The 54,816-nt window shown below is 70.0% G+C and carries 59 protein-coding genes, 4 tRNA genes and 1 pseudogene (2 of these 64 only partly in view); 42 read left to right on the top strand and 22 right to left on the bottom strand.

Going from position 1 to position 54,816, the window contains the following annotated elements; genetic code table 11:
• The 4 genes in view from gatB to B2W79_RS11090 are tightly spaced (at most 48 nt apart) and all read left to right on the top strand, a layout consistent with a single transcriptional unit that may run on beyond the window.
• Positions 1–614, top strand: partial view of an Asp-tRNA(Asn)/Glu-tRNA(Gln) amidotransferase subunit GatB gene (gene gatB, locus B2W79_RS11075; RefSeq protein ID WP_071328553.1) — the final stretch only. It extends 901 nt beyond the left edge of the window; only the last 614 of its 1,515 coding nucleotides appear in the window; the start codon falls outside the window, past its left edge; its stop codon occupies positions 612–614.
• Positions 615–662: 48 nt separating this feature from the next.
• Positions 663–1,919, top strand: a complete 1,257-nt coding sequence (gene dinB, locus B2W79_RS11080) for a DNA polymerase IV (RefSeq protein ID WP_292789537.1) — start codon at positions 663–665, stop codon at positions 1,917–1,919.
• A 37-nt stretch (positions 1,920–1,956) separates the two neighbouring features.
• Positions 1,957–2,274: a hypothetical protein gene (locus tag B2W79_RS11085; protein ID WP_071328758.1), complete on the top strand. Its 318-nt coding sequence runs from the start codon at positions 1,957–1,959 to the stop codon at positions 2,272–2,274.
• The gene (locus B2W79_RS11090; RefSeq protein WP_083391695.1) at positions 2,258–2,839 is read left to right on the top strand and encodes a hypothetical protein; all 582 of its coding nucleotides are present in this window, start codon (positions 2,258–2,260) and stop codon (positions 2,837–2,839) included. The genes B2W79_RS11085 and B2W79_RS11090 overlap by 17 nt, the downstream gene beginning before the upstream one ends.
• A 6-nt stretch (positions 2,840–2,845) precedes the next feature.
• Here B2W79_RS11090 and B2W79_RS11095 read toward each other — a convergent pair whose 3' ends face one another.
• From B2W79_RS11095 to orn, 6 genes are all read right to left on the bottom strand, one after another.
• Positions 2,846–3,343, bottom strand: coding sequence for a DUF2017 family protein (locus B2W79_RS11095; RefSeq protein ID WP_071328555.1), 498 nt, complete (start codon positions 3,341–3,343; stop codon positions 2,846–2,848).
• Positions 3,340–3,639 (bottom strand): ATP-dependent Clp protease adapter ClpS, encoded by a 300-nt coding sequence (gene clpS / locus B2W79_RS11100; RefSeq protein WP_071328556.1) that lies wholly within the window; start codon positions 3,637–3,639, stop codon positions 3,340–3,342. Before clpS ends, B2W79_RS11095 begins: the two co-directional genes overlap by 4 nt.
• A complete protein-coding gene (locus tag B2W79_RS11105) occupies positions 3,630–3,977 on the bottom strand; it encodes a metallopeptidase family protein (protein WP_025103385.1) in 348 nt (115 codons plus the stop codon). Before B2W79_RS11105 ends, clpS begins: the two co-directional genes overlap by 10 nt.
• A gap of 32 nt (positions 3,978–4,009) precedes the next feature.
• Positions 4,010–4,639, bottom strand: coding sequence for a LysE family transporter (locus B2W79_RS11110; RefSeq protein ID WP_060922772.1), 630 nt, complete (start codon positions 4,637–4,639; stop codon positions 4,010–4,012).
• 67 nt (positions 4,640–4,706) lie between these two features.
• Positions 4,707–4,782: transfer RNA gene (locus B2W79_RS11115), tRNA-His, on the bottom strand.
• A 36-nt stretch (positions 4,783–4,818) separates the two neighbouring features.
• Positions 4,819–5,445: an oligoribonuclease gene (gene orn / locus B2W79_RS11120; RefSeq protein WP_071328557.1), complete on the bottom strand. Its 627-nt coding sequence runs from the start codon at positions 5,443–5,445 to the stop codon at positions 4,819–4,821.
• Positions 5,446–5,506: 61 nt separating this feature from the next.
• Between orn and B2W79_RS11125 the strand changes: the two genes are divergently transcribed.
• Positions 5,507–5,579 (top strand) — tRNA-Arg (locus B2W79_RS11125).
• A 28-nt stretch (positions 5,580–5,607) separates the two neighbouring features.
• Here the strand turns inward: B2W79_RS11125 and B2W79_RS11130 are convergent.
• A complete protein-coding gene (locus tag B2W79_RS11130) occupies positions 5,608–5,880 on the bottom strand; it encodes a hypothetical protein (protein ID WP_083391696.1) in 273 nt (90 codons plus the stop codon).
• 206 nt (positions 5,881–6,086) lie between these two features.
• Here B2W79_RS11130 and B2W79_RS11135 point away from each other — a divergent pair, with 206 nt between their 5' ends.
• From B2W79_RS11135 to B2W79_RS11150, 4 genes are all read left to right on the top strand, one after another.
• On the top strand, positions 6,087–6,542 hold the full coding sequence (locus B2W79_RS11135) for a single-stranded DNA-binding protein (protein WP_292789545.1): 456 nt from the start codon (positions 6,087–6,089) through the stop codon (positions 6,540–6,542).
• Between the two features lie 9 nt (positions 6,543–6,551).
• Positions 6,552–7,037 carry a DUF6993 domain-containing protein gene (locus tag B2W79_RS11140; RefSeq protein ID WP_292789547.1) on the top strand — a complete coding sequence of 162 codons (486 nt, stop codon included), beginning with the start codon at positions 6,552–6,554 and terminating at the stop codon, positions 7,035–7,037.
• 80 nt (positions 7,038–7,117) lie between these two features.
• Entirely contained in the window at positions 7,118–8,797 is a 1,680-nt protein-coding gene (gene ettA / locus B2W79_RS11145; RefSeq protein WP_025103391.1) for an energy-dependent translational throttle protein EttA, read from the top strand.
• Between the two features lie 7 nt (positions 8,798–8,804).
• Positions 8,805–9,293: an acyl-CoA thioesterase gene (locus tag B2W79_RS11150; RefSeq protein ID WP_025103392.1), complete on the top strand. Its 489-nt coding sequence runs from the start codon at positions 8,805–8,807 to the stop codon at positions 9,291–9,293.
• An 8-nt stretch (positions 9,294–9,301) separates the two neighbouring features.
• On the opposite strand, the gene B2W79_RS11155 is transcribed toward B2W79_RS11150, so the two are convergent.
• Positions 9,302–10,189 (bottom strand): acyl-CoA thioesterase, encoded by an 888-nt coding sequence (locus B2W79_RS11155; RefSeq protein WP_025103393.1) that lies wholly within the window; start codon positions 10,187–10,189, stop codon positions 9,302–9,304.
• A 50-nt stretch (positions 10,190–10,239) separates the two neighbouring features.
• On the opposite strand from B2W79_RS11155, the gene B2W79_RS11160 reads away from it, so the two are divergent.
• Positions 10,240–10,905, top strand: coding sequence for a hypothetical protein (locus B2W79_RS11160; RefSeq protein WP_071328560.1), 666 nt, complete (start codon positions 10,240–10,242; stop codon positions 10,903–10,905).
• A gap of 31 nt (positions 10,906–10,936) precedes the next feature.
• On the opposite strand, the gene B2W79_RS11165 is transcribed toward B2W79_RS11160, so the two are convergent.
• The 4 genes from B2W79_RS11165 to pepN form a co-directional block, all read right to left on the bottom strand.
• Complete coding sequence (locus B2W79_RS11165; RefSeq protein ID WP_292789551.1) at positions 10,937–12,601, bottom strand: FAD-binding dehydrogenase; 1,665 nt, start codon at positions 12,599–12,601, stop codon at positions 10,937–10,939.
• Positions 12,598–13,047, bottom strand: a complete 450-nt coding sequence (locus B2W79_RS11170; protein WP_292789553.1) for a globin — start codon at positions 13,045–13,047, stop codon at positions 12,598–12,600. Before B2W79_RS11170 ends, B2W79_RS11165 begins: the two co-directional genes overlap by 4 nt.
• Entirely contained in the window at positions 13,044–14,120 is a 1,077-nt protein-coding gene (locus B2W79_RS11175) for a mechanosensitive ion channel family protein (RefSeq protein WP_292789555.1), read from the bottom strand. The genes B2W79_RS11170 and B2W79_RS11175 overlap by 4 nt, the downstream gene beginning before the upstream one ends.
• A gap of 75 nt (positions 14,121–14,195) precedes the next feature.
• Positions 14,196–16,748, bottom strand: a complete 2,553-nt coding sequence (gene pepN / locus B2W79_RS11180) for an aminopeptidase N (protein WP_292789557.1) — start codon at positions 16,746–16,748, stop codon at positions 14,196–14,198.
• Positions 16,749–16,918: 170 nt separating this feature from the next.
• On the opposite strand from pepN, the gene B2W79_RS11185 reads away from it, so the two are divergent.
• The 5 genes from B2W79_RS11185 to B2W79_RS11205 are packed head-to-tail and all read left to right on the top strand — an operon-like array spanning position 16,919 to position 21,799.
• The gene (locus B2W79_RS11185; protein ID WP_292789559.1) at positions 16,919–18,103 is read left to right on the top strand and encodes a ferrochelatase; all 1,185 of its coding nucleotides are present in this window, start codon (positions 16,919–16,921) and stop codon (positions 18,101–18,103) included.
• 33 nt (positions 18,104–18,136) lie between these two features.
• Complete coding sequence (locus B2W79_RS11190) at positions 18,137–18,622, top strand: ribose-5-phosphate isomerase (protein WP_060922011.1); 486 nt, start codon at positions 18,137–18,139, stop codon at positions 18,620–18,622.
• Between the two features lies 1 nt (position 18,623).
• Positions 18,624–19,622: an Fpg/Nei family DNA glycosylase gene (locus B2W79_RS11195; RefSeq protein ID WP_292789562.1), complete on the top strand. Its 999-nt coding sequence runs from the start codon at positions 18,624–18,626 to the stop codon at positions 19,620–19,622.
• 42 nt (positions 19,623–19,664) lie between these two features.
• Positions 19,665–20,306, top strand: a complete 642-nt coding sequence (locus B2W79_RS11200; protein WP_292789564.1) for an FMN-binding negative transcriptional regulator — start codon at positions 19,665–19,667, stop codon at positions 20,304–20,306.
• Positions 20,303–21,799: an amidohydrolase gene (locus B2W79_RS11205; RefSeq protein ID WP_292789566.1), complete on the top strand. Its 1,497-nt coding sequence runs from the start codon at positions 20,303–20,305 to the stop codon at positions 21,797–21,799. Before B2W79_RS11200 ends, B2W79_RS11205 begins: the two co-directional genes overlap by 4 nt.
• Positions 21,800–21,862: 63 nt before the next feature.
• On the opposite strand, the gene B2W79_RS11210 is transcribed toward B2W79_RS11205, so the two are convergent.
• Positions 21,863–22,348, bottom strand: coding sequence for a Dps family protein (locus tag B2W79_RS11210; protein WP_071328569.1), 486 nt, complete (start codon positions 22,346–22,348; stop codon positions 21,863–21,865).
• Positions 22,349–22,478: 130 nt separating this feature from the next.
• Here B2W79_RS11210 and B2W79_RS11215 point away from each other — a divergent pair, with 130 nt between their 5' ends.
• The 8 genes and pseudogenes from B2W79_RS11215 to B2W79_RS11245 all read left to right on the top strand — a co-directional run bounded on the left by B2W79_RS11215 (position 22,479) and on the right by B2W79_RS11245 (position 28,125).
• On the top strand, positions 22,479–23,015 hold the full coding sequence (locus tag B2W79_RS11215; RefSeq protein WP_071328570.1) for a gamma carbonic anhydrase family protein: 537 nt from the start codon (positions 22,479–22,481) through the stop codon (positions 23,013–23,015).
• Between the two features lie 29 nt (positions 23,016–23,044).
• Positions 23,045–23,118 (top strand) — tRNA-Ile (locus B2W79_RS11220).
• Between the two features lie 94 nt (positions 23,119–23,212).
• Positions 23,213–23,725 carry a hypothetical protein gene (locus tag B2W79_RS11225; protein WP_292789568.1) on the top strand — a complete coding sequence of 171 codons (513 nt, stop codon included), beginning with the start codon at positions 23,213–23,215 and terminating at the stop codon, positions 23,723–23,725.
• Positions 23,726–24,031: 306 nt separating this feature from the next.
• Complete coding sequence (locus tag B2W79_RS11230) at positions 24,032–25,798, top strand: DUF5979 domain-containing protein (protein ID WP_292789570.1); 1,767 nt, start codon at positions 24,032–24,034, stop codon at positions 25,796–25,798.
• Positions 25,799–25,945: 147 nt separating this feature from the next.
• Positions 25,946–26,452, top strand: a complete 507-nt coding sequence (locus B2W79_RS11235) for a hypothetical protein (protein ID WP_071328573.1) — start codon at positions 25,946–25,948, stop codon at positions 26,450–26,452.
• An 89-nt stretch (positions 26,453–26,541) separates the two neighbouring features.
• Positions 26,542–26,919, top strand: a pseudogene (locus B2W79_RS17605) (globin domain-containing protein); the annotation flags it as partial.
• Positions 26,920–27,063: 144 nt separating this feature from the next.
• Complete coding sequence (locus B2W79_RS17610) at positions 27,064–27,756, top strand: FAD-binding oxidoreductase (RefSeq protein ID WP_371259837.1); 693 nt, start codon at positions 27,064–27,066, stop codon at positions 27,754–27,756.
• A 108-nt stretch (positions 27,757–27,864) separates the two neighbouring features.
• Positions 27,865–28,125 carry a DUF6458 family protein gene (locus B2W79_RS11245; protein ID WP_071328575.1) on the top strand — a complete coding sequence of 87 codons (261 nt, stop codon included), beginning with the start codon at positions 27,865–27,867 and terminating at the stop codon, positions 28,123–28,125.
• Between the two features lie 53 nt (positions 28,126–28,178).
• Here B2W79_RS11245 and B2W79_RS11250 read toward each other — a convergent pair whose 3' ends face one another.
• Positions 28,179–28,496: a hypothetical protein gene (locus B2W79_RS11250; protein ID WP_060921991.1), complete on the bottom strand. Its 318-nt coding sequence runs from the start codon at positions 28,494–28,496 to the stop codon at positions 28,179–28,181.
• Between the two features lie 185 nt (positions 28,497–28,681).
• Positions 28,682–29,596, bottom strand: coding sequence for a helix-turn-helix transcriptional regulator (locus B2W79_RS11255; protein ID WP_292789574.1), 915 nt, complete (start codon positions 29,594–29,596; stop codon positions 28,682–28,684).
• 138 nt (positions 29,597–29,734) lie between these two features.
• On the opposite strand from B2W79_RS11255, the gene B2W79_RS11260 reads away from it, so the two are divergent.
• Positions 29,735–30,634 (top strand): alpha/beta fold hydrolase, encoded by a 900-nt coding sequence (locus B2W79_RS11260; RefSeq protein ID WP_071328576.1) that lies wholly within the window; start codon positions 29,735–29,737, stop codon positions 30,632–30,634.
• On the opposite strand, the gene B2W79_RS11265 is transcribed toward B2W79_RS11260, so the two are convergent.
• Entirely contained in the window at positions 30,606–31,079 is a 474-nt protein-coding gene (locus B2W79_RS11265; RefSeq protein WP_071328577.1) for an Lrp/AsnC family transcriptional regulator, read from the bottom strand. The genes B2W79_RS11260 and B2W79_RS11265 overlap by 29 nt on opposite strands.
• A 171-nt stretch (positions 31,080–31,250) precedes the next feature.
• On the opposite strand from B2W79_RS11265, the gene pdhA reads away from it, so the two are divergent.
• From pdhA to B2W79_RS11280, 3 genes are read left to right on the top strand one after another with little or no spacing between them, the layout of a single operon-like run.
• Positions 31,251–32,366, top strand: coding sequence for a pyruvate dehydrogenase (acetyl-transferring) E1 component subunit alpha (gene pdhA, locus B2W79_RS11270; protein WP_292789803.1), 1,116 nt, complete (start codon positions 31,251–31,253; stop codon positions 32,364–32,366).
• Positions 32,367–32,368: 2 nt separating this feature from the next.
• Positions 32,369–33,379 (top strand): alpha-ketoacid dehydrogenase subunit beta, encoded by a 1,011-nt coding sequence (locus B2W79_RS11275; protein WP_292789578.1) that lies wholly within the window; start codon positions 32,369–32,371, stop codon positions 33,377–33,379.
• The gene (locus B2W79_RS11280) at positions 33,376–34,755 is read left to right on the top strand and encodes a dihydrolipoamide acetyltransferase family protein (protein WP_292789580.1); all 1,380 of its coding nucleotides are present in this window, start codon (positions 33,376–33,378) and stop codon (positions 34,753–34,755) included. The genes B2W79_RS11275 and B2W79_RS11280 overlap by 4 nt, the downstream gene beginning before the upstream one ends.
• On the opposite strand, the gene B2W79_RS11285 is transcribed toward B2W79_RS11280, so the two are convergent.
• Positions 34,748–35,350 (bottom strand): TetR/AcrR family transcriptional regulator, encoded by a 603-nt coding sequence (locus B2W79_RS11285; protein WP_071328580.1) that lies wholly within the window; start codon positions 35,348–35,350, stop codon positions 34,748–34,750. The genes B2W79_RS11280 and B2W79_RS11285 overlap by 8 nt on opposite strands.
• A gap of 111 nt (positions 35,351–35,461) precedes the next feature.
• Here B2W79_RS11285 and B2W79_RS11290 point away from each other — a divergent pair, with 111 nt between their 5' ends.
• Genes B2W79_RS11290 through B2W79_RS11310 form a run of 5 tightly spaced genes read left to right on the top strand, consistent with a single transcriptional unit; the run spans position 35,462 to position 41,404 of the window.
• Positions 35,462–37,015: a carboxyl transferase domain-containing protein gene (locus B2W79_RS11290; RefSeq protein ID WP_292789583.1), complete on the top strand. Its 1,554-nt coding sequence runs from the start codon at positions 35,462–35,464 to the stop codon at positions 37,013–37,015.
• A 5-nt stretch (positions 37,016–37,020) separates the two neighbouring features.
• On the top strand, positions 37,021–38,955 hold the full coding sequence (locus B2W79_RS11295) for an acetyl/propionyl/methylcrotonyl-CoA carboxylase subunit alpha (protein WP_071328581.1): 1,935 nt from the start codon (positions 37,021–37,023) through the stop codon (positions 38,953–38,955).
• Complete coding sequence (locus tag B2W79_RS11300) at positions 38,955–40,103, top strand: acyl-CoA dehydrogenase family protein (RefSeq protein WP_292789805.1); 1,149 nt, start codon at positions 38,955–38,957, stop codon at positions 40,101–40,103. Before B2W79_RS11295 ends, B2W79_RS11300 begins: the two co-directional genes overlap by 1 nt.
• Before the next feature lie 9 nt (positions 40,104–40,112).
• Complete coding sequence (locus B2W79_RS11305; protein WP_071328583.1) at positions 40,113–40,601, top strand: MaoC family dehydratase; 489 nt, start codon at positions 40,113–40,115, stop codon at positions 40,599–40,601.
• Positions 40,598–41,404, top strand: coding sequence for an HpcH/HpaI aldolase/citrate lyase family protein (locus tag B2W79_RS11310; protein WP_292789586.1), 807 nt, complete (start codon positions 40,598–40,600; stop codon positions 41,402–41,404). Before B2W79_RS11305 ends, B2W79_RS11310 begins: the two co-directional genes overlap by 4 nt.
• Before the next feature lie 7 nt (positions 41,405–41,411).
• Here the strand turns inward: B2W79_RS11310 and B2W79_RS11315 are convergent, their stop codons facing one another.
• Both B2W79_RS11315 and B2W79_RS11320 read right to left on the bottom strand, forming a co-directional pair.
• Entirely contained in the window at positions 41,412–41,999 is a 588-nt protein-coding gene (locus B2W79_RS11315) for a histidine phosphatase family protein (RefSeq protein ID WP_060922608.1), read from the bottom strand.
• Entirely contained in the window at positions 41,996–42,835 is an 840-nt protein-coding gene (locus tag B2W79_RS11320) for a Sir2 family NAD-dependent protein deacetylase (RefSeq protein WP_071328585.1), read from the bottom strand. The genes B2W79_RS11315 and B2W79_RS11320 overlap by 4 nt, the downstream gene beginning before the upstream one ends.
• Before the next feature lie 65 nt (positions 42,836–42,900).
• On the opposite strand from B2W79_RS11320, the gene B2W79_RS11325 reads away from it, so the two are divergent.
• On the top strand, positions 42,901–43,707 hold the full coding sequence (locus B2W79_RS11325; protein ID WP_292789589.1) for a TrmH family RNA methyltransferase: 807 nt from the start codon (positions 42,901–42,903) through the stop codon (positions 43,705–43,707).
• A gap of 9 nt (positions 43,708–43,716) precedes the next feature.
• Here B2W79_RS11325 and B2W79_RS11330 read toward each other — a convergent pair whose 3' ends face one another.
• Positions 43,717–44,544, bottom strand: a complete 828-nt coding sequence (locus B2W79_RS11330; RefSeq protein ID WP_025103427.1) for an SGNH/GDSL hydrolase family protein — start codon at positions 44,542–44,544, stop codon at positions 43,717–43,719.
• A 146-nt stretch (positions 44,545–44,690) separates the two neighbouring features.
• Here B2W79_RS11330 and B2W79_RS11335 point away from each other — a divergent pair, with 146 nt between their 5' ends.
• Complete coding sequence (locus B2W79_RS11335) at positions 44,691–46,433, top strand: DEAD/DEAH box helicase (protein WP_292789593.1); 1,743 nt, start codon at positions 44,691–44,693, stop codon at positions 46,431–46,433.
• A 130-nt stretch (positions 46,434–46,563) separates the two neighbouring features.
• A complete protein-coding gene (locus tag B2W79_RS11340; protein WP_071328587.1) occupies positions 46,564–47,661 on the top strand; it encodes a VIT1/CCC1 transporter family protein in 1,098 nt (365 codons plus the stop codon).
• A 103-nt stretch (positions 47,662–47,764) separates the two neighbouring features.
• Here the strand turns inward: B2W79_RS11340 and B2W79_RS11345 are convergent.
• Positions 47,765–47,847, bottom strand: a tRNA-Leu gene (locus tag B2W79_RS11345).
• A 113-nt stretch (positions 47,848–47,960) separates the two neighbouring features.
• Here B2W79_RS11345 and B2W79_RS11350 point away from each other — a divergent pair.
• Together B2W79_RS11350 and B2W79_RS11355 are read left to right on the top strand one after the other, a co-directional pair.
• Positions 47,961–49,256: a M20/M25/M40 family metallo-hydrolase gene (locus B2W79_RS11350; protein WP_071328588.1), complete on the top strand. Its 1,296-nt coding sequence runs from the start codon at positions 47,961–47,963 to the stop codon at positions 49,254–49,256.
• A gap of 47 nt (positions 49,257–49,303) precedes the next feature.
• Positions 49,304–50,134, top strand: coding sequence for an undecaprenyl-diphosphate phosphatase (locus B2W79_RS11355; RefSeq protein ID WP_071328589.1), 831 nt, complete (start codon positions 49,304–49,306; stop codon positions 50,132–50,134).
• Here the strand turns inward: B2W79_RS11355 and B2W79_RS11360 are convergent, their stop codons facing one another.
• The gene (locus B2W79_RS11360) at positions 50,135–50,983 is read right to left on the bottom strand and encodes a PAC2 family protein (RefSeq protein WP_060922601.1); all 849 of its coding nucleotides are present in this window, start codon (positions 50,981–50,983) and stop codon (positions 50,135–50,137) included.
• 88 nt (positions 50,984–51,071) lie between these two features.
• Here B2W79_RS11360 and B2W79_RS11365 point away from each other — a divergent pair, with 88 nt between their 5' ends.
• The 5 genes in view from B2W79_RS11365 to B2W79_RS11385 are tightly spaced (at most 10 nt apart) and all read left to right on the top strand, a layout consistent with a single transcriptional unit that may run on beyond the window.
• Positions 51,072–51,755, top strand: a complete 684-nt coding sequence (locus B2W79_RS11365) for an HAD family hydrolase (RefSeq protein ID WP_396654753.1) — start codon at positions 51,072–51,074, stop codon at positions 51,753–51,755.
• Complete coding sequence (locus B2W79_RS11370; RefSeq protein WP_071328590.1) at positions 51,752–52,771, top strand: tRNA (adenine-N1)-methyltransferase; 1,020 nt, start codon at positions 51,752–51,754, stop codon at positions 52,769–52,771. The genes B2W79_RS11365 and B2W79_RS11370 overlap by 4 nt, the downstream gene beginning before the upstream one ends.
• A 10-nt stretch (positions 52,772–52,781) precedes the next feature.
• Positions 52,782–53,714 carry a hypothetical protein gene (locus B2W79_RS11375; RefSeq protein ID WP_292789599.1) on the top strand — a complete coding sequence of 311 codons (933 nt, stop codon included), beginning with the start codon at positions 52,782–52,784 and terminating at the stop codon, positions 53,712–53,714.
• Positions 53,714–54,706 carry a helix-turn-helix transcriptional regulator gene (locus B2W79_RS11380; protein ID WP_292789601.1) on the top strand — a complete coding sequence of 331 codons (993 nt, stop codon included), beginning with the start codon at positions 53,714–53,716 and terminating at the stop codon, positions 54,704–54,706. The genes B2W79_RS11375 and B2W79_RS11380 overlap by 1 nt, the downstream gene beginning before the upstream one ends.
• On the top strand, positions 54,703–54,816 hold the start of the coding sequence (locus B2W79_RS11385) for a helix-turn-helix transcriptional regulator (RefSeq protein WP_292789603.1). It continues 870 nt past the right edge of the window; 114 of the gene's 984 nt are visible here — the first part of the coding sequence; the start codon lies at positions 54,703–54,705; its stop codon lies beyond the right edge, outside the window. Before B2W79_RS11380 ends, B2W79_RS11385 begins: the two co-directional genes overlap by 4 nt.

The following is a 54,816-nucleotide window of genomic DNA, read 5'->3' on the forward strand; positions in this document are numbered from 1 at the left end:
ATTTCCCCGAGCCGGATCTGCTTCCGGTGCAGCCGCCGCGCGAGCTGATCGAGGAGCTGCGCGCCGCCCTGCCCGAGCAGCCCGTCGCCCGTCGGCGCCGACTCATGGACGAGTGGGGCTTCACCCCGCTGGAGTTCCAGGACGTGCGCAACGGCGGTCTGCTCGATGTCGTCGAGGCCACGATCGCCGCCGGGGCCACGCCGGCCGCGGCACGGAAGTGGTGGACGGGGGAGATCACCCGCCTCGCCAATGCGCAGGAGGAGGATGCGGTCGACCTCGTCAGCCCGGAGAACGTCGCGGCGCTGCAGCAGCTCGTCGACGCCGGGACGCTGACCGACAAGCTCGCACGCCAGGTGCTGGAGGGCGTGATCGCCGGTGAGGGCACGCCGCAGGAGGTCGTCGACGCACGCGGTCTCGCCGTGGTCTCGGACGACGGTGCGCTCATCGCGGCGATCGATGAGGCTCTCGCCGCCCAGCCCGATGTGATGGCCAAGATCCAGGACGGCAAGGTCCAGGCCGCGGGTGCCATCATCGGTGCGGTCATGAAGGCCATGAAGGGCCAGGCCGACGCCGCCCGCGTCCGCGAACTCATCCTCGAGCGCGCCGCGCAGTGATTCTCGCCCCTGGGCCTCCATGTCGGAGGCCCAGGGGACAATGGATTCATGGGACACGGTGATGGCAGAGGCCGCATGGTGTCCTCGGCCGATGCCGACGACTCCGGTACGCGCATCCTCCACGTCGACATGGACGCGTTCTATGCGGCCGTCGAGGTGCTGGACGACCCGAGTCTTCGCGGACTGCCGCTGATCATCGCGGCTCCGGATGGCCGCTCCGTGGTCTCCAGCGCCTCCTACGAGGCACGGCGCTACGGCGTGCGCTCCGCGATGCCCGTGTCGCAGGCCCTCCGGCTGTGCCCCACGGCACGGATCGTCCCGCCGCACTTCCACCGGTACCAAGAGGTCTCGCGGCAGGTGATGGCGATCTTCGAGTCGTTCACGCCGCTCGTGGAGCCGCTGTCGGTGGACGAGGCGTTCCTCGACGTACAGGGTGTGCGCCGGCTCTGGGGGAGCCCCGCCGGGATCGCGGCCCAGATCCGTGAGCGCGTCCTCGCGGAGGTCGGCATCACGTGCAGCGTCGGCGTGGCCGCGACCAAGCATGTGGCGAAGATGGCGTCGACCATGGCCAAGCCGGACGGGATGCTCGTGGTCGCGGAACGCGACACTCTCGCCTTCCTCGCGCCGCGCCCCGTGCGAGCGCTGTGGGGCGTGGGGCCGAAGGCGGCGGAGGCACTGGAGGCCCGCGGCCTCCGCACGATCGGCGACCTCCGCACCGCATCGCCCGAGATGCTGGACCGCGCCGTGGGGCCGGCGCTGAGCGCGAGGCTCGCGCAGCTGGCGCGGGGGGAGGACGCGCGTGCGGTCGACACGGAGCGCGTGGAGAAGAGCATCGGACACGAGGAGACCTTCGACCACGACATCACGGATCGTGCCTTCCTCCGCGCCGAGCTGCTCCGGCTGGCCGATCGCGTGGGCGCCCGCCTGCGCCGTGCAGAGTGGGAGACCTCCACGGTCGCGATCAAGATCCGTTTCGACGACTTCCGCACCGTCAGCCGCTCCCAGACATTGCCGGAGCCGACCGCGGTCGGCCAGCGCATCGGCGAGGCAGCGCAGGGCCTGTTCGCGCTCATCGAGCGTCGTGATCCCATCCGCCTTGTGGGCGTCCGTGCCGAGAACCTCCGGCCCGCAGGAGGCAGCGCGCTGGCGCTGTGGGACGAGGACGAGGACTGGCGCAAGGTCGAAGGGGCCGTCGACGAGGCCATGGCGCGGTTCGGTTCGGCGACGATCAGCAGGGCGCGCCACATCGGACGCGGTGAAGGACGGGGCGCCGCGCGGCATCCGAAGGACCACGGCGTCGATTGACCGCGCGCCGCAGGCCGCCGTCGGCTACCGTGGGAACATGCCGAACATTGCACTGGAACTCGGGAATCAGGTCGCGTCTTTCGGCGTGAAGAGCGCGTACGGGGAACCGCAGGAGATCGACGGCGTCACCGTCACTCCGGTGGCGTTCACCTACGCGGGCTTCGGCGGAGCCAGCGGGGACGGCGGAGAAGGTGGCGGAGGTGGCGGCGTCTCGGTGCCGGTGGGCGTCTACGTCCGTCGTGAGGAGGGCCTGCGCTTCGAGCCGAACATCGTGACGCTCCTCGTCGTGGCCGTGCCCTTCGTCTGGGTCACCGGTCGGGCCCTCACGCGCATCATCCGTGCCCTCAAGAAGTGACGATGCGGTCGCAGCCGCCCTCTCGCAGGCCGCGACGCTGATCGTCGAGGACGTGCGCGCACTCGCGGCGTCCAATCCTGTCGTGATCATCGACGGCGGAAGCGGCGCCGGCAAGACCTCCCTGGCTGCGCGCGTGGCACGCGCCTGGCCGGTCGCCGGTCGTGTGCAGGTGATCGCGCTGGATTCCCTGTATCCCGGATGGGACGGGCTGGACGGCGGCGCGGAGCGGGCCCTCGATGGCATCCTCCGGCCGCACGGGCGCGGCCTTCTCGGGGCCTGGCGTCGATGGGACTGGGAGCGCGGCGAGGAGGCGGAAACGCATGCGGTCGATCCCGCACTCGGCGTCATCGTCGAGGGCAGCGGGATCCTGCGTCCGTCCACCGCACGGCTGGCCGACGTCCGCGTCTGGGTGGAGTCCGGAGAGCACTCGCGCAAGTCGCGGGCACTCGCGCGGGACGGAGACACCTATCGCCCGCACTGGGACCGGTGGGCGGCGCAGGAGCGCCGTCACGTCGAGCGGGACAGCCCCCGCGAACTCGCCACGCGGGTGGTCGAGGTTCCCTGAGCGCACTCAGCGGAGGGCGTCGGCGTCGCTCTCATCCACGGCTTCGATGAGGAGTTCGAGGCGGTATCCCAGCCAGTCGTACACCGCCTGACCGTCGCCGCCGACGTCGGGCGCGTCGTCGGTGATGCCGAGGCGCGTCGCGATCACGAGGCGGATGGCGGTGAGGGTGCGCAGCCAGGCGTCCACGTCTTCGCGGCGCACCAGAACGTCGCGGGAGACGCGGGCGTCCTCATCGGTCACCTCGGCGTCCGGATCGAACACCTGCAGCGACGCGCGCATCGTGCGGGCGTCGTGCAGGCGGCGATCGAGGAGATCCGCGCGGGTGGCCGACGCGAAGGCGACCGAAGCATCGTCGTCGTCCGGGTAGGCGTTCGGGGTCAGCCGCGCCACCCCGGGGTCATCCTGTTCGGTATCCCGGAGCAGTTCCATGAAGTCATCGACGAGCCGGGCCAGATGCATCCCCTCGATCGTGGCGACGGAGAGGGTGATCGGTGGGGTGTTCATACGGCCTTCCTGACGGTGGCCCAGAGCCCGTAGTCGTGCATCGCCTGCGCGTGCACCTCCATGGTCTCGCGGGGTCCGGTGGCCACGATCGCGTGTCCGTCGTGGTGGACGGCGAGCATGAGGCGGGTGGCATGCTCGCGGGTATAGCCGAAGTAGGTGCGGAAGACGCGGACGACGTAGCTCATCAGATTCACCGGATCGTTCCACACGACGACCTCCCAGGGCTCCAGGGGCGCAGCGGAGAGATCGGTGGCTTCATCGATCTCGGGAAGAGCGGTCGACACGGTCAGGCCCATCCGAGCTCGTGCAGGTGGGCGTCGTCGATGCCATGGAAGTGCGCGATCTCGTGGACGAGGGTGGTGTGGATCTCGTCGCGGAGTTCGTCGATGTCCTCGCATTGCGCGAGGTGCGGCTCCCGGTAGACGATGATGCGGTCGGGCAGCTCACCCATCCCGTACTGCGTGCGTTCCGGCAACGCGAGGCCGTCGTAGAGGCCGAGGAGATCCAGGCTCCCGTCCTCAGGACGGTCCTCCACGACGAACACGACGTTCTCGAGCTGCTCGACCATCTCGTCGGGCAGCTGGTCGAGCTCGTCGATCACGAGGGCCTCGAAGGCCGCGGCGTCCATGTCCATCCCCTCCAGCCTACGGGGGTGCGATGGGATCCTCAGTGCAGGAGGACGAGCAGCGCCGCGACGCCGATGAAGAGGCTTCCGAACACGGTGTTGAGGATCCGCTGGCCGCGCGGGGAGCGGGTGAGGCGCCGGAACGGGCGCGCCGCCGTGGCGAAGAACCCCCACATCACCAGGACGTCGACGACCACGACGGTGGCGACAAGAGCCAGATACTGGGGAAGCGGAGGCTGATCGAGCCGGATGAACTGCGGGATGAAGGCGAGGAAGAAGACGATCGCCTTGGGATTCAGCAGGTTCACCCAGAACCCGCGGCGCATCATCGACCAGTGGCTCTCCCGGGCATCCACCGGATCCGGCGCGTCGTCGAGCGCCGGAGCGGGGCGGGTCAGGATCAACCGGATGCCGAGGTACACGAGGTAGGCGGCTCCGGCGTATCGGATGAGGTTGAACAACACGTCCGAGCGCGAGACGAGGAGCCCGACGCCCGCGGCGACGATCACGACATGCACGATGAGCGCGATCTGCTGGCCGATGATGCCCCAGATCGATCGTTTCCAGCCCTGCGTGAGGGAGTTGGACATCGTGTTGATCGCGCCGGCCCCCGGCGTGAAGCTGATCACCACGGATGCGGTGAGAAGAGAGAACCAGACCGCCAGTGACACCAGGACAGTCTAGGGCCGCGGGAGAGGCGAAGAGACTCGGACCAAACCGGTCCGAGCCTCTTCGAGCTGGGGTGAGTAACGGGGCTTGAACCCGCGACCTCCTGGACCACAACCAGGCGCTCTACCAACTGAGCTATACCCACCATGCGCCCGCCGAAACAGGCAACCCCACGAGTCTATTACATGTTGGAGGCGAACTCCGACACGGTGCGCGCGGCGATCTCCTTGGCGTCGTCGCTGGAAGGCCCCGGCTCGTCCACGAAGACAGCGTCCCGGTAGTAGCGGAGCTCGCGGATGGACTCCAGGATGTCGGCCAGCGCGCGGTGGCCGCCGTCTTTCGCCGGAGCCTGGAAGAACACCCGGGGGTACCAGCGACGGGAGAGCTCCTTGATGCTGGACACGTCGACGTTCCGGTAGTGCAACCACTGGTCGACCTGCGGCATGTACTTCGCGAGGAACATCCGGTCGGTACCGATCGTGTTGCCGGCGAGAGGTGCGCGGCGCTCGAGCGGGACGAAGCGGCGGATGTAAGCCAGCGTCTGCTCCTCGGCCTCCTGGAGGGTGACTCCGTGCGGGATCTCGTCGATGAGCCCCGAGGTCTCGTGCATGGCGGTGACGAAGTCGTTCATGTGCGCGAGCGCGTCCGCGCTCGGACGGATGACGACCTGGAAGCCGGGGTCGAGCGGACGGAGCTCGAAGTCGGTCACCACCACGGCGATCTCGACGAGTTCGTCGACCGCGAGATCGAGACCCGTCATCTCGCAGTCGATCCAGACGAGGCGGTCGTTCTCCGAAGCAGTCACCATGTCGCCATCCTATCGACGGCCCCGACATCCAGCGGGGGAGCGCGGTACGGTAGAGACGTCCGCCTCCGTAGCTCAGGGGATAGAGCAGGAGCCTTCTAATCTCTTGGTCGCAGGTTCGAATCCTGCCGGGGGCGCAGGGAAATCCGGTCGAGACGACCGCTGTCAGCAGTGCCGCAGCGCGTCGACGGCGTCATCCGCGCGCCAGAACTCGCCGATCAGCCGGAAGCCGCCCGTCGCCAGGTGCAGCCGCTCCGCGCGGTAACGGAGGCCCAGAGGGTCGGCCACCACCCGCAGATGGCCGAGGACGTGATCGCGGCTGTCCTGGACACGCCACAGGTGATCGGCGGCACGGACGAGATGTTCTCGGCGCGATGCGAGCGGCGGTGCGGCGAGGGGCACTCCGGGAGCGGGGATCGAAGCGGTGGTGGCGGTCATGGTCTCTCCTTCCATGGTTCGAACGTACGACCGACCACCGACATTTGCCCGGGCCCCGGTATCCGCGGATGACCTGGCCTCTTCTGCACAATACACCGCCGCTCGAGCCTGTCCACGGATCACGGGATCGCGTCCCCGCCACCTGCTCTGCGCGGTGCACGCTGGAGGGCATCCGGCCGCCGAGCCGGCAGCGAGAGGACGAACAGATGATCGACACGGTGACCGTCGTCGGGAGAGTCGCGACGGAGCCCACACCCGGGCGGACGAGCGCAGGAGTGCCTGTCACGAACTTCCGGCTGGCGAGCACGCACCGGCGCTTCGACGCTGCGAGCGGTTCGTGGGTGGACGCAGGGACCAACTGGTTCTCGATCGCGGCTTTCCGTCAGCTGGCGGAGCACGCGCGGGCATCGCTGCGGGTCGGGGACAGCGTCATCGTCTCCGGACGGCTCCGGGTGCGCCCGTGGGAGAGCAACGGGAAGCAGGGGACGAGCGTCGACATCGACGCGGACACGATCGGGCATGACCTCCGGTGGGGGACCACGGCATATCGGCCGAGCGCCAGGCCCTCACCGGCGGAGGAGGGGGAGAGCGGTGACCTCTCGACGGCGGATCACGAGGTGCGCGGCGCGTGGGATCAGCCAGCGGAGAGCGAGGCGGCTTAGACTCTGCTCGTGCTCCGATCGGTCCTCCCGTCCCGCGCTGCGGCGCTCGTGCTCGTCGCCGGTGTCTCGGCCGCCGTCCTCGCCGGATGCGCGCCGGAGCCCGCGGCCACGCCGACTCCCACGGTGACGACCACCGCCGATCCGACGCCGTCCGCCGCTCCGGCTCTGGTGCCGGACGGGAGCGCCGAGGACAACCTCCCCGTCTTCACGGCGGTGGCGGAGCGGGTCTGGGGGACGGAGCAACGCGGGGAGGGGCGCGCGTACGTCGACGGTCTCGTCGCGGCGGGATTCGATCGGGACGCCATGCAGCTCACGCCGGACCAGTCGACGGTCGGGAACCCGGCGGAGAGCATCCAGTTCTCGGTCCGCTGGGGCGAGGAGGAGTGCCTGATCGGACAGGTCGGTCCCTCCACCGGTGCCGTCGTGACCACGGTCATGCCCCAGCTCGCCGGCGGGCGGTGCCTGGTGGGCGCGACGCGGCCGATCGACTGGTGACTCGCGTACACAGATAAGCCCACTCGCGGCCGGTAGGCTGGAGTGTCGATCTTCGACGCCAACAGAAGGAGCGGTTTTCGGTGGCTGAGTACATCTACTCCATGGTTCGTGCGCGCAAGGCGGTGGGCGAGAAGCTCATCCTGGACGACGTCACGATGGCGTTCCTGCCGGGCGCGAAGATCGGCATGGTCGGCCCCAACGGCGCCGGAAAGTCGACGATCCTCAAGATCATGGCCGGGCTCGACACCCCGTCCAACGGTGAGGCCAAGCTCTCGCCGGGGTACTCCGTCGGCATCCTCATGCAGGAGCCGGAACTCGACGAGTCGAAGACGGTCCTCGAGAACATCCAGGACGGCATCGCCATCAAGGCCAAGGTCGACCGGTTCAACGAGATCTCCGCGCTGATGGCCGATCCGGACGCCGACTTCGACGCACTCCTCGCGGAGATGGGGACGCTGCAGGAGGAGATCGACGCGGCGGACGGCTGGGACCTCGATTCCCAGCTCGAGCAGGCGATGGACGCCCTCCGCACCCCGCCCGGCGACGCGGCCATCGCTCCGCTCTCCGGTGGCGAGAAGCGCCGCGTGGCGCTGGCCAAGCTGCTGCTGCAGAAGCCCGACCTGCTGCTCCTCGACGAGCCCACCAACCACCTCGACGCGGAGAGCGTGCTCTGGCTTGAGCAGCACCTCCAGTCGTACAAGGGCGCCGTGATCGCCATCACCCACGACCGGTACTTCCTCGACCACGTGGCCGAGTGGATCGCCGAGGTCGACCGCGGACGCCTCATCGGCTACGAGGGCAACTACTCCACGTACCTGGAGAAGAAGGCCGAGCGCCTCGACATCCAGGGCAAGAAGGACGCCAAGCTCGCCAAGCGCCTGAAGGACGAGCTGGACTGGGTCCGCTCCAGCGCGAAGGGGCGGCAGACGAAGTCGAAGGCGCGTCTGGCACGGTACGAGGAGATGGCGGCCGAGGCGGAGCGGACGAGGAAGCTGGACTTCGAGGAGATCCAGATCCCCGCCGGTCCTCGACTCGGCAACGTGGTCATCGAGGCCAAGAACCTCAAAAAGGGCTTCGACGGCCGGTCGCTCATCGACGGTCTGAGCTTCAGCCTTCCGCCGAACGGCATCGTCGGCGTCATCGGCCCGAACGGCGTCGGAAAGACGACCCTGTTCAAGACCATCGTCGGGCTGGAGCCCCTGGACGGCGGCGATCTGAAGATCGGCGAGACCGTCAAGATCAGCTACGTCGACCAGTCGCGGTCGTCGATCGACCCGAACAAGACCCTGTGGGAGGTCGTCTCCGACGGCCTGGACTTCATCACGGTCGGCAAGACCGAGATCCCGTCCCGTGCCTACGTCTCGAAGTTCGGGTTCAAGGGCCCGGACCAGCAGAAGAAGGCCGGCGTGCTCTCCGGTGGTGAGCGCAACCGTCTGAACCTCGCGCTCACCCTCAAGGAGGGCGGCAACCTGCTCCTCCTCGATGAGCCGACCAACGACCTCGACGTCGAGACGCTGAGCTCCCTGGAGAACGCGCTGCTCGAGTTCCCCGGCTGCGCGGTGGTCATCACCCACGACCGGTGGTTCCTCGACCGGATCGCGACGCATATCCTCGCCTACGAGGGCACGGACGAGAAGCCCGACCAGTGGTACTGGTTCGAGGGCAACTTCGAGGCCTACGAGCAGAACAAGATCGAGCGTCTCGGCCCGGACGCGGCGAAGCCCCACCGGTCGACGCACCGCAAGCTCACCCGCGACTGAGGCGGCCATGAGCACCGACTCGCCGGGTTCCCGCCTGCACATCCCGATCCACCTCCGTTGGGGCGATCTGGATGCATTCAACCACGTCAACAACACCTCGATGCTCAAACTGCTCGAGGAGGCGCGCGTCCGCGCGTTCTGGCGTGCGGGGCCCGGCGAGGAAGCGCCGTCCACCGCTGTCCTCGACTCCGGGATCGAGGAAGGGATCCTGACGCTCATCGCGCGGCAGGAGATCGAGTACCTCGCTCCGGTTCCGTACCAGCGGCGCCCACTCGAGGTGCAGATGTGGTTCGGGAAGCTCGGCGGGTCCAGCGTCGAGGTCTGCTACGAGGTGCACAACGACCCCGCCGCCGAGCCGCGTGAGCTCTACGCGCGATCCACCGCGATCATCGTGCTCGTCGACGCGGGCACGGGACGGCCGACACGCCTGACGGCGGAGATGCGCGAGGCGTGGGAGCCGTACGTCGGCCCCTCCATCGAGTACGCACACCGCTGAGCACAGCGTCAGCGATCCTCAGGAACCCGGATCATGATCTCCTGAGCGACGCTCGCCACGAGCGTGCCCTCTCGGGTGTACACGCGCCCCGTCGCCAGACCGCGACCGCCGCGGGCGCTCGGCGACTCCTGCACGTAGAGGAGCCATTCGTCCACGCGCGCCGGACGGTGCCACCACATCGCGTGGTCCAGACTCGCGACCTTCAGCCCAGGGAGCGACCAGGACACCCCGTGGGCGCGCAGGATCGACTCCTGGATCGTCATGTCACTGAGGTAGGCGAGTGCGGCACGATGCAGCCGCTGGTCGTCGGGGAGCGGGGCCCGAAGTCGCATCCACACCGCCTGCCGCGGAACCCTCTCGTCGTCGTTCGGCAGATAGAGCGGGGAGTCGACGTGCCGGATGTCGGCGGCACGCTCGCTCAGCATGCGCCGTGCGCCGCCGGCGAGGCCGGGCACACGGTCCTCATCGGGAGCGAGGTCTTCCGGGACGGGCACACCGGCGGGCATCGGCTCGGCATGCTCCACCCCGGGGTCGGCATCCTGGAACGAGGCGATCATCGAGAAAATCGGCACCCCGTTCTGATACGCCTGGGTGCGGCGGGTGGAGAACGAACGTCCGTCGTGGATGCGGTCGACGGCGATGGTGATGCCCTGGCTCGCATCGCCGGGGCGGAGGAAGTAGCCGTGCATCGAGTGGACGGCGCGGTCCTCCGGGAGCGTGCGCTCCGCGGCCACGAGGGTCTGCGCGAGCACCTGTCCGCCGTAGATACGACCGCTCGGCATCGGGTGCGATGAGCCGGTGAAGATGTCCTCGGTGGTCCGCGCCTGGGTGGCGTCGAGGTCGAGGACGTCGAGAAGACGCTCCACGGTCTGGATGGCGTGCTCGTCGGCGCTCATGTGTTCCCCTCCGCGGCCCCGGGTCGCCGCTCGTTGGTAGTTTAGAACGCGTGACCCCTCAGCTCCTGCTCGCCGATCCGGACACGGCGAAGGATGTCCTCACGTTCACGGGCCGCGCGGCCCGGGTGTCCGACGAGGGTGTGCGTCTCCAGGCTCATCAGGGCGTCCTGGCGCTCACCACGGCGGTCCTCGCGCCTCAGGGGCTCTTCGATCAGACGCCGACGATCCTTGCCATGCGCATCGTCCGTGCCGACCCGGAGCTCGAGTGCGACCTCGTGATCGACGCCCTGAGCCCGACGGACGACCCGCAGCGCCTCGGGCTGCCGGAGACCGCTCTCTCGCCTGCGTGGGCCGGTGTCGCGCCGCCACGACAGGGATGGGCGCTGGAGTCGACGCTTCCCGCCTCCGTCGTCGCACAGCGCGCACAGTGGGGCATCTCCGCGGTCGCGCACGGCGCAGGACCGGGATCCGGCGAAGAGGCGGTGCGCGCGCTCCGCGCGGCGATCTGGGGAGAGCCGGACGACGACCTCGCCGGCCTGCCGCGAGGCGTCGCGTTCGCCGCAGACGCGCTCGGCTTCATCTCCGGCGAAGAGGATGTGCCCGTCACGCGTTCCGGTCGTTGGACGCGGCTCGCGTTCCGCCGCGGCCATGTGCTCGCGCGCGGTCCCGTGGCCTCCGGGCTGACCGGCGTGCGAGCCACCGGCACCCGGGCCTGACGGGGGCACGGGACCGGCGGGCAGCTCGGGATCAGCCGAGGGCAGCCGCTGCGCGTCCGGCCTGACGGCCGGAGAACAGGCACCCGCCGAGGAACGTGCCCTCCAGGGCTCGGTAGCCGTGCGCGCCTCCGCCGCCGAAGCCGCTGGCCTCGCCCGCGGCGAAGAGACCGGGAATCGGCGCGCCGCTTCCATCCAGGGCGCGACCGTCGAGATCCGTGTTGATCCCCCCGAGGGACTTCCTGGTGAGCACGTGCAGCTTGACGGCGATCAGCGGCCCGGCGGTGGGGTCCTGGAGCCGATGCGGGGCCGCGGTGCGGATGAGCTTGTCGCCGCGGTAGGCCCGCATCGAGCGCAGCATGCCGATCTGCGGGTCCTTGCTGAAGTCGTTGACCATCTCCCGGTCCCGGGCGACCACCTCGCGGCGTACGGCGTCGATGTCCAGGAGCTCGCCCCCGGGGTGGGCCGCCATCTGCTCCAGCAGCGACTCCAGGTCGTTCTCGACGATGAAGTCCTCGCCCTCGTCGAGGAACGACTGCACGGGCCCCGTCGGCCCTTTCGCGAGGCGGGATTTGAGGAGCAGGGCCACGTCCTTCCCCGTGAGGTCCGGGTTCTGCTCGCTGCCGGACAGGGCGAACTCCTTCTCCACGATCCGCCGCGAGGTCACGAACCAGGAGTGGTCGTGGCCCGTCCGCCGCAGGTGCTCGAGCGTGCCGAGGGTGTCGAAGCCGGGGAAGAGCGGCACGGGGAGCCGGTGTCCGGTCGCGTCGAGCCACAGTGACGAGGGCCCGGGCAGGATGCGGATGCCGTGCTGCGGCCACACCGGGTCCCAGTTCGTGATGCCTTCCACGTAGTGCCACATCCGGTCGCCGTTGATGAGGCGGGCTCCGGCGGCGGCGCTCACGCTCTGCATCGAGCCGTCGACATAGGCCGGCACGCCGGAGAGCATGTGCGCCGGGGGAGTGCCGAGGCGCGAGGGCCAGGCCGCGCGGACGAGGTCATGGTTTCCGCCGATGCCCCCGGAGGCCACGATCGTCGCCGTCGCGTCGATCTCGAACGCGCCGATCACGTCTCGGGACGAGGGGACGCCCCGGGCGGAGCCGTCCGACGCCAGCACGCTCCCGCGCGCACCGGTCACGCGTCCATCGGTGAGGATGAGTTCCTCGACGCGGTGTCGGGCGAGGACGGTGAGCCGTCCCTCGCGCTCTCCCTGCTCGACGGCGGCCGCGAACGGCGCGACGATCCCCGGCCCGGTGCCCCACGTGATGTGGAAGCGAGGGACCGAGTTCCCCGGACCGAGGGCGCCGTAGCCGCCGCGCTCGGCCCAGCCGACCACCGGGAAGAAGCCGACACCGCGGGCGCGGAGCCACGAGCGCTTCTCGCCGGCCGCGAACTCCAGGTAGGCCTCGGCCCAGCGCCGTGGCCACTCGTCCTCGGGGCGGTCGAATCCGGCGGTGCCGAACCAGTCCTGGGTCGCGAGCTCGAGCGAGTCGGTGATGCCGAGGCGGCGCTGTTCCGGAGAATCCACGAAGAACAGCCCGCCGAAGGACCACCACGCCTGCCCGCCCAGGTTCGTCCGCGGTTCCTGGTCCACGATGACGACCCGACGCCCGGCCTCGAGGGCCTCCGCGGCGGCGACGAGACCCGCCAACCCCCAACCGATCACCAGGACGTCTGCGGTCGGGGGTGTGGTCGTCATGGGGTCTCCGTTGATTCCTGACGGGAGCGGGTCTCCAGGGTCGTGCGCCCCTGCGGTGCCGTGCCGATGCCGGACGGCTCGAATGTGTTCACCATGGCATAGGCGGCGCGCTCCAGGTAGTCCCAGAGAGTGGTTTCGTGCAACGGGGACAACTGCGCCTCGTCCACGGCGGTGCGCATGTGACGAAGCCAACGATCCCGGGCGTCGGGGTCGACCCGGAAGGGCATGTGACGCATCCGCAGGCGGGGATGGCCGCGGGTCTCGCCGTAGGTGCTCGGGCCGCCCCAGTACTGCTCGAGGAACAGGAGCAGGCGCTCCTCGGCCGGACCGAGGTCCTCCTCCGGGTACATCGGCTTGAGCACGGTGTCGAGAGCCACCTCGCGATAGAACACCGAGACGATCCTCGCGAACGTCTCGCGCCCACCGACCTCGTCGTAGAACGTCACTTGTCTGCACTCCCGTCGCCGCCGGTGTTCTTCTTGCGCCGCCAGATGCCGCGATCCGGGATGACGGGCACCCCGGTGACGGCGTTGGGGCGCGTCTTCGGCGGGTTGGCGCCCCGGACGCGGCGCGCACCCTCCAGTCCGGTGGGCACGACGTCCGCGAGACGCGGCACGTCGATCTCCTTCTCCAGCAGAGCGGCCCGGAGACGGCGTCGGAGCTCCTGCGCCACGTCGTCGCGCGCGTTCGCCCTGGTCTTGATGACGGCGCGCACCACGAGGGCGTCCCCGTCCACCGACTCCAGGCCCCACAGTTCCGGCTTCTCCACGATGCGGGTGCGCCACTTCGGGTCTTTCGCCAGGCCCTGCGCCGTCTCCAGCAGGATGTGCTCGACCTGCTCGAGGTCGGAATCCGGCGCCACACCGATGTCGACGATGGCACGTGCCCAGCCCTGCGACATGTTCCCGATCCGGGTCACTTCGCCGTTGCGCACGTACCAGAGGGTCCCGTTCACGTCCCGCACCTGGGTCACGCGCACACTGACGTACTCGACGACGCCGCTCGCCAGCCCGAGGTCGACGACGTCGCCGATGCCGATCTGGTCCTCGGCGACGAGGAAGATGCCGTTCAGCACGTCCTTGACGATGTTCTGGGCACCGAAACCGAGGCCTGCACCGACCGCCGCCGTGAGAAGGGTGAGCGATCCGAGGAGAGCATTGTCGATCGCGTTGACGATGAGGATGATCGCGACGATCACGAGCATCACGTTGACGATGTTCTGCAGGATGGTGCCGAGTGTGCGTGTGCGCTGGACCAGTCGCATGTCGGCCAACGGGGAGCGTTCCAGCGCCTGCGTGTCGTCGACGGCGGCCCTGTTCTTGGCGGTGTCGACGATGCGGTGCACGACCCGCCTGATCACCCGGCGCAGTACGAGCGCGATGAGGACGCAGGCGCCGATGATCAGGGCGATCTGGAGGAGCTTGCCGCCGACCTTGGTCAGCAGCGCGAGCATGTCCACCACCCACGGGGGGAGTTCGGCGGGCGTCGGCGTGGGGGTCGTCTCAGCGGATATCAGCATCGTCTCGATGGTACCGAGAGGGCCTCTGCGCCGGCTGGAAGAGCGGCGGCAGAGGCCCGTGTCGGTGGTGGAGGGTCAGTCCTCGGCGTCGCGGGACTGCGCGGCGAGGGCACGCTCCACGTCCGCGAGGTTCTCCAGCACGAGACGGCGCAGAGCGGGCGGCGCGTCCTGGTGCTCGGAGAGCCAGCCCCGCGTCGCGTCGCGCAGCGCGACGTCGGCGAGAGCGGTGGGGAAGAGCCCGACGATCAGGTACTGCGCGATCTGGTAGGTCCGCGACTCCCACACCGGCAGGAGCATGTCGAAGTACTGCGGCACGAAGGCGCCCAGCACCTCCACACCCGCCGGATGGACGAAGCCGAGGGCAGCCGAGCGGACGATCGTGTTCGGGGCGTCGTCGCGCGCGATCAGCGCGTCCCAGGCCTCCTGCTTCGCGGCAGCGTCCGGAAGAGCGGCCCGCGCCTGCGCGGCGAACTCCGCACCCTTGGCGGTGTTGTCGGCGGCGAGCGCGGCGTCGATGGCACCGGCGTCGGTCGCGCCGATCGTCGCGAGGCCGACGAGGAGCTGCCAGCTCAGGTCGGCGTCCACCTCGAGCCCGGGGAGCGTCTCCTCACCCGAGCGCAGACGCCCGACGATGCCGGCGTGCTCCGGCGTCACCAGGTTGTTCGCGAAGGCGGTGACGAACTGGAGCTGGCTGTCGCTGCCGGCCTCCGCCGACTCGGCGAGTGCCCAGAGGCCATCCGCCACCTTCAGCCGTGCCGCTTCGCGCTCCGCCGGGGCGACGTACAGGGTCGCGGCCGTGCGCAGCTGCGCGAGGGTGGTGCGGACCGTGGCGGACTCGGTCTCCCGGCCGATGTTGCCGAGAACGAGGTCGATGTAGTCGGACGCCGCCGTCTCCGCGTCGCGGGTCTGGTCCCAGGCTGCTCCCCAGACGAGCGAGCGGGCGAGGGGATCGTGGATGTCGGCGAGGTGGGCGATCGCGGTCGCGAGCGACTTCTCGTCGAGACGGATCTTCGCGTACGCGAGGTCGTCGTCGTTGAGGAGGATGAGGTCGGGACGGTCGAGGCCCTGGAGCTCGGGGACCTCGGTGCGGTCGCCGTCCACGTCGACCTCGATGTGGTGGATGCGCGTAAGTGCGCCGTCCTGCAGCGAGTAGAAGCCGATGCCGAGACGGTGCGGACGGATGGTCGGGTAGTCGGCCGGAGCCGTCTGGGTGATGGCGAAGCGCGAGATCTTGCCGTTGTCGTCCTCGGCCACGACGGGCTCGAGGGTGTTCACACCGGCCGTCTCCAGCCACTTCTTCGACCAGGTGCCGAGATCGCGGCCGCTCGTGGCCTCCAGCTCCGTCAGCAGGTCGCTGAGCTCGGTGTTGCCCCAGGAGTGCTTCTGGAAGTACTGCGAGACACCGGCGAAGAACGCCTCGATGCCGACCCACGCGGCGAGCTGCTTGAGGACCGAGCCGCCCTTGGCGTAGGTGATGCCGTCGAAGTTGACCTGCACGTCTTCGAGGTCGTTGATCTCGGCGACGATCGGGTGCGTGGAGGGGAGCTGGTCCTGGCGGTACGCCCAGGTCTTCTCCATCGCGTTGAAGGTGGTCCAGGCCTCGGTCCACTCGGTCGCCTCGGCCGTCGCGATGGTGGACGCCCACTCCGCGAACGACTCGTTGAGCCAGAGGTCGTTCCACCACTTCATGGTGACGAGATCCCCGAACCACATGTGGGCGAGCTCGTGCAGGATCGTCACGACGCGACGCTCCTTGACGGCGTCGGTCACCTTGCTGCGGAAGACGTACGTCTCGGTGAACGTCACCGCTCCTGCGTTCTCCATCGCGCCGGCGTTGAACTCGGGGACGAAGAGCTGGTCGTACTTGGCGAACGGGTACGGCACGCCGAACTTGGACTCGAAGTAGGCGAAGCCCTCACGGGTCTTGTCGAAGATGTAGTCGGCGTCCAGGTGCTGCCAGAGGCTCTTGCGTCCGTAGACGCCGAGCGGGATCACGCGGCCCGAGGCGCTGGTGAGCTCCGAGAAGGTGGCCTCGTACGGTCCGGCGACGAGAGCCGTGATGTAGGAGGAGATCCGGGGCGTGGGCTCGAAGCCCCAGGTGGCCGAGACCCCGTCGTCGTGGACGATGGGCTCCGGGGTGGGGGAGTTGGAGACGACCTTCCACTCCGCGGGGGCGGTCACCGTGAACTGGAAGGTGGCCTTGAGGTCGGGCTGCTCGAAGACGGCGAACACACGACGGGAGTCGGGCACCTCGAACTGCGAGTAGAGGTACACCTCGCCGTCCACCGGGTCGACGAAGCGGTGCAGGCCCTCGCCGGTGTTGGTGTACAGGCAGTCGGCGTCGACGACGAGGACGTTCTCCTCCTGCAGCCCGGCGAGTGCGATCCGGGAGTCTGCGAAGACCTCGCGCGGGTCGAGCTGCTCTCCGTTGAGCGAGATCTCGCGCACGTCGCGGGCGATGAGGTCGATGAAGGTGAAGCTGTCGGGGGACGCGGAGAAGCGCACGACGCTCCGGGAACCGAAGACCTCGGCGCCCTTGGTCAGATCGAGGGCGACCTCATAGGAGTGCGTGTCGACGACGTCGCGGCGCTCCTGCGCTTCGATTCGGGTGAGGTTCTCTCCAGGCAAAGCTGTACTCCCAGGGGTGAGGGGATGTAACCGGGGGTCGGCGCAGTTGGCGCCGACGGCAACCATGACAGCCTACGCCAGAGCGACGCGCGCGCCGTCGATCCTCACGAACCGGGGATAGTCACGGTCGTGCGGACGCTCGTCGTCCGCGGAGGTGGGAAGATGGAGGGGTGACCGCGATCGAGCCGAATGTCGTTCCCTTTGCCTCGCCCGCCGCTGCCGGCGGCGACCCCTATGTGACCACGCCCGTCGCCTACGACGCCATCCTCTTGGCGAGCTTCGGCGGCCCGGAGGGCCAGGAGGACGTGATCCCCTTCCTCCGGAACGTGACGCGTGGTCGGGGCATCCCGGACGAGCGGCTGGAGGAGGTCGCGCACCACTACCGTCACTTCGGCGGCGTGAGCCCGATCAACGGCCAGAACCGCGTGCTCAAGGAGGCGCTGGAGAAGGCGCTCGCGGCCCGGGGGATCGACCTCCCGGTGTACTGGGGCAACCGCAACTGGGGTCCGTACCTCGAGGACGTGCTCCCCGAGGCGTCCGCCAACGGCCACACCACCCTCCTCGCCTTCGCAACGAGCGCCTACAGTTCGTTCTCCAGCTGCCGCCAGTACCGCGAGGACTTCGCCCGCGTGCTGACCGACACCGGCCTCGGCGAGACGGTCACCATCGACAAGATCCGTCCCTTCTACGACCACCCCGGCTTCGTCGAGGCCTTCGAGGCGGGCGTGCGGGAGTCGGTGCAGGGCTACCTCGACCAGGGCTTCGCGCCGACCGAGATCCAGGTCCTCTTCTCCACGCACAGCATCCCGACCGCCGACGCCGAGCGCTCCGGCGCCCGCGACATCGACTGGGGCGAGGGCGGGGCCTACGCCGCCCAGCACCTCGCCGTGTCGGAATGGACGATGGAGCAGGTGCGGGCCGCCGTCCCGGGAGCCGCCGACGTGCCCTGGGAGCTCGTCTACCAGTCGCGTTCCGGCCCCGCGTCGCAGCCCTGGCTGGAGCCCGACGTCTGCGACGTGATCGCGGAGCTCCCGGCGCGCGGTCGCAAGGCGGTCATCGTGGTCCCCGTCGGCTTCATGAGTGATCACATGGAGGTCCTCTGGGATCTCGACACCGAGGCCGCCGAGGCCGCGGAGGAGGCGGGCCTCGCCTTCGTCCGCACGCCGACGCCCGGTGTCCGCGAGGCTTTCGTCGAGGGCATCGTCGACCTCATCGAGGAGCGCCTGCAGGGTCGCCCGAACGCGGAGCGTCCGCACGTCACCGATCTGCCCGGTGCGTTCGACGTCTGCCGTCCCGGGTGCTGCGAGAACGTGCGCGCGGGGTTCAAGCCCGCGGCTGCCGGCATCGCCCCCTGAGTCGCGGACGGAGCGGATCCTAGGATGGAGACCATGCGCATCCACATCGCCACCGATCACGCCGGACTCGAGTTCTCGACCCGGCTGCAGGAGCATCTCCGCGCCGCGGGGCACGAGGTGATCGACCACGGTCCGGTGGAGTACGACGCGCTCGACGACTACCCGGCCTTCTGCATCCGGGCGGCGCAGGCCGTCGTCGTGGATCAGGCGACCGGGGTGCCGGCGCTCGGCGTCGTCTTCGGCGGCTCGGGCAACGGCGAGCAGATCGCCGCGAACAAGGTCGCCGGGGTCCGCGCGGCTCTCGTCTGGAACCTCTCGACGGCTGAGCTCGCGCGGGAGCACAACGACGCGAACGTCATCTCCATCGGAGCCCGTCAGCACACCTACGACGAGGTGACGGCATTCATCGACCGGTTCATCGCCACGCCGTTCTCGGGGGACGAGCGGCACGTCCGGCGCATCGGACAGATCGCCGATTTCGAGCGCGACGGCTCGCTCCTCCCGGACCCCCGAGCCTGACATGCCCGAGGGGCATTCCGTCCACCGCATCGCGCGGCAGTTCGATCGCAACTTCGTCGGCAAGACGATGAGCGCCTCCAGCCCGCAGGGACGATTCGCCGAGGGCGCTGCCGTGCTCGACGGACGCCAAGCCGTGAGCGTGCAGGCCGTGGGCAAGCAGATGTTCCTCGAAGCGGAGGGCGACCTCTGGCTGCGCGTGCACCTCGGACTCTACGGTGCCTGGGACTTCGCGGGGGAGATCCTCGTCGACCCCACCATCGCGTCGGCCAACGGCCGGATGGGCCAGACCAATCAGCGCGGCACCGCTCTCGACGAGGCGATCCTCGACGACGCGGGGGAGAACTCCCTCGCCTCGATCGGGGCGCCGCGGCGCGCCAGGGTCCACGTGCGGATGTCCGAGCAGACCAAGGGGCTGACCGACGAGGTCGACGAATGGCCGCCGCCCGTGGTGGGTCAGGTGCGGCTGCGCCTCATGACCGACATCACGGTTGCCGACCTGCGCGGTCCCACCGCCTGCGTGTTGCAGACTCCCGAGGAGATGCTGGCGACGGTGGCCAAGCTCGGTCCCGATCCGCTCGTCGGCGATCCGGCGGAGAACGAAGAGCGGTTCGTCCGCGCCGTGCGGAAAAAGCCGACCCCGATCGCGCTGTTGCTGATGGACCAGGCGGTCGTCAGCGGCATCGGCAACGTGTACCGCGCCGAGATGCTCTACCGGCAGCGGCTGAACCCGCACACGCCCGGCCGCGACGTCCCGGAGGATGTCGTCAGGGCGCTCTGGCATGACTGGGTGCGATTGCTGGCCATCGGCGTGGAGACGGGTCAGATGATGACCATGGACGGGCTGTCTCCCGAGCAGTACCGCGCAGCGATGGCGAGCCGCGACGATCGTCACTGGGTCTACCACCGGGCCGGCCTGCCGTGCCGGGTCTGCGGGACAGAGATCGCGTTGGAGGAGATCGGCGCCCGCAAGCTGTACTGGTGCCCGCGCTGTCAGGCCTGAGGGCGGGATCACCGGGGCTCCCGCCGCTCTAGGCTGGGATCCATGCGACAGAATCCGAGCTTCACGCTCGCCGATGTGGCCGAGATCCGCCGCGTCATCGACGCCAGCCCGTGGGCGACGGTGGTGAGCGCACCCGAAGGGGGTCTGGTCGCCTCGCACTATGCCGTCCTCCTCGACGACGACCGCGATGATCTGACGGTCGTGGGGCACGTGGGCCGCCCGGACGACGCCATCCACGGTCTCGGGCAGCGGGAGATCCTGCTCGCCTTCCAAGGGCCGCACGGGTACATCTCCCCGGGCTGGTACGGCGACGTCCCCGCGGTGCCGACATGGAACTACACCGCGGTGCACCTGTCGGGCGTTCCCGAGGTCCTCAGCACCGCGGAGAACCTCCGTGTGCTCGATGCCCTGGTCGCGCGATTCGAGTCGCGCGTGCCCGACCCGCGCCTGATGTGGCAGCGTCCGAACGACGCGGCCTTTATCGAGAGACTCGAATCCGGGACGGTCGGCTTCCGCCTCACCCCGACGAAGGTCGTCGCCAAGCGGAAGCTGAGTCAGAACAAGCCCGCGGAGACCATCGAGGCGGTGATCGCGGCGCTGCACGCCGAAGGACCGTACGCGAACGCCGCCCTCGCGGCGGAGATGCGTCGTGCGCAGGACGCACGGACGGGTGGCGGGGCGTGAGCGCCCTCGGTGTCGAGGTCGGAACGGTCCGTGCCGTCCGCCCCGTGGGTCCGGGGCGGGAGTTCCTGCTGGATGATGAGCCCGTCGACCTCCACCTCGCCGACGGACGCATCGTCGACATCGCGCCGACCGGGGGCCTGCCGACGCGCGGCGAGGTCATCGAGGCCGACGGTGCCTGGGCGGTGCCCGGGCTCTGGGACAACCATGTGCACACCGTGCAGTGGGCCCTCGCCGTGGAGCGCGTGCCGCTCGATGCGGCGGACTCGGCCGCCGAGGCCGCGAGGCTGATGCGCGACGCGCCCGTGCTGCCGGACGGACGGCGGATCGGCACGGGGTTCCGGGACGCGCTGTGGCCGGATCGGCCATCTGTGGCCGCGCTCGATGCCGAGACTGGCGTCGTGCCCACCTACCTGATCAATGCGGACGTGCACAGCGTCTGGCTGAACTCGGCGGCCCTGGCGCGCGAGGGCTTCCGCGGAGACGACGGTCTGCTCCGCGAGGAGGACGCGTTCGAGATCTCCCGCCGGCTCAATGCCGTCGATCCTGCCCACAGCGATGAGGCGGTCATCCGTGCGGGGGCGGCCGCCGCGGCACGGGGCGTGACCGGTCTGGTCGACTTCGACATGGCGTGGAACGCCGATGCCTGGCCGCGGCGGATCCTCGCGGGCTTCGCCGCGCACCGTGTCGAGTTCGCGTTCTACCCGGCGGATCTCGATCGGGCGATCGCCGCGGGCCTCCGCACGGGGGAGCGCCTTGCGGTGTCGGATCCGACCGGGCTGGTCGGGTCGCTCGTGCGGGTCGGGTCGTTGAAGGTGATCAGCGACGGCTCGCTCGGCACCCGTACCGCGGCGTGCTCACACTCCTACCCTGGCGACCCCGCGAACTACGGGGCGCTGACGGTGCCTCCGGAGGAGCTCACGGCGCTGCTGATCACGGCGGCGGGAGCGGGGATCGAGGTCGCCGTGCACGCGATCGGCGATCGCGCCGTGACGGCGGCCCTCGACGCGTTCGGCGCTTCCGGTGCCACGGGGTCGATGGAGCATGCGCAACTGGTGCGGCACGCCGACCTCGCCCGATTCGCCCGGCTCGGGGTACGCGCGAGCGTCCAGCCCCAGCATGCGGTGGACGACCGCGACCTCGTCGAGCACCACTGGGCGGAGCAGACCGCGATCGGCTACCCCCTCGCCTCGCTGCTGTCGGCGGGGGCGGAGGTGCGCTTCGGCTCCGATGCGCCGGTCGCCCCGCTCGACCCCTGGCACGCGATCTCCGCGGCGGTCTGGCGCACCGACGACGACCGGGCCGCCTGGCATCCCGAGGAGCGGCTGACGCTGGATCAGGCCCTCGACGCGAGTGTCCGCACGTCGCTCCGTCCCGGTCAGAGCGCGGACATCGTGATCCTCGGGAGTGATCCTCGCACTGCTGACGCGGCGGGGCTCCGGACGATGCCGGTCGCCACGACGCTGCTCGGCGGTCGCCTCACGCACGTCGCCTGAGGCGGCGCGCACACGACGAAGGGCGGCCCCGGACCGGAGCCGCCCTTCGTCGTGAACGTGGTGTCAGGCCGCGATGTGCGACACGAGGAACCAGCGGTCCTTCTCCAGCCCGCGCTGGATCTCGATCGCCACGTCCTGGCTCGTGAGGTCGACGTCGTCGAGGCCTTCCACGGCCGCCTTCACATCGACGAGGATCGCGTCGATGTCGGCGATCACGGCACGGATCAGCTCGTCCGACTGCGCGAAACCGGCGGGAACGCCGGTGGCGCCGGCCTTCTCGGCGACGGCGTTCACGCGCGCGTCGATCGGCAGGCCCAGAGCGACGATGCGCTCGGCCGCGGTGTCGGCGAAGTCACCCGCGTGGGCGACGATCGTGTCGAGCAGCTCGTGCACGCCGACGAAGTTGGCGCCGCGGACGTGCCAGTGCGCCTGCTTGCCGTTGACGGTCAGCGCCTGGAGGCCGAGGACGACGGGGGAGAGGAACTGCGCCGCACCGGCGGCCACAGTCGGGTCGATGGCGGTGGTGGAAACGGTCTGGGCCTTGCTCATCTTCTTGCTCCTCCGAATGAAGTTCTCTGTCTGACGAGTACAACGTTACTCAGGCTCAGGCATTCCGCAAGGAAGCTGAGGCTCCACTCACTTCCGCGTGATTCCGGGGGAGTGAGGGTAGTCTCGCCTCATGAGCATCGCTGCCGGAGCCTCCGTCCTCGCCCTCCCGGATCGCACCCCCGAGCTCGACGACACCGCCTTCGTCGCGGACGGCGCCCGCATCGTCGGCGCGGTGTCGCTCGGAGCCGGCGCCAGCGTCTGGTACAACGCGGTGCTTCGCGGAGACTCCTCGCCGATCGTCATCGGTGCTGGCAGCAACGTGCAGGACAACGTGTCGATCCACGTCGACGCCGGGCATCCCGTCCTCGTCGGGTCACGGGTGTCGATCGGGCACAACGCTGTCGTGCACGGCTGCACGATCGGTGACGGCTCTCTCATCGGGATGGGGGCCGTCGTCCTCAGCGGCGCCGTGATCGGAGAAGGCTGCCTGATCGCCGGCGGCGCGGTCGTGCTCGGTGGGACCGAGGTGCCGCCGGGTTCCCTGGTGGCAGGCGTTCCTGCAAAGGTGCGCAGGTCGCTCTCGGACGACGAACGCGCCTCGCTACTGGCGAATGCCGCGATCTACCTGGAGCATGCGGCCACGCACACACAGGCGAGCGAGGCGTGAGCCCTCGCCCCGCTAGGCTGGGGCGGTACGGGGCGGTGGCCAAGCTGGTTAAGGCAGTGGGCTCATAACCCAACGATCGTCGGTTCAAGTCCGACCCGCCCTACTACCCGTCGCGTCTGTCGTAATCGTCGCGGCGCTCTCCTGTCTCTCCTCTGGAGGTCTCGACGCCCGTCAGCCTCCGGATCGGAGCAAGAGCCATGACGACCACGAGTGGGCCGAACGCGGAGACGCGTCGTCGGATCGAGGACGTGGGGCAGCTCGCGGTGCGTCTCGCGGTCGCGGCGAGTTTCGCCCTCGCCGTCGCCGATCGGTTCGGGCTCCTCGGCGGCCCGGGGGCAGATGGTGTGTCGTGGGGATCGTGGACGATTTTCCGTGCGTACACGGCCCAGCTCGTCCCGATCCCCGTCGACGTGGTGGTGGACACGGCGGCCGTGTCGGCGACGGCTCTGGAGACCGCCCTCGCTCTGTTGCTGGCCGTCGGGCTGTGGACCCGGATCGCGGCGGGAGTCGCCGCGCTGCTCACGGTGACGTTCGGCGTGACGATGCTCCTCTTCCTCGGACCGCTTGCACCGTTCCGATACCCGGTCTTCGTCTTCACGTCCGCCGCGATCCTGCTCGCCGGGCTGAAGCGCTACCGGTGGAGCATCGACGCGCTGCGAAAGGAGGTGCCGGGAGCGGGGAGAGACAACGATGCCCCCGGCACCAGGTAGACGGCGAATGCCTCTACAGACGGACGGACGCGTCGGAAGGGGAAGCGATCCGTCACAGGAGAGATGACGAGGTGACCGTTTCATGACGCCGTTTTCCGCAGGATCACGGCATATTGCGTGTGCCGCGAAGAACTCGTTCGGCCGAACCGCGTAACAGAATGCGCCGTTCTGCATCCCTTCCTGGGGACATCACTCGCGCGGAAGAAGCCATCCGCGCGAGTTCATCGATCATCTGGGGAGTCGAAAGTGCCAGTCATTCAGCATGCAATCAGATCGGGCGCGCGGGGAACGCGCCTGACGACGTTCGTGGGTGCTCTGCTCGCGATCTGTCTGGCGGCCCTTGCGGCCGTCATCGCGACGCCGGCTACGGCCCGCGCTGCGGAGGTGGCGGGGATCACCTCGTTGACCATCACCGAACCCACCGACCAGATCAAGGTCTGGGACCGGATCGCGTTCGAAGCGACCTGGGCGGTGCCGGACACGGCGACCGCGGGGGACACGTTCCGCCTCGCGTTTCCGACGAGCCCGAGCCTGACCGGGGTGCGGGATTCCTTCGCCCTGACGGCGCCGGACGGCCAGACCGTCGGAACCTGCGAGGTGTCGACCGGTGAGCTCGTGTGCACGCTCACGGACTACGTCGACAGCCACACCGACGTCAGCGGCACCCTCCACTTCCGTGCCAGGGCAGACGAGGAGACCACGCTGACGGAGATCCCGTTCACGACGGGCGGCGGGACCGTCGTTCCGGTCGACGTTCCCGGCGGGATCGGGCCGGTCCCGGAGTTCCCGGCGCCGACGACCCCGACCAAGTGGGGCGACGTGACGCTCAACGGTCGGAACATCGCGTGGGGTGTGAACATCCCGTCCTCCGCGTTGGCCGGGGAGACTCCGACGCTCACCGACACGTTCACGGCTGGCCTCGTGCTCGATCCCGCGTCCGTCACCGTGGCGTACGTACTCGCGAAGGACTGGGCGGGAGGCAAGTACACCGTGTCCACGGCGCTGCAGTCGGGCAGCGATTTCACCGTCACGGAGGTCAGCTCCGAGTCGTTCACGGTGACGGTGGACGCGCCGATCGTCGCCGACGCGATCTACGTGCTCCGTTACAAGACGGCTCTGCCCGCCGACGTCCGTCCCGGTGATGCGTTCCACAACACCGTGGCCGGCTCCCGGTGGGTCACCGAGAGCACACCGGTCATCTACTCCCAGGGCGGGGGAGATGGCGAAGGGGTGCTCCCGGTCGGCGGGTTCACCGTGACCAAGGAGGTCAAGGGTTCCGGCGCGGCTCTGGTCCCCGACGGTCGCGAGTTCCGGGTGGCCTACTCGTATCAGCGCGCAGGACAGACGGTGGAGGGCGAGCTCGCCTTGCGGTCTGGGGAGACCGATGGTCTGAAGGATCTGCCGGCGGGAACGGTCGTCACCTTGTCGGAGATCACACCGGAGGACGTCGACGGCGTGAGCTGGCAGGCGCCGGTCTTCTCCGGCACGGGCGTGGCGATCACCGATGGCGGTGCCACCGTCACGATCGCACGGGGCACGACGGTCGCGGTGACGCTCACCAACCCGACGACGGTCACGCCGCCGCCGGTCGGGGGCTTCACGGTGACCAAGAAGGTCACGGGTCCGGGGACGTCCCTGGTTCCTGCGGACCAGACGTTCACCGTGGAGTACTCGTACGAGCTCGCGGAGCAGACCGTCACCGGTGAACTCACGCTCCGCGCCGGGAAGAGCGAGGGACTCGCGGATCTGCCGGCGGGAACAGTCGTCACGCTCCGCGAGAAGGCGCCAAGCGCCGTGGAGGACGTCACGTGGAAGAGCCCGCGCTTCAGCGGCGAAGGAGTCGACGTCCGCGACGGCGGCGCGACGCTCACGGTCGCCGAAGACGCGACGGTCGCGGTGGTCCTCACCAATGGGACCGCCGTCACTCCTCCGCCCCCTCCGGGTGGCGCTCTCGCCCTCACTGGATCCGAGGGACCCGCCGGCCCGCTCGCCCTGGGAGCGCTGCTGCTGCTTGCGGGACTGACAGCGCTCGGCGTTCGCCATCGGATGGCAGGTTCGCGCGCCGGTGATTGAGAGCTAGGAGAGGCCAGGCAGATCGATCACGCGACGATTTCTTCGTCGTCGCGTGATCGATCGTGCCATTCGGCGTCTCATGGTCATCGAGGAGTCTCCCTCGATGACCACGCCGACGCCGCAGCGCGTCGGAGAAAGGCATCTCTCATGAACAAGACGCTCATTGCCCGTGCCTCTGCCGCCTTCGGCGTCGCGGCCGCTCTCTCGCTCGGTGGAGCGGCGCTCGCTCCCGCCGCCCACGCGGAGGCGACCCCTGCGGACCCGGCCGTGTCGAAGCCGTTGAGCACGGGCGTGCTCGCGCAGCGCGTCGGGCCCGCCTGTCTCTTCTTCCAGTACACGTTCAACATGAGTCCGACCGATCCCCAGGTGGGGGACACTGTGACGTACACCATGCAGTTCCTCAACAACGGCGAGGTGGACTCCACGAAGAGCGCGCTCGCGTTCCGCCTGGACGGACTCCTCGACGACTCGACCTGGGCGGCGTCGACGCTGGAAGCGACCTCGGGCCGCCCTTCCGCGGCGGAGAACACCGTCACGTGGAACGGGCCGCTCGACGCCGGAGACGATGTCGAGCTGCGCTTCACCGGCGTGTGGACCGGCGAAGGCGATGGGCTCGCGTTCCCGCGGGTCGAGTCCTACGGCTACGCGAGGTGAGCGCGGGTCGGAGTCCTGTTTTCCACGGTATCCGCGTCGACGTGGCGCGCTCGTCGTCGAGAGGCTGAACAGACACCGACCGAAAGGCAGCCATGCAGCTCTCCACGGATTCCGAAGCGATCGTCCGCGCCACCGCCGACGTCGTCGCCACCCACGCCGACGAGATCACGACCTTGTTCTATCGGCGGATGTTCGAGGCGCATCCGGAACTGCTGAACGTCTTCAATCGCGCGCATCAGGCTCAGGGGGATCAGCCGAAGGCGCTGGCGGCGTCCGTCGTGGCGTTCGCCGTCCACCTCATCGATCCGGACGCGCCGGACTTCTCCCCGGTGATGCGACGTATCGCCCACCGCCACGTCTCGCTGGGGGTGTCGGCCCGGCAGTACACGATAGTGGGCCGCTACCTCCTGGCTGCTGTCGACGAGGTCCTCGGCGAGGCGGTCACCCCGGCTGTGCGCGCAGCCTGGGATGAGGTGTACTGGCTCTTCGGATGCTCGCTCATCGCGGAGGAGGCCCGCCTCTACGCGGAGGCGGGCACGGATCCGGACCACCCGTGGCGGCCGCACCGCGTCGTGGAACGCGTGGAGGAGGCCCGCGACGCGATCTCCCTCGTGCTGGAGCCGGTCGACGGTCACATACTGCCCCATCGCACCGGGCAGTATGTGGCCGTGGCCGTCGACCTCCCGGACGGCACCCGCCAGCCCCGCCAGTACACGATCTCTTCCGCGAGCGGCAGTGCGGCGCTGCGCGTCACAGTGAAGCGCGTGCGTGGCTCGGACGGCGCACCGGACGGTCAGGTCTCCACCTGGCTACATGAGAACGCCCACGTGGGGACGGTGCTCGACGTCTCCCAGCCCGCCGGGGATCTGCTCCTCGACGATTCTGATGACGCGCTGGTCCTGATCTCGGCCGGAATCGGCATCACGCCGGTCGCAGCGATCGTGGACGATCTCGCGCAGCGGCGTCCCGATCGGCCGGTGCACCTGTTCCACGTGGACCGGGAGCCGGAGACCCACGCTCTCGTCGCCGACGTGCGCGACCGTGCGCAGCGATTGAACGACGTGCGCGCGCTGACCTGGTACTCGGCGAGCGAAGCGGAGGGCTCGGCGGTGCGCTCCGGCCGGATGGACCTGGCCGACGTCGAACTCCCGCAGACGGCGCGGGTGTTCCTGTGCGGGCCGCTGCCGTTCATGCAGGCGATTCGAGGTGCCCTCGTGGCACGAGGCATCGCGCCGGAGCGCATCGAGTACGAGGTCTTCGGTCCGGATCGCTGGGCTCGTCAGCCGAAGTCCGGCGCTGCGTGAGCCTGCGTCGAAAGCTCTGAGTGCGGCCGTGTCAAGCCCCTCCTCGAGCCCGCGGGGAACTGGCATGCTCCCCGAGAGCGGCACCGCGCCGCGGGAACGGGAGAGACTATGAGCATCGGCAGCGGAATCGCGCTCTTCGTCATCGGAGCGATCCTCGTGTTCGCGATCAACGTCGACGTGCCGTGGGTCGACCTGGACATGGTCGGCTACATCCTCATGGGGGCCGGCGTGATCATCTTCCTCATCGGCATCGTGCTGCTCGCCCGTCGGCGCCGCACGGAGACGGTGTCGCGGACGTACGTCGACCCGGCGACCGGGGAGCCCACGACCCGGCGGTCCGTCAGCTCGAGCTCCGACGAAGGGCTCTGAACGGACGCAGACGGAAAGGAGAAGGGCCGCGGGAGAACCCGCGGCCCTTCTCGTCAGACGACGTCCGCGCCTTCGAGATGTTCCTCGACGAGGGTGATACCCCCGCTCGAGTTCGCGGAATGCGCGAGCTCCTCGATCCAGCGACGGCTCAGCTCGGGCGTCTCGGCCTCGTCGAAGACGAACCGGAGCGGGATCGACGGGTGCAGCCACAGGGTGGAACGGCCGGGAGCGTCGCCCTCCGGGTGGCGCCAGGAGAGCGTGAAGCTCTCGTTCCGCCGCAGCTTCGTGGCGATGACGACCTTGAGGTGCGCGAGCGCGCGGTCTTCGATCTGGATCGGCGTCTGGGTGTCGCCGTAGTACAGGCTGCCCATCGTCAGCCGACCTTCGCGGCGGGGGCTGCGGGAATGTTCATGGCGCTCCTTGGGAACGTGGGGGGAAGACGGCAGACCGCTCCCGGGGATACTTGGACTCTAGCCAATTTGCGCACGACATCGTGCGCATCAGGACGACGCGCCGTCCGGTGCGAACAGAATATGCGCGCGGTGTCAGTCGGTCGTCACAGGGCGGTCAACACGGGCGGATTCCCGTACGCCTCGCGATACGCCACGGCGAAGCGGGAGACGTTGCTGAAACCCCACCGGCGCGCGACCGCGGACACCGACGCGCCCTTGCCGTGTCGCAGATCGCGGTGTGCGCCGTCGAGCCGGGCACGCCGCAGGGCCTCGTTCGGTGTCATGTCGAGCGCGCGGCGGAACGCGTATTGCAGGCCTCGGGTGGAGATGAAGGCCGCCGCCGCGACATCGTCCACCGTGATGGGCAGGTGCGCATTGTCCTCGATGAAGGCGAGAGCACGGCGCACCGAGGCCGGCGCCGCGGAGCGTTGGGCCGGACGGTGCAGCGACTCGCTGAACGTGGTGGGGAACGCCGACATGGTCAGCAGCAGGGCGTGGCGCTCGAGCTCGGCGGCGATGAGGGGGTCGGCGCCGTCCGGTCCGAACGAGCCGTCGATGTAGGAGAACATCCGCTCCCACCGTGCCCCGTCCTCCCGCGTGTGCGGAGCGAGCCCGGTGGCACGGAGCTCGAGGCGGTCGTCGCCGGTGATCTGCCTGATCGAGTCGCGGGCCGCCGCGCGATCGAACACGAGAGCACGGACGCGGGCGACCTGGTTCCACTTCGCCTCGACCCGGACGCCGTCCGTGAGCCACGGCTGACCGGCGTCGAGTCCTTGCCGGCCCGACCAGATCCGGGCGTCGGTGGCATCGACGCGACACACCAGCAGCTGATCCTCCGGCTCGGCACGGGAGTGCACCTGGGCCGCGAGTTGATAGCGGACGAGCGACATGGACGACGCCTCCACCGAGCGCCAGTCGAAGCGGAACCGGCGGGGGTCCACGTCCTGGAGGGTCGCCGAGGGCACGAACTGCTGCCAGGTGGACTCCACCTGCTCGATGTCCGTGGATGTGAACTGCACCGACATACTCCTTGCTGCGCCTCGTTCGGGGGTCCGGGGCTTCTTGGACACTAACCCACGCCACTGACAAGACGGTGGGGACGCCCCGGGGGTATCCACCGACCAGGCGGGAACGCTGAGGCCTCGTAGACTCGGACCATGAGTGTGCCTTCCCCCTATGCGGAGCGATTGAGCCGGATTCCGGTGCAGCGCCAGGAGGTGGAGGTGCGCGGCGGAACGACGGCGTACTGGGTCTACGGTCCGGACGACGCTGAGACGACCGTCATCGCGGTTCACGGCTTCCGGGGTGAGCACCACGGACTCGAGTCGGTCATCGCCTTCCTTCCGGAGCTCCGCGTGCTCGCGCCCGATCTGCCCGGATTCGGGGAGTCCGCGCCGCTGCCCGGTCGTCGTCACGACCTGCAGGAGTACGCGGGGTGGTTGACCGACTTCGCCGCAGCCACGGCGCCGGGTGCCGTCATCCTCGGCCATTCCTTCGGCTCCATCGTGAGCGCGGCCGCCGTCGCCGGGGGACTGGAGACGCCGCGGCTGATCCTCGTGAACCCCATCGGCGCGCCGGCGCTCGAGGGTCCGAAGGGGATCATGACCCGGCTCGCCGTGCTGTACTACGCACTCGGCGCCCAGCTCCCGCCGCGGATCGGGACTGCGCTCCTGCGGAATCGTGTGATCGTCCGCGTGATGAGCATGACCATGGCAAAGACGCGGGACCCGGAGCTGCGCCGGTTCATCCACGACCAGCACGACACCTACTTCTCGCGGTTCTCCGATCGTGACGTACTGCACGACGCCTTCGTCGCCAGCGTCTCGCACGACGTCAGGGAGTTCGCCCCGGCAATCGACGTGCCCACACTCCTCATCGCCGCCCAGCGCGACGACATCACCCCGATCGAGGCGGAGCGGAAGCTGGTGACGCTCTTCCCCGACGCGTCTCTTGTCGAGATCGCCCAGGTGGGTCACCTGATCCACTACGAGACCCCGGCCGAAGCGGCCGGGGCGATCCGTCGGTTCCTCAGGATTCCCGTCGCGCGAGGCCGATGAGCCCGGCCACCCGGAACGGGATCACCTCACCCATGGCGAGCGAAGTCTCGGTCCGCTCCACACCTTCGATCGAGAGGATCCGGGCGTCCGTGTCGAACAGATGACGGGCGTCGCGGCACGCGACACGCGCCAGCAGATCGATGGAGCCGCTCAGGCCGTGCGCCTGGACGACCTCCGGAATGCGCGCCAGCTCGTTGATGATGCGGGGGAGTTCGGTCTGCCGGACGCCGATGCTGACGAACGCCTGCAGCGGGAACCCCAGGACGTCGGGGGAGAAGGCGCGCTCGTAGGAGAGGAAGACGCCGCTCTGCTCCAGCCGGGCCATCCGCGCCTGGATGGTGTTGCGCGACAGACCCATGCGCTCGGCGAGAGCGACGATCGTCACGCGCGGGTCGTCGGCGAGGGCGGCGAGAAGCTCGAGGTCGATCCGGTCCAGTCCAGGCATAGTGCCAAACCCTAGCAGCACGGCAGCGGAGAAAAATGAGCAACATGCTCAATCAGTATTGAGTTGCTTGAGCGAGGTGCTGACCGGACGTACCCTCAGACCATGCCGGTGATGACGCCGGCTCCATTGTGCGTCGCCCCACGAGGGCAGCCAGGGACGAGGAGGACGATGATGTCGCCGCAGACCACCCCCATCGCAGACACCGCCCAGGATCTGGAGCTCTCGGAGCGGATCCTCGCTCCGGACGGGACGCGTGTCTCGAACGCCCGCCTCGACCCGTTCGTCGCCGATGTCGACGCCGCGCAGCTGCGCGCCCTCCATCGCGACATGGTCATCCTCCGCCGCATCGACGCCGAGGGCGTCGCGCTGCAGCGCCAGGGGCAGCTCGGGCTCTGGGCACCCTGCCAGGGCCAGGAGGCCACGCAGATCGGCACCGCCCGGGCCCTCGATCCCCAGGACTACGTCTTCCCGAGCTACCGCGAGACCGGCGTGATCTACGCCCGGGGCGCCGAGCCGGGCGACTACGTGCGCATGTGGCGCGGCGAGGAGGGGGCAGCGTACGATCCTGCAGCCCTGCGGGTCGCTCCGCTGCAGATCATCATCGGCGCCCAGACCCTGCACGCGGTCGGCTACGCCCTCGGCATCCGGCACGAGAACGCGCCGGAGGTCGCCGTGACCTACTTCGGGGACGGGGCGACCAGTCAGGGGGACGTGAACGAGGCGATGATCTTCGCCGCGTCGTACCAGGCGCCGGTCGTGTTCGTCTGCCAGAACAACCACTGGGCCATCTCCGAGCCGGTCACGGTGCAGTCGCAGTATCCGATCGCGGGGCGTGCCCCCGGATTCGGGATCCCGAGCCTGCGCGTGGACGGCAACGACGTGCTCGCCTGCCTGGCCGCGATGCGCTGGGCGCTGGAGCACGCGCGCTCCGGAAAGGGGCCGGCGTACATCGAGGCGGTGACGTACCGGATGGGTCCGCACACCACCGCGGACGACCCCACCCGGTACCGGGACGAGGCCGAGCTGGAGTCCTGGCGGCGCCGCGACCCCATCGCACGCCTCGAGGCCTACCTCCGCGCCACCGGCGACCTCACCGCAGAGCACGTCGCCGAGACGCAGGCGGCAGCGGACGCCGTCGCCAAAGAGATGCGGGCGACCTGCCTCGGCATGGTCACCCGTCCAGCCCTGGCGGTCTTCGACGGCGTCTACGCCGAGCCGCACACGGGGCTGGAGCGGCAGCGCGACGAGTACGCCGCCTATCTCGCGTCGTTCGAGGGCGAGGCGTGACCATGACCGAACTCACTCTCGGCAAGGCGCTCGGCGCCGGTCTCCGCCAGGCGATGCGCGACGACGAGAAGGTCGTGCTCCTGGGAGAGGACATCGGCAAGCTCGGCGGCGTCTTCCGGATCACGGACGGCCTCCTCGACGAGTTCGGGGCGGCCAGGGTCATCGACACCCCCCTCGCGGAGTCCGGGATCGTCGGCACGGCCGTCGGCCTCGCCTTCCGCGGCTACCGCCCGGTCGTCGAGATCCAGTTCGACGGGTTCGTCTACCCGGCCTTCGACCAGATCGTCTCCCAGGTCGCGAAGCTCCACTACCGCACCCAGGGGCGCGTGAAGATGCCGATCACCATCCGGATCCCATGGGCCGGTGGCATCGGTGCCGCGGAGCATCACTCCGAGTCTCCGGAGGCGTACTTCGCGCACACCGCCGGCCTGCGGGTCGTCGCCGTCTCGAACCCGGAAGACGCCTATCGGAGCCTCCGGCAGGCGATCACCTCGGACGACCCCGTCGTGTTCTTCGAGCCCAAGCGGCTCTATCACCACAAGGGCGAGGTCGATCTCGAAGCTCCGCTCGCGGACGCGCCGCCGATGGGACTCGCGCGGGTCGTGCGCTCCGGGACGGACGTCACGGTCCTCACCTACGGGGCCATGGTGAGCACCGCGCTGCAGGCGGCGGAGGCGGCGGAAGACGAGGGCGTCGCCCTGGAGGTCATCGACCTTCGTTCCCTCTCGCCGGTGGACTACGACTCGGTCGCCGCCTCGGTGCGGAAGACCGGCCGCGTGGTCGTGGCGCACGAGGCCTCCCGGGAAGCCGGGCTCGCGGCGGAGGTCATCGCGAGCGTGACCGAACGCTGCTTCGAGTACCTGGAGTCCGCCCCGCTGCGGGTCACCGGCCACGACGTGCCCTACCCGCCGGCGAAGCTCGAGAAGTACCATTTGCCCGACCTCGACCGGATCCTCGATGCAGTCGACCGCGTGATGGATCGCCCGCACAGCCTGACGGGAGCAGACGCATGATCGCCGAATTCCGCCTTCCGGACCTCGGTGAAGGTCTCACCGAGGCCGAGGTCGTGCACTGGCTCGTCGCGCCCGGCGACAGCGTTGCGCTGAACCAGACCCTCGCCGAGGTCGAGACCGCCAAGGCGGTCGTCGAGCTGCCGTCGCCCTATGAAGGCACGGTGTCGACCCTGCACGCGGACGCGGGAGAGACCGTCGCCGTGGGAGCACCGCTGATCGCCTTCGACATCGAGGGGGAGGATCCGCCCCTGACGCCGTCCGGTGGCGAGCAGGAGGCTTCCCCGGAGAAGGCGCAGCCGAACCTCGTGGGCTACGGAGCCGCCCCGACATCGAGTGGACGCCCCGCGCGCCGGGCGCGGCGCCGGAGTGCCGCCCAGGTGGCCTCGGCGGCCGACACCGCCGTTCTCGAGGCGGCCCCGCACGACGCGACGCCGTCGGTCGCGGTCGAGCCCATTCTGGAGCGACCACGGTCCACCCCTCCGGTGCGCGCCTACGCGAAACGACGGGGCGTCGACCTCGTCCTCGTCGCCGCGGAGATCGGTGACCGCGTGATCACGAGGGCAGACGTGGATGCGTACGCGGAGCGCATCGGAGCGGATTCGTCGCGGCCCGCCCGGGCGCCCGAGCGCGTGACCACCGCGGCATCCGGAACCCTTCCGCCCGCGGAGGGGAGGCCGCGGGAGACGCGCATCCCGATCCGGGGGGTCCGCAAGCACACGGCGGCGGCGATGGTGCAGAGCGCGTTCACCGCGCCGCACGTGACCGTCTTTCACACGGTCGATGTGACCGCGACCATGGAGATGCTGGCACGCCTCCGCGACGACCGAGCGCTCGCGGAGCATCGGATCGGCCCGCTCGCCGTCGTCGCGAAGGCGGTCTGCCTCGCCCTGCGCCGTGCTCCGGGCCTGAACGCGCGGTGGGATGAAGAGTCCGGGGAGATCGTCGAGTACGGCTTCGTCGACCTCGGCATCGCCGCCGCGACCGAGCGCGGTCTCATCGTGCCGATGATCCGGGACGCGGAGCGGATGAACCTGGTGGAGCTGTCCGCAGCGATCCGTGCGCTCGCAGAGACCGCGCGTGCGGGGAAGACCTCGCCGGCCGAACTGGCCGGAGGGACGTTCTCGCTGTCGAACATCGGGGTGTTCGGGGTGGACGCCGGAACACCGATCCTCCCGCCGGGGCAGTCCGGCATCCTCGCGGTCGGCGCCGTGCGTCGGCAGCCGTGGGAGTACCGCGGCGAGATCGCGCTGCGTCAGCTCATGACGCTGAGCCTGTCCTTCGACCACCGCCTCGTGGACGGGGCCGAGGGTGCGACGTTCCTCAAGGACGTGGCCGACATCCTTGAGGATCCGGGGCGGGCGATGCTGCTCAGCTAGCGGCGCGCAGCGCGGCCTCGGCCATCGCGACCAGCACGGTCGCGGTGGCCGTGTGTCGTCTCGTCGCGGCTCGTGTGCTGTGCGGGGTCGAGTTGATGAGACCGAAGCACGCCTGCACGCGCAGCCGCAGCTCGTCGCGGTCCAGGGGTTCCGGACGATCGAGGGCGGCGAGCGCATCCATCCAGAGCTCGATGTAGGCGCGCTGCAGGCGACGGACCTCGGCGCGGTCGTCGGCGTCGAGGAAGGCGAGGTCCCGGTCCTGCACCTGGATCACCTCGGCGTTGCCGAGCGCGAATTCGACGTGGAAGCGGATGAGCCCGCGCATCCGCTCGTCGGCTGCCGTCGTCTCCGCGGATACGCGTCGTCCGCCCGCGACGAGGTCCTGACTGACCTTGACGAGGACCGCACCGAGAAGGGCCTGCTTCCCGGCGAAGTGGCGGTACACCGCGGGCCCGGACACGCCGACGGCGGCACCGATGTCCTCCAGGCTCACGCCGCTGTACCCGCGCGCGGCGAAGAGTCGTGCCGCGGCATGCAGAAGCGCGTCGGAGCGTTCCGCCTTGGCGCGGTCGCGGGCGGTGGCGGGGCTTGTCATCTCAGTTAATCCTCGCTAACCTGAATCAACGGGTTAGTGAACACTAACCGAGAATGCATGCAGCGCGCCAGGTTCCCTCCCGGCGCGACGTGGGTCGAGGAGGACGTCACGATGCCGGCAACCCAGGAAGCGCTCGCCCAGCAACTCCGCGACCGTCTCGCCGCGGCAGCGCAGGGCGGGCCGTCCGCCTCCCGTGAGCGCCACGTCGCCCGCGGCAAGCTGCTGCCGCGCGACCGGGTGGCGCGCCTCCTCGACGAGGACAGTCCGTTCCTCGAGGTCGCGCCGCTCGCGGCCGACGGCCTGTACGACGGCGAGGCACCCGGGGCCGGTGTCATCGCCGGCATCGGCCTGGTCCACGGCCGGCACGTGATGGTGGTCTGCAACGACGCCACCGTGAAGGGCGGGACCTACTATCCGCTCACCGTGAAGAAGCATCTGCGGGCGCAGGAGATCGCCCTCGAGAACCGCCTGCCCTGCCTCTACCTCGTCGACTCGGGTGGCGCCTTCCTTCCCCGCCAGGATGAGGTGTTCCCGGATCGGGAGCACTTCGGACGCATCTTCTTCAACCAGGCGCGGCTGTCCGCGCAGAGCATCCCGCAGCTCGCGGCGGTCCTCGGCTCGTGCACGGCCGGAGGCGCCTACGTTCCGGCGATGAGCGACGAGACCGTCATCGTCCGTGGACAGGGCACGATCTTCCTGGGCGGGCCGCCGCTGGTGAAGGCGGCGATCGGCGAGGTGGTCACGGCGGAGGAGCTCGGGGGAGGGGAGCTGCACGCCCGTCGCAGCGGCGTCGTGGATCACCTGGCCGACGACGACGAGCACGCCCTGGAGATCCTCCGCGACATCGTCGCCACGCTGCCGCCGCCGCTCGCCCCGGCCTGGGACGTCGGGGAGACTCGCGCTCCGGCGGAGCTCGGCTCCCTGTACGACGTGGTCCCCGTGGACGTCAACGCCGCGTACGACGTGCGCGAGGTCATCGCACGCCTTGTCGACAGCGACACCTTCCATGAGTTCAAGGCCGAGTACGGCACCACACTGGTGACGGGTTTCGCGCGGCTGCACGGCCACCCCGTGGGCATCGTCGCGAACAACGGCGTGCTGTTCAGTGAGTCGGCGCTCAAGGGCGCGCACTTCATCGAGCTCTGCGACCAGCGGGGCATCCCCCTGCTCTTCCTGCAGAACATCACCGGGTTCATGGTCGGGTCCGACGCGGAAGCCGGCGGTATCGCGAAGGACGGGGCGAAGATGGTCACGGCCGTCGCGACCACCCGCGTCCCGAAGCTGACCGTCATCATCGGCGGCTCCTTCGGAGCAGGCAACTACTCGATGTGCGGACGTGCCTACTCTCCGCGCTTCCTCTGGACCTGGCCCGCGAGTCGGATCTCGGTCATGGGCGGAGCACAGGCCGCCTCGGTGCTCGCCACCGTGAAGGACGACCAGCTGTCGGCGCGCGGCGAGTCCTGGACCGCGGAGGAGCGGATGGCGTTCGTGGAGCCGATCCGGGCGCAGTACGAGGAGCAGGGCGAGCCGTACTACGCGACCGCGCGGCTGTGGGACGACGGCATCGTCGACCCGGAGCAGACCCGCGACCTCCTGGGCCTCGCTCTGGACGTCGTCGCCCGCAGCCCCCTGCCCGAGCCGCGCTTCGGCGTCTTCCGGATGTGAGCCCCATGTCGTACTCGCCTTCCTTCTCGTTCTCCTCGGTCCTCGTCGCGAACCGCGGGGAGATCGCCCGCCGGATCATCCGAACCCTTCGCGACCTCGGCATCCGCAGCATCGCGGTCTACAGTGACGCGGACGCGGACGCGCCGCACGTCCGCGAGGCGGATGCCGCCGTGCGGATCGGTCCGGCACCGGCGGGGGAGTCCTACCTCGACATCGACGCCGTCATCACGGCGGCTCGCGCCTCGGGGGCGGAGGCCGTCCACCCCGGGTACGGATTCCTCTCCGAGAGCGTCGGGCTCGCACAGGCGTGTGCGGAGAGCGGCATCGTCTTCATCGGCCCCACCGTGGAGGCCCTGCAGATCATGGGGGACAAGGCGCGAGCCCGTGAGCACGTGAGCCGCAGCGGCGTGCCCGTGGTGCCGGGCTTCGACGCGCGCGGGCTGTCCGACGCGGAGATCCGTGAGGAGGCGGAGGCGGTCGGATTCCCCCTCCTCGTGAAGCCGAGCGCTGGCGGGGGCGGGAAGGGCATGGAGGTCGTCGCCGACAGCGCCGGTCTTCCCGGCGCCCTCGGATCGGCTCGACGCGTGGCGGCATCCGCCTTCGGCGACGATGCGCTCATCCTGGAGCGTCTCATCCGCCGACCGCGTCACATCGAGGTGCAGGTGTTCGGCGATGCGCACGGCACCGTCGTGGCGCTCGGGGAGCGCGAGTGCACGCTCCAGCGTCGTCACCAGAAGGTGATCGAGGAGGCGCCGTCCGCCGGGATCCCGCCCGCGACCCGCGACCGGCTGCTCGCGGCGGCCGTGCGCGCCGCGGAGAGCGTCGCCTACGTCGGAGCCGGCACCGTGGAGTTCCTCGTCGACGCGGACGCCCCTGAGGATGCCTTCTTCATCGAGATGAACACCCGGCTGCAGGTGGAGCATCCGGTGACCGAGGAGGTCACCGGACTCGACCTCGTCGCGCTGCAGCTCCGCATGGCCGATGGACAGCCGCTCGACGTCGAGCCCCGGACGACCGGCCATGCCGTGGAGGCGCGGGTGTACGCCGAGTCGCCGGAACGCGGGTTCCTCCCCTCGACGGGGACCGTGCTGCTCTTCGAGGCGCCTCCGGGCGTCCGGGTGGATGCGGCCGTCGAGTCCGGGAGCGTGGTGAGCGGGTTCTACGACCCCATGATCGCGAAGGTCATCGCGTGGGCGGAAGACAGGGAGACGGCCTTGCAGCGCCTGGACGACGCTCTCGCCCGCACCGTGGTGCTCGGCGTGGAGACCAACATCGCGTTCCTGCGCGGGCTCCTCCAGGATCGCCGGGTGCGCGAGGGAGACCTCGACACCGGCCTCATCGAGACCCTGCTCCCGCTCACACCGACGCCCCCGTCGGCAGCGCAGGTCGCGGCGGCCGCCCGCGTGGTGCAGAACCGCCCCGAGGCGTTCACCGCGCGCGCGGGAGCCGGCCCGCTGTGGTGGAGCCTCCCGGGATGGCGTCTCGGGGCCGCGCCGCACGCCCCCGAACCCGCCGCCCTGCTCACCGACGACGACGAGATCGTGCGCGCGACGCCGCCCCTGATGCGCTCCGAGCGGGTGCACGCGGCCCGCGACGCGGAGGGCGCGGTATGGGTCAGCGAGGGAGGACGGACGCTGCGGCTGCGCCCCCTGGACCGCCGCGGCCGGATGCGCAGGCGCCTCGCCGCTGCGGAACGCGAGGCCAGGGCCACGGAACCCGAGGCTCGCGCGCCCATGCCCGGCGGCGTCGTGGCCGTTCACGTCGAGGACGGGGCGGCGGTCCGGGCGGGAGCGCCCCTCGTCGCGATCGAGGCGATGAAGATGGAGCACCCCGTGCTCGCGCCGCACGACGGCGTGGTGCGGCTGCTGGTCGCGGTCGGCGACCAGGTGCGGCGCGACCAACCGGTCGCCCGCGTGACGATGGCGGAGGAGGACCGATGATGCACGATCTCACCGAGGAGGAGCGCGAGCTCGCCGCGATGGTACGCGAGTTCGCCGACACGGTCGTCGCGCCGCAGTCGTACGAGGCCGATCGCACACACACGCTCTCCATGGACGTCGTGCGGCAGATGGGAGAGCTCGGCCTCTTCGGACTGCCCTTCCCCGAGGAGTACGGCGGGCAGGGCGGCGACTACATGGCGCTCGGCCTCGCCATCGAAGCCCTGGGGCGCGTCGACCAGTCGATCGCGATCACCCTGGAGGCGGGGGTGAGCCTCGGAGCCATGCCCGTCTTCCGCTTCGGCACCGAGGAGCAGAAGCGCGAGCTGCTGCCGGATCTCCTCGCCGGTCGCGCCCTGGCAGGGTTCGGGCTCACGGAACCCGAGGCGGGAAGCGATGCGGGGGCGACGCGGACGACCGCGCGGCTCGACGGCGACGAGTGGGTGATCAACGGCTCCAAGCAGTTCATCACCAACTCGGGCACTCCGATCACCCGGTTCGTGACGGTCACCGCGGTCACCGGCCAGAGCGAGGGGCGCAAGGAGATCTCGACCATCATCGTCCCGAACGGAACCCCGGGATTCACGGTCGAACCGCCCTACGACAAGGTGGGGTGGAACGCGTCGGACACCCATCCGCTGACGTTCGACGGAGCGCGGGTGCCGGCGAGCAATCTCCTCGGCGAGCGGGGGAGCGGGTTCCGCAACTTCCTCAGCATCCTGGATGAGGGCCGCATCGCGATCGCCGCTCTGTCGACCGGCGCGGCGGAGGGGTGCCTGGAGGCGGCGGTCGAGTACGCCAAGAGCCGCACCATCTTCGGCAGCGCCCTCAGCACGCGGCAGAACGCCCAGTTCACGCTGGCGCGGATGAGGGCGCGCGTGCATACCGCGCGGCTCGCGTGGCACCATGCCGCGCGTCTCCGTGACGCCGGAGAGGCGTTCGCCGAGCAGGCGGCGATCGCCAAGCTCGTCGCGGGCGAGGCAGCGATGGACAACGCCCGGGACGCGACGCAGATCTTCGGCGGCAACGGGTTCATGAACGAGTTCCCGGTGGCGCGCCACTACCGTGACTCCAAGATCCTCGAGATCGGCGAGGGGACTACGGAGGTCCAGCTCCTCGTGATCGCCAGGGCGCTCGGGCTCGCCCGGTAGCGTGGAGGCATGACCATGCGCGAGATCGTGCAGCGCGGACTGTACTACGAGGAGTTCGAGACCGACGTCCGGTACGTGCACCGCCCCGGTCGCACGGCTACGGAGGCGGATAACGTCCTCTTCACGACGCTGACGATGAACACCCAGGCGCTGCATCTGGACGCCGCGTTCGCGGATGCCCAGGAGCCCTTCCACGCGCGCCTCATGAACTCCCTGTGGACGCTGTCGACGATGGTGGGCTCCTCCGTCGCCCAGCTCACGCAGGGAACGCTGGTGGCGCAGCTCGGCCTCGGCGACATCGCCTTCCCGCATCCGTTGTTCGCCGGGGACACGCTCACGACCGAGAGCGTCGTCGTCGACAAGCGGCTCTCGTCGTCCCGCCCCGGCCAGGGCATCGTGCAGATCGCGCACACCGGACGCAATCAGGACGGCACCGTGGTCGCGACCGCCGTCCGCACGGTGCTGGTGCGCTGCCGGCCGGAGGAGGACGCCGCATGACCTTCGACCTCGGCCCTGCCCTGCTGTTCTGCCCGGCGGACCGCCCGGAGCGCTTCTCGAAGGCCCAGGAACGGGCGGATGCCGTGATCCTCGATCTGGAGGACGCCGTGCTGCCGGAGGCGAAGAACGAGGCCCGCGAGAACATCGTCGCCGCGGACCTCGACCCCGCGCGCGTCATCGTACGGGTGAACGCCCCGGACTCCGCTGCCTTCGCGGACGATCTCGAGGCCCTGGCGCGGTCACCCTTCCGGACCGTGATGGTCGCGAAGACGGAGAGCGCGGTGAGCCTGGACGCCTTCGACACAGGCTTTACCCTGCTCGCGCTGTGCGAGACGGCGCGCGGGATCCATGCGGCGCCCGACATCGCCGCGCATCCGGCGGTCGCCGGACTGATGTGGGGAGCGGAGGATCTGGTGGCCTCCCTCGGCGGCACCTCGTCGCGGAACGCGAAGGGCGGCTACCGGGACATCGCGCGCTACGCCCGTTCTCGGGTGCTGCTGGAAGCCGGTGCGCACGGGAAGGCGGCGATCGACGCCGTGCACGTCGACATCGGCGATACCGCGGGGCTGGAGCGGGAGGCGGAGGATGCGGCGGCGTCGGGGTTCCGCGCGACGGCATGCATCCATCCGAGTCAGGTCGCGGTCATCCGGGCGGCATATGCCCCGGACGCCGAGACCGTGGCATGGGCGCGCGAGGTGCTCGCCGCTGCGGCGCAGGAGCGCGGTGTGTTCCGCTTCCAGGGACGGATGGTGGACGAGCCCGTTCTGCGGCACGCGCGCGCCGTGGTCTCCCGCGCCCGCTGAGGTCCGGTCAGAGGACGGGCGTCTCCTCCAGCAGCCGGAGGTAGCCGGGCGCGGCGACGAACCGGTGCGCGGAGCCGTTGCGCAGCACTTCGCCGTCCCGGGGGAGCGTGCCGCCGGAGACGTGGTCGATGACGGCGCGGATGACGCCGCCATGGGTCACGACGAGCACCGACTCCGCCTGCGGCGCCGACCTCCGCCGGGCGTCCCGCGCGATCCGGTGCAGCGCGGCGATGGCGCGCACGCCGACCTCGTGCAGCGACTCCGCGCCCGGGACCTCCGCGTGCCAGTCGCCGTAGGTGGAGATGTAGTCGGGGACGAGCATGCCCTCCCCGTCGCCGAACTCCCGCTCCCGGATGTCGGGGACCACGCCGGCGATCTCCAGACCCAGGCGCTCGGCGATGATGCCGGCGGTCTCGCTCGCCCGCACGAGCGGGCTCGTGTAGACGGCATGGTGCGTCGTGCCGGCGAGCTTCTCTGCCGCCCATCGGGCGTCCTCGCGGCCCGTCTCGTTCAAGGGGATGTCGGTCGACCCTTGGATGCGACGGGCGAGGTTCCAGTCGGTCTGACCGTGGCGGATGAGGGTGAGATAGGTCACGAGAGCATCTCCTGGAGGGCGGGGAGCACGTCGCTGGTGCCGGCGGCGATGGTGACATCGGCCCAGGCGTCCGCGCGGGTCGGCTCGCGATTGACGATGATCAGAGGGATGCCGCGCCGACGCGCACGGTTCACGAGGCGCACGCCGGAGTTCACGACGAGAGAGGAGCCGGCCACGATGAGCGCCTCGCTGGAGCGCAGCAACGACTCCGCGGCACGGAAGCGGTCCTGCGGCACATACTCTCCGAAGAACACCACGTCCGGCTTGAGCATGCCCTCGCAGACGGTGCAGGTCGGGACGAGGAAGCCCTCGGTGCTCTCCGGGAGGACGTCGCCGTCCGGCGCCAGCGCCACGTTCTCCGGGACGGTGATCCAGGGATTGCGCTCCTCGATCTGCACGGCGATGTCGCGACGGTCGAACACCTGGCCGCAGTGCAGGCAGAGCACGCGGCGCATGGTCCCGTGCACCTCGATGACGTGCGAGCTGCCCGCGCGGAGGTGCAGCCCGTCGACGTTCTGCGTGATGACGCCCGAGACCACGCCTCTGGACTCCATCTCCGCCAGGGCGTGGTGTCCGGGATTGGGCGCGGCCTGCGCGAACGCCCGCCAGCCGAGATGCCCGCCGACCCAGTAGCGGCGCCGCGCGGCCTCGTCTCCGAGGTAGGTCTGGATCGTCATGGGGTTGCTGCGCGTGCGCGCCCCCTCGCCCCGGTAGGCGGGGATGCCCGAGTCGGTCGAGATGCCGGCCCCGGTGAGGAGGGCGATCCGCTTGCCGCGCAGCAGGGTGGCGGCGTGGGAGAGCTCTGCCGACGGCTCAGCGGTGTTCGTCACGCTCACAGGACCTCCTCGATCGAGTCTACGGGGCGTGGGGTGGGCGAGAGCCGGGCTGGCAGAGTGGAGCGGTGGACCTCCTGCATGTGACCGACATCGACGACCCGCGGCTGGACGACTACCGCGGTCTCACCGACACCGCCCTCCGCGCCGTCCGCGAGCCCGCGGAGGGACTCTACATCGCCGAGACCGCCAAGGTGATCGAGCGCGCGCTGGCCGCCGGGCACGAACCCCGATCGGTGCTGGTCTCGGCCCGGCGCGTCGACGAGGTGCGGCGCATCCTGGGGGAGCGTGCCGTTCCGGTGCTCGTGGTCCCGGACGAGGTCGCGGAACAGGTCACCGGCTATCAGGTCCACCGCGGGGCCCTCGCCGCCATGCGCCGTCCGGCTCTGGCTCCGGTCGCCGATGTGGTGCGCGACGCACGGCTGGTGCTGGTGCTGGAGGACCTCGGCGATCACACCAACGTCGGCGCCGCCTTCCGCGCCGCCGCCGGCCTGGGGGCGGATGCGGTGCTCGTGTCGGCGCGCTGTGCCGATCCGCTCTATCGGCGCAGCGTGCGGGTGAGCATGGGGACCGTGTTCCAGGTGCCGTGGACCCGGATCGACGAGTGGTCGTCGGCGGTCTCGGATCTCCGTGAGCAGGGCTTCGACATCGCTGCCCTCGCGCTCAGCGATACAGCCGTGGATCTCCGGCTGTTTGCGGCACAGCGGCCCGCGAAGGTGGCGCTGCTCTTCGGAGCCGAAGGCGACGGTCTCACGCGGACCGCCCTCGACAGCGCGGACACCGTGGTCACCATTCCGATGGCCGGCGGCGTGGATTCGCTCAACGTCGCCTCGGCCGCCGCCGTGGCGCTGTGGGCACTCGCTCCTGCGGAGTGAGAGTGCGCGTCACTCCTTGCCGGGCAGGATGACCGGGGAGGGCTCAGGGCGCTTGGCAGCGATGTGGTCGCCGGAGGACTGGTGGCGCAGCCGGCGGAGCACCCAGGGCACGAGGTGCTCGCGGGCCCAGCCGAGGTCTTCGCTGCGAGCGGCACGCCAAGTCCGCAGCGGCAGGGGCTCGGGCTGCATGGCCTCGAGGTCGTTCGGCACGTTGAGGGCGCGGAGCACCATCCGCGCGACCTCGTGGTGGCCGAGCGCGTTGTAGTGCAGACGATCGTCGTCGAAGAATCGCGCATCCTGCACGACCTTCAGTGCCCACTGGTCCGCGACGATGCAGTCGTGGCGCTCGGCGATCGCGCGGACGTTCTCGTTGTAGATCGCGACCTTGCCGCGGAAGGGACGGAACACGGGCGTGAACCCCGTGTCGATGCCGGTGAACACGACGACGGCCGCGCCGGTGGACGACAGGCGCGCCACCGCGTCCTCGAGCTGGGCGGCGATGGCGTCCGGGTCGGTGCCGGGGCGGATGACGTCGTTCCCGCCGGCGCAGATCGAGATGAGGTCGGGGCGCAGCGCGACGGCGGGCTCCACCTGGTCGGCGACGATCTGCGCGATGAGCTTTCCTCGGACGGCGAGGTTGGCATAGGCGAAGTCGTCGACCTGCTGGGCGAGCACCTCGGCGACGCGATCGGCCCAGCCGCGGTGGCCCCCGGGGGCCGCCGGGTCCGGGTCGCCGATGCCCTCGGTGAACGAGTCGCCGATCGCGACGAACCGCCGCCAGGGGTGCGGGGTCTCGTTCGCGACGTACGGGGTCCTGGTCGATTCCTGATCGCTCATCCGGCTCTCCTTCGCGAAGGCGTGCGCGCACGATGGTGACCGCCGCGCAGTGACCGAGCCTACCCGTGCCGGTGCTTTCGAGGGGGGACGCGCGCGGCGTCGCGGTGGATGCCCCGGTGTCGGTGGGAGCGATTATCGTGGAGTCGATGCTCTCTCCGTCCTTCCCTCAGCGCGCCCCGTGGGGAACGGCGAACAAGCTGCGGGCATGGCAGCAGGAGGCTCTGGAGGCATACTTCCAGGCCGACCAGCGTGACTTCCTCGTGGCCGCCACACCGGGCGCCGGCAAGACCACGTTCGCCCTCACCCTCGCGGTCGAGCTGATGCGCATGGGCGAGGTGAACAGGGTCATCGTCGTGGCCCCCACGGAGCACCTGAAGACCCAGTGGGCCGACGCCGCCGCCCGCGTCCACATCCGTCTCGACCCGCGCTTCCGCAACAGCGATTGGGCTCCGGCGCGGCACTATCACGGGGTCGTGGTGACGTATGCGCAGGTCGCCGCGAAGTCGTCGGTGCATCGCCACCTCACCGAGGACGCGAAGACCCTGGTGATCCTCGATGAGGTGCACCACGGCGGTGATGCCCTGAGCTGGGGCGACGCGATCCGCGATGCCTACGGACCGGCGAAGCGCCGACTGCTCCTCTCGGGCACGCCGTTCCGGAGCGACACGGCGCCGATCCCGTTCGTGGAGTACCTCCCGGACGAGACCGGAGCCCGGGTCTCCAGCACCGACTACGCCTACGGGTACGGCCGCGCTCTCGCGGACGGCGTCGTCCGTCCCGTGCTCTTCCACATGTACGCGGGGAAGATGCGCTGGCGGACGAGCGCCGGCGACGAGCTCGAGACCCATCTCGGGCAGGACAACACGAAGGACGTGACCTCGCAGGCTTGGCGCACGGCCCTCGACCCCGAGGGTGACTGGATGCCGGCCGTCCTCTCCGCCGCCGACCGCCGCCTCACCGAGATCCGGCACCACATCCCCGATGCCGGCGGGCTCGTGCTGGCCACGGATCAGACCGTCGCCAGGGCCTACGCCAAGATCCTGCACAGCATCACGCGCGAGCAGCCGACGATCGTGCTCTCCGATGACGCCACCGCGTCCGAGCGGATCGAGAAGTTCTCGGAGGGCACCGCCCGGTGGATGGTCGCGGTGCGCATGGTCTCGGAGGGCGTCGACGTGCCGCGGCTCGCGGTCGGCGTCTACGCGACCTCGTCGTCGACCCCGCTGTTCTTCGCCCAGGCCATCGGCCGCTTCGTGCGCGCCCGTCGTCGCGGAGAGGCGGCGAGCGTCTTCCTCCCGCACGTCCCCGTGCTGATGAAGCTCGCGAACGAGATGGAGAAGCAGCGCGACCACGCGCTCGACCGGCAGTCCAAGGACGATGACGGACTCGACGACTCCCTGCTGGAGAGCGCGAACCGCGAGGACGAGGCCTCCGACGCACTGACCCAGGAGTTCAGCTACCAGGCGATCTCCTCCGTCGCCCACTTCGACCGGATGGTGTTCGACGGCAAGGAGTTCGGTCAGCTCGCCGAGCCGAACACGCCCGAGGAGGAGGAGTTCATCGGCTTCCCCGGCCTGCTCGAACCCGAGCACGTGCACGAGCTCCTCATGCAGCGGCAGGCTCGCCAGTCCCGGCATCGCGAGGTCCGGGAGGCCCAGGCCGAGCCGACGCAGACCACGACGCTGCCCGCACCGCTGCACCGCACCCTGCGCGAGCAGCGCCAGCTCCTGAACAGCCTGGTGGGCCTCTACGCACGGCAGTCCGGCCAGCCGCACGGTGCCGTCCACGCCGAACTTCGTCGCATCTGCGGCGGCCCGGCGGTGGCGCAGGCGACCGTGACGCAGCTCCAGTCGCGCATCGAGGTGCTGCGCAAACGCGTCCGCTCCTGAGGGCGATCTCGGCGCCGCTTCGGATCCCCGAAATGCTGGCAATCCATGCCAGGACGCGGCCTGCGCGACACCCCGCGGATAGCGTGGAACGGTTGCCCGGACGCCGGGCACCGTGACACCTGGAGGTTCCATGACCGCCCCTGCCGCAGCCGATTCCACGGCCGCCGACCGTCGGCGCTGGGCTCGCTATCTCGTCGAGGAACGGGCGGAGGGCGCCGTCTATCAGCGACTGGCCGCCCGCCGATCGGGGGAGGAGCGGGCGATCCTGCTCGGACTCGCCGAGGCGGAGCGCCGGCACGAGAAGCACTGGCTCGATCTGCTGGGGGGCGAACCGACGCGCCTGCCGCGGGCGGGGGTCCGCTCCCGCCTCCTGGGGTGGATGGCCGGACGCTTCGGCTCGATCTTCGTCCTCGCCCTCGCCCAGAGCGCCGAGGCCCGCTCCCCGTATGACGCCGAGCGCTGGGCCACCCCGGCCATGCGCGCTGACGAGAAAGTTCACCACGAGGTCGTCCGCGGTCTCGCCGCGCGGGGCCGTCGTCGCCTCTCGGGCTCCTTCCGCGCGGCCGTCTTCGGTGCGAACGACGGCCTCGTCAGCAACCTGGCCCTGGTCCTCGGGATCGGCGCCACCGGCGTGAGCTCGGGCTTCGTGCTGTTCAGCGGCATCGCGGGTCTCCTCGCGGGCGCACTGTCGATGGGGGCGGGGGAGTTCGTGTCCGTGCGATCGCAGCGGGAGCTCCTCACCGCCACCGAGGCGAACGAGGACGCCGCGGCGGCCGCGGCCGACCTCGACATCGACGAGAACGAGCTCGCGCTCGTGTACCGCGCCCGAGGGATGGACCAGGGCGAATCCCTGGCCAGGGCCCGCCGTATCGTCCAGGCCGCCCAGGAGGGCGTCCGCCGGGCCGCCACGGGGCCGGTGGCCGTCCAGGGCGGGGACGCGCACGAGGTCGTCGGCAGCGACTGGACGGCGGCCATCTCCAGCTTCCTCCTCTTCGCCTCCGGCGCGATCATCCCCGTCCTGCCCTGGATCTTCGGCATGGAGGGCACCGCGGCGATCGTGCTCGCGCTCGTGCTCGTCGGCATCGCGCTGCTCAGCACCGGTGCGATGGTCGGCGTGCTCTCCGGAGGCCCGCCCCTGCGTCGCGCCCTGCGGCAGCTCGCCATCGGCTTCGGTGCGGCGGCGGTGACCTACGCGCTGGGTCTGCTCTTCGGCGTCGGCGCGGTGTGAAGGCGGTGCGGTCCCGCCTCGCGCGGGACCGCACCGGAGCACCGTGGCCGCAGCGGGAACGACGAAGGCCCCGGATCCGTGGATCCGGGGCCTTCGCTCTCTGTGCGCGGAGGGGGACTTGAACCCCCACGCCCTATCGGGCACTAGCACCTCAAGCTAGCGCGTCTACCATTCCGCCACCCGCGCAGGTGTTGGATTTGATCGTTGCCGACCGAAGAATGAGATTAGCACGTTCTCGGAGGCGTCTCGAACCGGGCGTGACGCCCGGGCGTGGCACGCGGTTTCGATAGCCTGAGTCCATGACCGATTCCTCCCTGCCGGAGGTCGCCCGCGTCGCGAGCGACCTCATCCGCTTCGACACCTCCAACTACGGCGGCGGCAACGCGAAGGGGGAGCGGGAGGCCGCCGAGTACGTCGGCGCGTACCTGCAGGAGCTGGGGCTCGAGGTCGAGTACTACGAGCCCATCCCGCGGCGGACGAACGTCATGGCCCGGGTCCCCGGCCGTGATCGCACCAAGCCTGCCCTCGTCGTGCACGGTCATCTGGACGTCGTCCCCGCGGTCGCCGAGGACTGGACGGTGGACCCGTTCGCCGGCACCGTGCAGGACGGCATGCTGTGGGGCCGTGGCGCGGTGGACATGAAGAACATGGACGCGATGATCCTCACCGCCGTGGCCGACATCCTGCGCGCGGGGGAGCAGCCGGAGCGCGACCTCGTCCTGGCGTTCTTCGCCGACGAGGAGAACGGCGGGGTCGAGGGCTCCGCGCTCGTCGTGAAGGACCGGCCGGAGTGGTTCGCCGGCGCGACGGCTGCGATCAGCGAGGTCGGCGGCTACTCGATATCGGTCGACGATCGTCGGGCGTACCTGCTGCAGGTGGGGGAGAAGGCCCTGATCTGGATCCGCCTCGTCGCCACCGGTCGGGCGGGACACGGCAGCCGTCTGCACGAGGACAACGCCGTCACGAAGCTCGCCGAGGCCGTCGCCGCCATCGGCCGCACCCGGTGGCCGGTCCGGCTCACGCCGACCACGGAGGCGCTGCTCGAGGGTTTGAGCGCGTTGAGCGGCCGGAGCGCAGACGACCCCGACGCCCTCGCCGCCGCGGCCGGTCCGGCCGAGGCCTTCCTGCGATCGACGTTCCGCACGACGACCAACCCGACGGCTCTCACCGCCGGCTACAAGCACAACGTCATCCCGGAGCGCGCCGAGGCGCTGATCGACGTCCGGGTGATCCCCGGGACCGAGGATGACGTCCTCTCCGAGCTCCAGCGCATCGTGGGCGACGACATCCGGATCGAGACCGTGGTGCGCGATATCGGCATGGAGACGCCGTTCGCAGGGGAGCTCGTCGACGCGATGGTAGCGGCGCTGGGGCGGCACGACCCCGGCGTACCGGTCATCCCGTACCTCCTGGGGGCCGGAACGGACAACAAGGCGCTGGCTACTCTCGGCATCACCGGTTACGGCTTCGCCCCGCTGCGTCTGCCCGCCGATCTCGACTTCACCGGGATGTTCCACGGAGTCGACGAGCGTGTGCCCGTAGACTCACTTGTCTTCGGTCAGCAGGTGCTGGCCGATCTGCTGCGCACGTACTGAGCGGTCTCCACGCGCTCCGTGCCGTCCCGAAAGACGAAGGCCTCTCCATGCACCTGCTCGAAGCACTGATCCTGGGAATCGTCCAGGGCCTCACCGAGTTCCTGCCGATCTCATCCAGCGCCCATCTGCGTGTCGTCGGGACGTTCCTGCCCTCCGGGGAGGACCCGGGTGCGGCGTTCACCGCCATCACGCAGATCGGCACCGAGGCCGCGGTCGTCGTGTTCTTCTGGCGGGACATCGTCCGCATCATCTCCCAGTGGTTCCGGTCCCTCTCCGGCAAGGTGCCGCGGAATGATCCGGACGCACGCATGGGCTGGCTCATCATCATCGGCAGCATCCCCATCGTGCTGCTCGGGCTCCTGTTCCAGGACCAGATCGAGACCGTCTTCCGCTCGCTCTGGATCGTGGCGATCATGCTCATCGTGTTCGGCATCCTCCTGGGAATCGCCGATCACGTCGGTGCCAAGCGCCGCAAGCTCGACGACCTGACCTACCCGCACGGCATCGCCTTCGGTCTCGCGCAGGCGCTCGCCCTCATCCCCGGTGTGTCGCGATCCGGTGGCACGATCACCATGGGTCTCTTCCTCGGCTATGAGCGCGCCGCCGCCGCCCGCTACGCCTTCCTGCTGGCGATCCCGGCCGTGTTCGGCAGCGGCTTCTACCAGCTGTTCAAGAGCTGGGGCGAGCCGTCCTTCTTCTCGCTCGGCGACACCGTGGCCGCGACGGGTGTCGCCTTCGTCGTCGCGCTGGGCGTGATCGCGTTCTTCATGAACTGGATCTCGAAGCGCAGCTTCCTGCCGTTCGTGATCTACCGGATCCTGCTCGGCGGCGTGCTGCTCGTGCTGCTCGCGATGGGCGTCATCCCGGCGTCCGCCTGATCAGCGCTTGCGGTCGCCGCGGCCGTCGTCGCGGCGACGCAGGTAGCGCTCGAACGCCTGGGCGATCGCGTCCCCGGACGCGTCGGGGGAGTCCCACGTGTCCCGCGTGCGCTCCAGCTGTCGGATGTACTCCGCCATATCCTCGTCCTCGGACGCGGCGGCATCGATCGACGCCTCCCAGGCCGCGGCTTCCGTGCGGAGGTGCCGGCGGTCCACGTCCACCCCTGTCAGCTCCTCGAGGCGGTCGAGGAGGGCCAGGGTGACCTTCGGCGAGGGGGCGGCAGAGGCGACGTAGTGCGGGACGCTCGCCCAGAGGCTCACGGAGGGGATGCCCGCGTTCTCGGCGAAGTGCTCGAGCACCGTGAGGATGCCGACCGGGCCCTCGTACACCGACCGCTCCAGCGCATGCGCCTCACGGACCTGCTCGTTCTGGCTCGACGCGAAGATCGAGATCGGGCGGGTGTGCGGGACATCGGAGAGCATCGCGCCGAGGGTCACGAACCCCGTGATGTCGTCGCGCAGCGCGACATCGATGAATTCGGACGCGAACGCCTGCCAGGTGCGAGCGGGCTCGGCGCCGGTGAGGAGCCAGAACTCGGGGCCGGGGCCCGGGTCTCGCGGGCGCCACAGCCCCGCCTCCGGCCAGGTCATCTGGCGACGGCCCTCGGCGTCGAGGCGCGTCGCAGGACGGGTGTACTGGTAGTCGAAGTAGAGTTCCGGATCGACCGAGTGCACGAGGTCGTAGCCGCCGGCCGCCTGCAAAGCGCCGACGGCTCCGGTGGCGGCCTCACCGGCATCGTTCCATCCGTCGAAGGCGGCGATGATGATGCGCGAACCGAGAACGTCCATGCCGTGCTCCCTTCGAGGTCGTGGTTCTGGTCCCCCCAGGCTAGCCCGCGTCGAGGGGATGTGGGCGGGCCCGGCTAGCATGGGTTCAGTGAGCAACAAGCCCCGCGCGGTCCTCTGGGACATGGATGGAACACTCGTCGACACCGAGCCGTACTGGATGGCGGCCGAGACCGCTCTGGTGGAGTCGTTCGGCGGCACCTGGTCCCATGAGGACGCCCTGCAGCTCGTGGGCAGCGGCCTGATCGACAGCGCGATCATCCTCCAGGGCGCGGGGGTCGACATGGCTCCCGAGACGATCGTCTCGCACCTCACGACCGCCGTGCAGGAGTCGCTGCGGACCCAGGGCGTCCCCTTCCGACCGGGCGCCCAGGAGCTTCTCCGCGACCTCCGCGCCGCCGGGATCCCGACCGGACTGGTGACGATGTCGCTGCGCCGGATGGCGCTCGACGTGGTCGGGCTGATCGAGTTCGAGGCGTTCGACATCGTCGTCGCCGGAGACGACGTCGACAACCCCAAGCCGCACCCCGAGCCGTACCTTCAGGCCGCGGCACTCCTCGATGTGGACATTGCCGACGTCGTGGTCATCGAGGACTCGCCGACCGGTCTTCGCGCTGGTCTCGCTTCCGGAGCCCTGACGATCGGCGTCCCGCACATCGTCCCGCTCGACGGCCTGGGCGCTCACGAGCTCTGGGCGACCCTCGACGGCCGGGGCGCGGCCGACCTCGTGGAGCTCTTCGGCTCCCGCGCCGCGATCACGGAGGCCACTCGATGACGACCCCTACCGCTCCGCGCCCCAGCGGCCCCTTCCGCGAGGGTGATCGTGTGCAGCTCACCGGCCCGAAGGGCCGCCTGCACACTGTCACGCTCCGCGAAGACGGCGAGCTGCACACCCACCATGGCGTCCTCCGCCACCGTGATCTCATCGGCCTTCCCGACGGCTCGGTCGTGGCCAACAGCTCGGGGCACGAGTACCTGGCGCTCCGACCGCTGCTGCGCGACTTCGCGATGTCGATGCCCCGCGGCGCCGCGATCGTCTACCCGAAGGACGCCGCGCAGATCGTCATGCAGGCCGACATCTTCCCGGGAGCCACCGTCGTCGAGGCGGGTGTCGGGTCAGGCGCCCTGTCCCTGTCGCTCCTGCGGGCCGTCGGCTCGACGGGACGTCTGCTCTCCTTCGAGCGCCGAGAGGACTTCGCCGAGGTGGCGCAGGCGAACGTCGAGACCTTCTTCGGGGAGCGGCCCGACTCGTGGCGCGTCGTCGTCGGAGACCTCGTCGCCGCGCTGCCCGCGGAAGTCGAGCCCGGCACCGTCGACCGGGTGGTGCTCGACATGCTCGCGCCGTGGGAGTGCATCGAGGCGGTCGCGGAGGCGCTGACCCCCGGCGGTGTCGTGCTCTGCTACATCGCCACCGCCACGCAGCTCTCCCGTGTCGCCGAGTTCATCCGCGGTACCGGGCTGTTCACCGACCCGGAGGCGTCGGAGACGATGGTGCGCGGCTGGCATGTCGAGGGACTGGCCGTCCGTCCGGATCACCGGATGGTCGCCCACACCGGCTTCCTCCTCACGGCTCGCCGGCTCGCCCCGGGCGCCGTGGCTCCGTCGGTGAAGCGTCGCGCTTCGAAGAGCAGCTACAGCGACGAGGATGTGGAGCTGTGGACACCGGGTGCGGTCGGCGATCGCGAGATCACCGACAAGAACCTCCGCAAGCGCGCCCGTGAAGCAGGGAAAGCCGCCGAAGGCGCGCGGTTGGCGGCGGCATCGCGCGAATCCGACCACCCGACGGAATAGACTGGAGCGCGTGCGTAAAACGTCCGCCGTTCTGGCCTCCCTCAGCCTCGCCGCGCTCGCCTTGACGGGATGCAGCGTGACCTCTTCGTCCGCCGATGCCACGTGCGATCGCGACGGACACGCCAACGGCATCGACAGTGCCGTCACGGTCAGCGGCGAGGTCGGCTCCGAGCCCGAGGTGGAGATCTTCGCACCGGTGCGTCTCACGGAGACGTCCTACGCCGACGCGGTCACGGGGGACGGGCGTGCGCTCGTGGATGACGCCCAGCCGCTCATCGCGCAGATCTCGATCTACAACGGCGCGACCGGCGAGCAGATCTTCCAGACGACGTACGACGAGGAGGACACCCGCCCGTCGACGATCGGCTCCTGGGCCACGCAGTCTCCTGGGCTCGCCGATGTCCTGGAGTGCGCGACGGGTGGCACGCGCATCGTGGCGGGTCTGACTCCGGAGGACTTCGGCGAGGCGAACCTCGGTGGCTTCGGCATGGGCGAGGACGACATCGCGGTGTTCGTGATCGATATCGTCGACGCCTTCCTCCCGAAGGCCGAAGGCACGCTGCAGTTCAATGACGCGCAGGGCATGCCGACCGTGGTGCGCGCCGACGACGGCACCCCGGGCATCATCATCCCCGACAGCGCCGCCCCGGAGGAACAGGTCGTCCAGACGCTGATCCGCGGAGACGGCGAGAAGCTGACCGACGAGCAGACGCCGCTCGTCCACTTCACCGCGGTGAGCTGGGACGACAAGTCCGTCCTGCAGAGCACGTGGGGACAGTCCGCCACCGACAGCATCCGCCAGATCGCCGCCCCGGTGGCAGACGCGCTGGTGGGCAAGCCGGTCGGCTCCCAGGTCCTCGTCGTCCTGCCGAAGACCGAGAGCTCCGCCGCGATGGCCGTCGTGGTCGACATCCTCGGCGTGTCCCCGGTCTCCGCACCCTGATGGCTGCCCGGATCCCTGCCGAAGAGCGCCTGACGAACCTCGTCGTGGCGCTGATGGCGACGGAGATCGGGCTCACCAAGCAGCAGATCCTCGACAACGTCTCCGGCTATCGCCAGCGCGCCGATGCAGGGACGCGCTCGGATGCTCTGGAGAAGATGTTCGAGCGGGACAAGGACGAGCTGCGCGCTCTCGGCGTCCCGATCGAGACGATCGGTGACGCCGCCGACCCGAACGACCTGCGGGAGGCCCGATACCGCATTCCGCAAGCGGAATACGACCTGCCGGGAGACATCGAGTTCTCTCCTGCGGAGCTGGCCGTGCTCCGCCTCGCCGGTAGCGTCTGGAGTGCGGAGTCCGTCTCGGGAGACGCGCAGTCGGGCGTCCGGAAGATCCGCGCCCTGGGTATCGACGGCGATGAGCCGATCATCGGCTTCGCGCCGCGGATCACCGCACGCGACGCTGCTTTCGCGCCTTTGCAGGACGCGATCGAACGCCGCAGGGTGGTCTCCTTCGACTATCTGAAGCCGGGAGAGGACGCGCCCCGGCGCCGGCGTATCCGTCCGCTCGCGTTGGTGGACTATGAAGCGCGCTGGCATGTCTACGGCGTAGACGTCGACATCGAGGAGGACCGGACGTTCCTGCTCAGCCGCATCGTCGGCGACGTCGTCGTGAGTGCGACCACGTTCGACGCGGCGTTGCGGGAGGGCGCGGGGGAGCGGGCCTTGAGCGGCCTCGAGCGTGTCGCTGCCGAGAACTCAGCGCTGCTGGAGGTCACCCCCGGTACCGAAGCGGCACTGCGCCTGGGCCGGCGTGCGACACCCGCCGCCCAGGGCATCCATGTGCCCTTCGTCGATCTGCACATCCTGGCGGACGAGCTGGCTTCCTATGGACCCGAGGTCCGCGTGGTCGAGCCCGCACCGCTCAGGGACGCGGTGATCAGCCGTCTGCGCGCGGTGGTCGAGGCCCACACCGATACGGAGGTGTCGGCATGAGCGCCGCTCCCAAGCCTCTTCTCGCCGCAGAACGCGTCCGCCTCTACCTCACCCTCGTCCCGTATCTGCTCGAGCACGGACAGGTCTCGCTCGCGGAGGCCGCCGAGGAG

It is taken from the genome of Microbacterium sp. UBA7513 (assembly GCF_002478345.1).
Lineage (GTDB): Bacteria > Actinomycetota > Actinomycetes > Actinomycetales > Microbacteriaceae > Microbacterium.

Bases quoted from the DNA above. Each gene is read 5' to 3' on its own strand.
- dinB (WP_292789537.1), top strand. From the start codon at position 663: ATGGGACACGGTGATGGCAGAGGCCGCATGGTGTCCTCGGCCGATGCC.
- B2W79_RS11085 (WP_071328758.1), top strand. From the start codon at position 1,957: ATGCCGAACATTGCACTGGAACTCGGGAATCAGGTCGCGTCTTTCGGC.
- B2W79_RS11095 (WP_071328555.1), bottom strand. From the start codon at position 3,343: ATGAACACCCCACCGATCACCCTCTCCGTCGCCACGATCGAGGGGATG.
- clpS (WP_071328556.1), bottom strand. From the start codon at position 3,639: ATGGGCCTGACCGTGTCGACCGCTCTTCCCGAGATCGATGAAGCCACC.
- B2W79_RS11105 (WP_025103385.1), bottom strand. From the start codon at position 3,977: ATGGACATGGACGCCGCGGCCTTCGAGGCCCTCGTGATCGACGAGCTC.
- orn (WP_071328557.1), bottom strand. From the start codon at position 5,445: ATGGTGACTGCTTCGGAGAACGACCGCCTCGTCTGGATCGACTGCGAG.
- B2W79_RS11130 (WP_083391696.1), bottom strand. From the start codon at position 5,880: ATGACCGCCACCACCGCTTCGATCCCCGCTCCCGGAGTGCCCCTCGCC.
- B2W79_RS11135 (WP_292789545.1), top strand. From the start codon at position 6,087: ATGATCGACACGGTGACCGTCGTCGGGAGAGTCGCGACGGAGCCCACA.
- B2W79_RS11150 (WP_025103392.1), top strand. From the start codon at position 8,805: ATGAGCACCGACTCGCCGGGTTCCCGCCTGCACATCCCGATCCACCTC.
- B2W79_RS11155 (WP_025103393.1), bottom strand. From the start codon at position 10,189: ATGAGCGCCGACGAGCACGCCATCCAGACCGTGGAGCGTCTTCTCGAC.
- B2W79_RS11165 (WP_292789551.1), bottom strand. From the start codon at position 12,601: ATGACGACCACACCCCCGACCGCAGACGTCCTGGTGATCGGTTGGGGG.
- B2W79_RS11175 (WP_292789555.1), bottom strand. From the start codon at position 14,120: ATGCTGATATCCGCTGAGACGACCCCCACGCCGACGCCCGCCGAACTC.
- B2W79_RS11190 (WP_060922011.1), top strand. From the start codon at position 18,137: ATGCGCATCCACATCGCCACCGATCACGCCGGACTCGAGTTCTCGACC.
- B2W79_RS11195 (WP_292789562.1), top strand. From the start codon at position 18,624: ATGCCCGAGGGGCATTCCGTCCACCGCATCGCGCGGCAGTTCGATCGC.
- B2W79_RS11200 (WP_292789564.1), top strand. From the start codon at position 19,665: ATGCGACAGAATCCGAGCTTCACGCTCGCCGATGTGGCCGAGATCCGC.
- B2W79_RS11210 (WP_071328569.1), bottom strand. From the start codon at position 22,348: ATGAGCAAGGCCCAGACCGTTTCCACCACCGCCATCGACCCGACTGTG.
- B2W79_RS11215 (WP_071328570.1), top strand. From the start codon at position 22,479: ATGAGCATCGCTGCCGGAGCCTCCGTCCTCGCCCTCCCGGATCGCACC.
- B2W79_RS11225 (WP_292789568.1), top strand. From the start codon at position 23,213: ATGACGACCACGAGTGGGCCGAACGCGGAGACGCGTCGTCGGATCGAG.
- B2W79_RS11235 (WP_071328573.1), top strand. From the start codon at position 25,946: ATGAACAAGACGCTCATTGCCCGTGCCTCTGCCGCCTTCGGCGTCGCG.
- B2W79_RS11245 (WP_071328575.1), top strand. From the start codon at position 27,865: ATGAGCATCGGCAGCGGAATCGCGCTCTTCGTCATCGGAGCGATCCTC.
- B2W79_RS11250 (WP_060921991.1), bottom strand. From the start codon at position 28,496: ATGGGCAGCCTGTACTACGGCGACACCCAGACGCCGATCCAGATCGAA.
- B2W79_RS11260 (WP_071328576.1), top strand. From the start codon at position 29,735: ATGAGTGTGCCTTCCCCCTATGCGGAGCGATTGAGCCGGATTCCGGTG.
- B2W79_RS11265 (WP_071328577.1), bottom strand. From the start codon at position 31,079: ATGCCTGGACTGGACCGGATCGACCTCGAGCTTCTCGCCGCCCTCGCC.
- pdhA (WP_292789803.1), top strand. From the start codon at position 31,251: ATGTCGCCGCAGACCACCCCCATCGCAGACACCGCCCAGGATCTGGAG.
- B2W79_RS11275 (WP_292789578.1), top strand. From the start codon at position 32,369: ATGACCGAACTCACTCTCGGCAAGGCGCTCGGCGCCGGTCTCCGCCAG.
- B2W79_RS11280 (WP_292789580.1), top strand. From the start codon at position 33,376: ATGATCGCCGAATTCCGCCTTCCGGACCTCGGTGAAGGTCTCACCGAG.
- B2W79_RS11285 (WP_071328580.1), bottom strand. From the start codon at position 35,350: ATGACAAGCCCCGCCACCGCCCGCGACCGCGCCAAGGCGGAACGCTCC.
- B2W79_RS11290 (WP_292789583.1), top strand. From the start codon at position 35,462: ATGCCGGCAACCCAGGAAGCGCTCGCCCAGCAACTCCGCGACCGTCTC.
- B2W79_RS11295 (WP_071328581.1), top strand. From the start codon at position 37,021: ATGTCGTACTCGCCTTCCTTCTCGTTCTCCTCGGTCCTCGTCGCGAAC.
- B2W79_RS11300 (WP_292789805.1), top strand. From the start codon at position 38,955: ATGCACGATCTCACCGAGGAGGAGCGCGAGCTCGCCGCGATGGTACGC.
- B2W79_RS11305 (WP_071328583.1), top strand. From the start codon at position 40,113: ATGACCATGCGCGAGATCGTGCAGCGCGGACTGTACTACGAGGAGTTC.
- B2W79_RS11310 (WP_292789586.1), top strand. From the start codon at position 40,598: ATGACCTTCGACCTCGGCCCTGCCCTGCTGTTCTGCCCGGCGGACCGC.
- B2W79_RS11330 (WP_025103427.1), bottom strand. From the start codon at position 44,544: ATGAGCGATCAGGAATCGACCAGGACCCCGTACGTCGCGAACGAGACC.
- B2W79_RS11335 (WP_292789593.1), top strand. From the start codon at position 44,691: ATGCTCTCTCCGTCCTTCCCTCAGCGCGCCCCGTGGGGAACGGCGAAC.
- B2W79_RS11340 (WP_071328587.1), top strand. From the start codon at position 46,564: ATGACCGCCCCTGCCGCAGCCGATTCCACGGCCGCCGACCGTCGGCGC.
- B2W79_RS11350 (WP_071328588.1), top strand. From the start codon at position 47,961: ATGACCGATTCCTCCCTGCCGGAGGTCGCCCGCGTCGCGAGCGACCTC.
- B2W79_RS11355 (WP_071328589.1), top strand. From the start codon at position 49,304: ATGCACCTGCTCGAAGCACTGATCCTGGGAATCGTCCAGGGCCTCACC.
- B2W79_RS11360 (WP_060922601.1), bottom strand. From the start codon at position 50,983: ATGGACGTTCTCGGTTCGCGCATCATCATCGCCGCCTTCGACGGATGG.
- B2W79_RS11370 (WP_071328590.1), top strand. From the start codon at position 51,752: ATGACGACCCCTACCGCTCCGCGCCCCAGCGGCCCCTTCCGCGAGGGT.
- B2W79_RS11380 (WP_292789601.1), top strand. From the start codon at position 53,714: ATGGCTGCCCGGATCCCTGCCGAAGAGCGCCTGACGAACCTCGTCGTG.